Source organism: Mycolicibacterium pallens, assembly GCF_019456675.1.
Classification (GTDB): domain Bacteria; phylum Actinomycetota; class Actinomycetes; order Mycobacteriales; family Mycobacteriaceae; genus Mycobacterium; species Mycobacterium crocinum.
The window spans coordinates 3815814-3872713 of the sequence record NZ_CP080333.1 but is presented as its reverse complement, the minus strand read 5'-3'; the positions used below and the strand labels follow the sequence as shown (position 1 = coordinate 3872713).

Genomic DNA, 56900 nt, shown 5'->3' with positions numbered 1-56900 from the left:
GAAAGCGCTGGCAGACGCGTCCAGGGCGCCGTTGTACGGCGAACGTGTGGTTGACGGCAACGATGCTCTCTTCGTCCGTGACTCGCGGGAGGACCCGACGTTCGCCGGCAATGAAGACGAAGTCGAGTTCGGTCTGCACAACTATCTCGGGCTGCCGGTGCACGACGGGTCGGGCCGAGTTGTGGGGACCGTGTGCGTGCTCGATGACGCCGCGCGCGATTACACCGATGAGCAGCGCGCACAGCTGTCGTCGTTAGCCGCGAATGTGGAGCGGATCGTCGAGCGCGACAGCGGCGCGCTGGGCTGAGCGGGGCTTACTAACGCCCGTACCCGTCGGCATGCGACCATAGTTGCCGCACTGGGGCGGTAGCTCAGTCGGTTAGAGCCGTGGACTCATAATCCATTGGTCGCGGGTTCGAGCCCCGCCCGCCCTACAAGTACTGGCACGACGGCGGGTGACGGGGTCGGCCCAGCGTCCTTGATGTCCCTGCGCAGCAAGCAAATCGGCACGGGAACATTCCCGCGGGCATGATGAGTTCCAATGGTCTGAGCACCACCCAAACCCAGGAATGAGGCACCCATGGCCGCAGATCTCCCCGACAAAGCTCTAGAGCTGCGATCGCTGGTCACTTCGGCCGGCAATCTTGAACTCTCGCTGCACGAGGTCGATGTCCCCACGCCGCAGGACAACGAGGTGCTGGTACGGATCGAGGCCGCGCCAATCAACCCCTCCGACCTCGGCCTCTTGGTGTCCAGCGCCGATATGGCCAAGGCGGAGGTTACCGGCACGAAGGACCGCCCCGTCGTCACCGCACCGATCGAAGCGACCCAAGCGCTGAGCGCGCGGCTCGATCAGTCCCTCCCCGTCGGTAACGAGGGGGCGGGCACCGTCGTCGCGGCCGGATCATCCGACGCAGCCCAAGCTCTTCTCGGTAAAACGGTCGGTATCGCAGGCGGCGCGATGTACTCCCAATACCGCGCCGTCGATGCGCGAGCATGTCTTGTCCTGCCTGACGGCGCCACCGCGCGCGACGGGGCATCGTCGTTCGTCAACCCGCTGACCGCGCTCGGCATGACGGAAACCATGCGCCGCGAGGGACATTCGGCCCTCGTGCACACCGCCGCCGCATCCAACCTCGGGCAGATGCTGGTCAAGCTCTGCCAGAAAGACGGCATCCCGCTGGTCAACATCGTCCGCAAGCCCGGCCAAGAGGAACTGTTGAAGTCCCTCGGCGCCGAGCACGTCCTGAACTCCACATCGCCGACCTTCGACGCCGATCTGGTCACGGCGCTCACCGCGACCAAAGCGACGCTGGCGTTCGACGCCACGGGCGGCGGAACGCTGGCAAGCCAGATCCTCAATGCCATGGAGGAAGCGGCCAACGCGACCGCGGGGGAGTACTCCCGGTACGGGTCGAGCGTCCACAAGCAGGTGTATATCTACGGCGCGCTCGACACCAGCCCGACAGTCCTCACCAGGAATTTCGGTATGGCATGGGGGCTCGGTGGATGGCTGCTGACGCCATTTCTGGCGAGCGCAGGCGCTGAGACCATCAGTCGGTTGCGCGCTCGGGTGGCCGCCGAGCTCACCACGACCTTCGCAAGTAGCTACACCCGCGAGGTATCCCTCGCCGGCATGCTCCAGCCCGAGGCGTTCAACGAATACGTAAAGCGGGCCACGGGGGAGAAGTTCCTCGTCACGCCGCAGGCTGTCCCCTAAGCGAGAAAACGCCCCTGGGCACACGGCCCAAGGGCATTCTCTCGCTCAAGAATTGAGCACCGCTAGAACCAGACTTTTCGACCACCGACCGGGCGGCCGACTGCCCCGAGGATCCACAACACGAGTCCGACGACGACGAGAATGCCGCCGATGGTGTACAGGATCGACAGGCCGGTGAAATAGCCGATCAATAGCAGGATGATGCCGAGAACGATCATTGTTCCGTCCGATCCGTAGGGCGACTGATATGCACTGCGACTAGGGAATTGCCGGATTGGTCATTTTCAAACCGCAATGACTACTCGGCGGCCTTCTGCCGAGCTTCCGCCGCCTTTTCCGCAGCACGTGCAGCGTCGGCCTCGGCCTCCTTCTTGGCCGCATCGCGGGCAGCCTCAGCCTTGTCCTGCTGAGCACGGCCCTCTTCGCGCAGATCGTCCTTATCGGTGACGATGCCGACGACTTCCTTCGCCTTGCCCTTCACATCTTCGACGATGCCCTTGACAGCCTCTTCGGGTCCGCTATCGCCCATGGTTGTTCCTTCCGTTCGGTCGGGTGCACTGCGCTTTTACATACCCGTCAGCGGCAAAGGTTCAACCATCAAATTCTTGTGACGCCGCACACCGGGCATGGTCAGCGCAAGGCGCCCACGAACGAGATCGAGACACGCGCCGCTTCCGGTTTCGGCTTAACGCGTTTGGGGACGGGCTCTTCGTCGAGCGCCGGCACCAGTCGATCGGCCTGCTCCAGCCTCTGAGTTACCGGGGCCGGATTCTGAATCGTCTATGCCGCAGTGTTTCTCGGCTTCCTCGACGTCGACGCATTCACCGTTGCAGGTGGCGGTTTCGTCGGCGCACCGCCGGTATCGAGCGTCCTTATCCAGGTGGTCACCGAGCCGGCGGCGTTGTCTTGTGCGCGAGCAGCGCGTCGAACAACCATCGACAATGTTGCGACTGTCGCCGTAGATGGGCAGGAAGCAGTGTCGAGGCACGGCTCAAAGAGGTGCTAGACCAAGCGGAAGATTGTCCGATATTTCACCTGTGTCGCAAGGGAATTAGTTGCGGGAGGTTCAGCGGTGAGACGTCTGTGGGCGGCCGGGTGCCGCCGGCCACCGCCGCGCCGCTCAGGGATGTCACCAACGACGAATGGTTGGACCGAGACGCCCGACGGGGCGCTGTTCTTACTCGGTAGCGGCGACCGATTGAGGTACTGAATCGGCGAATAGTTCAACGCCGGAGCAGATCTCGCCTGCCGCTCGCCGACCGGTCACCACGATCCACCCTAGGGTTGCCATCGCGGCAACGACGTAGACCAGCCCGGCCCACGCCAGGTACCAGGGCCGGCTAATCACCCACAGACTCGGCTCGGCGAAGGCCAGCAGGCTTGGCACGCTGAGAAGAGTCAGGACCAGCCAGGCGCAGCCGAAGATGCGGGCACCCGGCCGTTCGCGCCAGGGCCCGGTCAGCAGCCACATGGCCAGGGGCACCACCCAAATCCAATGGTTCACCCATGAATCGGTGAGATCAACAGGCCGAAGAGTTCGACGACCAGGAGCGAGCCGAGCAGGTCCCTCGGCTGTCCGCTCGTACCCAGCGCCCGCCAGGCCAGCACGGCGAGCACGGCGGTCAGAGCAATCGCGGTGAGTACCAGTGCGCCTTGGCCCACGTCATGGCCGACGATTCTGGACAGCCCGCCGCGCCAGGATTGATTGATCGCGATGCCGATCGGAATGCGGGTCATATCGCCCATCACATCAGTGAAGAAATGGGGCACCTGGTTGCCCACGACCAGGTAGGAGAGCCCGATGGTGCAGAAGAAGACGACGGCTGAAAATGCCGCGGCCGCCCATCGACGGACGCCTACGAAATAAAGCCCCGTGACAGCCGGGGTCAGCTTGACCCCGGCGGCCAGACCGACAAGCAGGCCCGATACCCACCACCGTCTGGAGTACACCGCGTATAAAACGGCCAGAGTGAGAAACACCCCAACCTGCCCGAGATTGAACGTAATCCGCACCGGTTCCAACCAGATCACGCCGGCGGTCCACAGCATCGCGCTGCGGTGACCTCCGCTGCCGATCAGCCTTTGGCTGATCCACACGATGCCATAGACGGCCAACAAAATCGCGAGCTGCCACAACAGTCCAGCCACCGGGAACGGCAACCAGGTCAACGGCCAGAACACCATCGCCGCGAACGGCGGGTAGAGGAATGGCAACGGCTGATTCGGTGATTGGGCCGAGTAGCCGAACGAATACAACGAGTCCGGCTGGTCTAAAGCGGCCCCACCGAGCATGTAGACGTGGAAGTCCACAAGGTTTGGCGGGCTGGGGATGGTGATTGCCGTCAGCACCGCAGCGCTGACCAGCAGCAGCACCGGGGCCATCAGCCTGTGGCGGTAGAGCCGCGCCACTACCTCAGTCACCACGTCGACCCGTCACGGTGATCCACGCCAGCGTGGCCAACGCCGCCACGAGGTAGACCATCTCGCCCCAGGCCAGATACCACGGACGGCTGATCTGCCAGATGTTCGGTTGGTCGATGGACAGCAGGCTGGGCACGCTGATCACCATGAGTACCAGCCAGCCCCAGCCGATTATTTGGGCGCCGGACCGGCTGCGCCACGGGCCGTGGATCAACCAAATCATCAGCGGGACAACCCATACCCAGTGATGGGTCCAGGACACTGGTGCGGCCAGCAGGCCAAAGACCTGTAGCACGAGTAGCGATGCGAGGCGATCTCGCTCTCCTCCGACCGACCCCAAAGCCCGCCAGGCCAGAACCACCAGCACCGCAGTCAGCACGGTTGCGACGATGACGATCGGACCAGTGCCGACGTCGTAACCCATGACCCGTGAGAGGCAACCCCGCCAGGACTGATTCCACGCAGAGCCCACCGGAAGCGTCGCGCCGGCCTCGCTCATCCGATGTGGAAAGTAGCGCTTGGTCTCATGTGGCAACACCAGGTAGGACAACCCCACCGTGCCGAGGAACACGACGGCGGAGAACGCCGCAGCCCACCAGCGGCGCATGCCAACCAGATAGAAGCCGGTCATGGCCGGCGTCAGCTTGATTCCGGCGCCGAGCCCCACCAGTAGGCCGGACACCCACCAGCTTGAGCTGTAGGCCGCGTAGAGCAGGGCAAGCATCAGGAAAATGCCGATCTGACCGACCTGGATCCCGCCGCCCGGTGCCTCCATCCAGATGACCGCAGCTGTCCACAGCATGGCGATCCGTCGGCTGCCGCCGCCGATGAAGCGCTGACTGAGCCGTACCGACCCGTACAGTGCAGCGATGAGTCCGACCTGCCAGATGAATGCCACCAGCCCGAACGGCAGGAAATGCATCGGGTAGAACGCCATCGCCGCGAAGGGCGGGTAAGTGAAAGGTAGGTGCTCGCCCTTCGTCGGGTCGACGTAGAAGAACTGATAGAGGGTGGCGGGGTGCTTCAGCGCCGCACCGCCCAACCAGTAGACGCGCAGATCAAAGAAGGCGTCGCCCTTGACCAAGTAGTAACCCATGGTGGAGGCCAGTCGGGCAAGGACGCTGATGGTCAACAGGATGGGCGCTGCCGACTCACATCGAGAAATAAGGGATCGAAGGGAAGGCAGGGGACGAAGGGAACGCGCATCCAAGACAGCTTCCGCATTCACAGGACGACTATAACAACGGTTGCTGCAGCGGGCCCAATAATCCGTGAGGCCGCAATTAACTATTCACGCCACACCGAAGTAGCATTCGCCCAGTTTTCTGGCGGCGGTCGCGGTTTTGCGCCTGGTTTGTCAGCGTTCTCCAAGGCGCAAAGCAGCTGAAAATCATTGTGCTACATGGTATGAGGCTGATTCAGCATCGGGGGAGCCGGCCGGTGGAATGCCTTTGTCGCCGACTGCGGGGATGCGTCCCATTAAAGGAAAAAGTCATTAGATTCGGCACTTTGAGCCAGCTGCAAACGTATTTAGCGGTCAAGTAAATTTTTTGCTGGTGGACATTTAGCGATGCCGTCAATTTACGCGTGGGAATTTGCTGTGGTATTGCGGAGCGAGGTTTCAGCGCTGTCGGAAACCCGTCGGATTACAGTCAGGAGCTGCGGACGTTGCCGGTGGCCAGGCCAACCTCTCGAATCTCGTTAACGAGATTGACGTTGCCGAAATCGGATGCCAACGGGGCTTGGGCTCGGCACGCTCCACAAGACGTGGCACGGCGCTGCGCTGGCGCGGCCCGACTGGATCGAGGTGCCCGGCGTTAGGTTAGGTCGCGGCGCCTGCACAGCGCTGCGGTGTCCTTCCCCCGCTGTCAAGTCGATCGGACGTCATCGGCCTGCACGTCGGCCAGTGCGCGACAGCCTGCCGCGACGCTTGGAGTCTGTAACGAATAAGTCAATAACCGCAGGCCTGCAGGATGGTTCGTTTAGGCTGCCCTTGGCCCTCCGTCGGGGTGTGGCCGGAGGGGAGTTCGCTGTCATGAATCCTGTTCGCACGCGAGCAATCGTCCGCGTCGCGGCGGCCGCCGTCGCGCTCGGGTTGGTCGTCGCCGGATGCGGTAAGGATGAGGAGAAGTCGTCGTCATCGGCGACGAGCACCACCACATCAACGACCACGTCGACGACGACCGCAGCGGCCACCACCAGCGCTGAGGCCTCGACACCGGCCGGCACGCCGAACTACGCGTCGCTACTGGTGAAGCCGGCGGACATCCCGCAGGTGGCGAACACCCCGTGGACGGGTGACGCGCCGAAGACCACGTTGACGCCGCCCCCGCCGGACGTGTCGCAGACCTACACCTCCGGGACTGATGCGATCAACATCTCCGTGATCATCAGCGATGACGCGTCGCAGGCAGCGACCGGCCTGACGGGCGCGGCGAACAGCGTGCCCAGCCAGGTGACCGGTACACCGGTGGCGCTGCCTGCGGTCACCCCAGATGCGAACGTCACCATTGGCACCTCACTGGACGGCAAGTCGGCGATGGCCGCCCTGCTCTTCACCGTGGACCGCACTGTCGTGGTGGCGATCTTCAGCAGCGCACCCGGTGACCTCAACCCGGTTCCGCAGGACTTCGTCGAGGCCGTCGGCAAGGCTCAGGTCGCGGCGATTCAGCAGAACCTGCCCAACCTGAAGTAAGTTCAGTGAGCTTTCGCAAAAGGTCAGGGGCGCTGCGCCCCTGACCTTTTCGCGCTCTGCTGCTCGACGGCGGGTGCGACCCAGCGATGAAGGAAGGCGCGCAGCTCTTTTCCGTGGCGATCCGGGCCGCCGGGATCGAGGATGAACGACTGCACCGTTCGCAGCATGAACTCGACGAGTTCGTCGAGTCGCCGCCCGCTGAAACCGGCTGCGTCCCAGTCGATGGTGAAGCGCTCCAGGATCATCCGGCCGAACGAGATGGCCGTCTCCGAGGTGACTCCCGCGGCGAACGCGCTGGCCCGTCCCGGCTCCATGACAAGGCTCAGGTAGCGGTCGGCGGGCAGCTGCTCCAAGGTGTAGGCGATGCCCTCGACGACGGCGGTGGTGGGGTCGGTGATCGCCTGCAGGTCGCGGGCCAGCCGGTCGAGGAATCCGCCGACCGCCGACATCGCGGTCCCCGCCAACAGTGCGTCCAGAGTGGGGAAGTAGCGGTACACCGTCTGGCGCGTGATGCCGAGTTTGGCGGCCACGTCGGAGACCGTGACGGTGCCGGTCGCGTCGATGGATGCGCGGGCCACCTCGACGATGCGGCGGATCGCCTCCTCGTCGTCGACGGGGATATCGCCCGCCCAGCCGTGTCTGCGCATATGCGCATCGTGTCATCCCACGTCTCGTCATGTCCGCAGCACGCGATGCTTGACCATACACGGGGTTGCCGATGTATGGTCAGGTCACGCCCACCCGAGAAGAGGTCACCATGACGGCTGTCGTCGAAGGTCCGGTCAACAACCAAGACGTGGAACTGACTCGGCGTGCACTGCGGCACGCGATCGACAAAACCACCGACATGGCGCCGCGCGAACTGAAGGTGCCGTTGCACTACTACCGCGACCCGAAGATCACCGAGATCGAGGAATCGCAGATCCTGCGCCGCGTGCCGCTGGCGATCGTTCCGTCGGCGCAACTACCCAACGCCAACGACTACGTCGTGCGGTCGGTGCTGGGCGACTCGCTGCTGGTGACCCGCGACCGCGACGGTGTCAGCCACGTCTTCCTCAACTACTGCCGTCACCGCGGAGCCATGCCGGCCTGCGGGTCGGGCAACGCGTCGAGGTTCGTGTGCCCGTATCACGCGTGGAGCTATCGCAACACCGGTGAACTGTTCGTGGTGCCCGGCAAGGCGGGTTTCGATTCGATGGACAAGGCCGAGTACGGATTGGTCGAGTTGCCGAATGAGGAACGGCACGGGTTCATCTGGGCGGTGCTCACCGCGGACGCGAGCATCGACGTCGACGCCCATCTCGGTCCGATCGGGTCCGAGCTCGAGTTGATGAACTACGCCGCGTACGGCTATCACACCGAGAAGGAGTTCCAGTCCCAGGTGTCGTGGAAGGGCGCGCTGGAAGCCTTCGCCGAGGGGTATCACTTCCCATTTGTCCACGGGGAGAGCGTGATCGGCCAGAACACTCTGCCCGACACCGGGGTGTACGACGAGTTCGGCAAGCACCATCGGATCGGCTTCCCGTTCAACTGGGTCACCAACCTCGCCGACGATCCGTCGGGATCCTGGGACCCGCACCAGAACATGGGCGTCATCTACTGGATCTACCCGAACCTGATCCTGGCCAACAGCCCGATCGGTGTGGAGATCATCGACATCCTGCCGGCGGGGGAGCCGACCCGATGCTCGGTGCGGCACAGCTGGATGGGACGGGTTCCGGCCACCAACGACGAGATGCGTGCCGTCTACGACCAGGTGTACGACGGTGTGCACGCGGCGGTCGTCGACGAGGACTTCGCGATGCTGCCGCAGTGCGGTGAGGGTGTCCGGCACGGCCAGCACGACCATATGCTGATCGGGCGCAACGAGATCGGCGTCCAGCACATGATCAAGGTCTTCGCCCAAGAACTCGGTGTGGCCCTGGGCTAGACGAAACTACACCCCGGCCGGGACCCGTTCCCGCGCCGCCGAACTCCGCATCTCGGCGCGCAATGTCGTGAAGTCGGAGATCGTCTTGGACACCACGGTGGCCACCGGTCGAGCGTTGCGACTGGTGGCCTCGGTCTTGGACACCATGATCACGCTGTCGATGTAGGGCTGGATCGTGGTCGCGTTCTGCACCGTGGCGACGATGACGAGCTGGAAACCGAACTTACGGAAGGCCTGCAGCGCCTGCTGCGCGAACTGCGGATCGGACTTCGAGAACGCCTCGTCGAGCATCAGCTGCGCGAAAACCGGCTTGTTGTCTGAACTTTCGGGACTGGCGAGGTTGAAGCTCAGCGCGCCGGCGAGGCAGAACGCCATGAGCTTCTCCTGCTCGCCACCGGAGTTGTCGCCGGCGTTGCTGTGCGTGCGGATCAGTTCCTCGGTCCGGACATCCCACTCGGCGCAGTCGAAGGTGAACCGGTTGCGCACATCGAGGGCGTCGCGCGTCCACGCCTTGTCCTCCGGCGCCGTCGACGCCAGCCGGTTCCGCAGCCTCAGGATGTCGGCGTACTGGTCCAGGATCGCCTGCTTGTCACCCAGACCCACCTCGGCGATGCGCCGCGAGATCGCCCGCACGATCTCGGTCAGCTCCGCCACCGCGGTCAGGCTGCGCGGGGTTGCCCGCAGCGTCAGCCGTGTTCCGTTGTTGAACTCGACCGCGCCCAGCCCGGTGTTCACCCGATCGATCTGCTCGCTGATCCGCCGCGCCTCCTGCTCGGCCACCCGGTGCAGCGTGAGGATCGCATCGGGCGCCTGCTCGGTGACCAAGCGCATCATCCGCTCGTAGGCGTCGGGCAGTTCGCGCTCGTCGATATGCCGGCACAGCGCCACGTAGTCGTGCACCCGCTCGTCGAACACCTCGCTGTCGTTCGGGATCGCATCGGGGAACGCCGTATCGAAGGTGTTCAGGATGCGGGCCAGTTCATCGTATGAGCGCCTTCGGCTTTCGCGCAGCTGCTCACGCTCGCGCCGGATCGTGTTGAACACCGCCTCGCGGTGCGGCTCGGGGTTGAGCACCTCCAGCGGGACCGGGATGGCGGCCGCGTAGCGGTTGAGCAACTCGGTCAGCGGCTCGGAGACGAATGCGGGCGTCAACCGATCTTGCAGCTCGAGCAGCTGGGTACGCCGGCTGTCGAGGTCGTCGCGGCGGGTCTGAATGGCGCCACGCCGCGTCATCAGCGTCTGGATCTCCTCCCAGCACTCGTCGGCGCGGGCGGTCAGCGCCTCGATGTCGGGGTTGTCGGCCAGCAGCAGTTCGAACTGCTCGCGCAACCGGTCGGCGTGCCCGTCGGCGGTGTCGATGTCCACCTGGTTCCACTGCGGGAACTGCTCACAAATCGCCTTGCACGCCGCTGCCCGGTCGCGCCACTGCTGACGCTGGGCGGCGATCTCGTCGGCCTTGCGCCGCGCCTGCTGGTACACCTCTTCGGCAGTGCCGAGGTCGACGGTCAGCGCGTCGATCTTCGCCCGGACGTCACCCTGGTAGATGTAATCGGATTGCTTGAGTGGACGGCGATCGTCCTTGATGGCCAGTCGCTCGGAGTCCTTGTACAGGCCCGTGTCGGTGACCGCGCGCCGGAATCGGGAGAACACATCCGGGGTGTCGACGCAGATGTGGTCGCCCGCCGCGGCGATGACGTCCGCTGCCTCGGCCGCGCACGGATGAGTCGGGTCGACCACAAAAAGTTTGCCCGCCAACGTGTTCGGGTCGGCATCAACGGGGTTCGCGCCGACCAGCGAGGCACGGACGTGGTGCAGCTGCAGCCGCCCGCCCATATTGGTCTCGTTGACGAACCGCAGCACCGCCGAATACCGCTCGTCGGGGACCAGCAGCCGCAGGCCCACCCCGCGCAGCACCTTCTCGACGGCCACCCGCCAGCGACTCTGGTCGGGGCGCAGGTCCATCAGCTCGGCGATATAGGGCAGTTCACTCGGGTCGACACCGACTGCGGCACAGATGTGTTCACGCATGGTGATCGCAAACTCCGGCAGCGCCGACCCGACGTGCTCGACGCGCTTGAGTTCCTTGGCCGCGTCGTCCCGGGCGATGCGGGCCGCCTTCTGTGCGTACTCGGCGTCGGTGGATGCCTCCCGGCCGCGGTCCAGTTTGGCCAGCAGTTCGGTGACCTCGGTGGCGAGTTCCTCACGCAGATTCCAGAACTCGTCGGCGGTGTCCGGGACGTCGATGTCCTGGGCTGCCAGCATCGCCTCATAGGCCGCGCGTCGCCGCGACACCTGCTCGGCCTGCGCTTCCGCACCGGCCACCTGGGACTGCAGCGGTCCGAGGCTCGCGCTGGATCCGCTGATCTGGGCGTTGAGCGAATCACCTTCGGCCTTCGCCAGATTCAGCTGCCGAGTGACATCCTCGTACTCGTTGCCCAGCTGGTCGATCGTGGCGTCCAGCGACTCGATCTGGGGCCCGCACTGCGCGAGCCGGACGTGGTCGGTGTAGGCGCGGACCATCGGCTGGTCCACCAGGTCGATGATCCCCAGATCGGAGGACTCAGAGGCGTAGCGCTGCTGGATCTTCTCGATATCGCCGAGGATCTTGCGCTTCTTCTGCGCGACGGCCAGCAGTTCGCGAGCCTCCACGAGCGGATCGATCTGCTTGAGCGCCTCCGGCAGCCGGGTCAGGCTGCTCGGCTCGTCGAGCATGAACTCGCGGACGAACTGTTCTAGTCCACCAACGCTTTTCAGCGATTTGGCTTTGCCGAGCAGCTGCTGAGCGGCGTCGGAGGCGCGAATGCCGATGGTGGCGTACAGCTGAGCCAGGTACTGCGACTCGACCTTGGTCGAGAACCGCCACTCGTCGTCTTTGAACACCCCGGAGTCGAATCGCCCTGCCGCCCAGCGGTTGCAGACGTCCTCGATGTCGCGGTCACCGTCGGCCAGCACGAACCGGCTGGACGAGTCCGAGCGCGATTCGCCGGTCAGCCACTTCAGTACCAGGCCGGTGACCGAGCGCCCGGTGTTGCTGCGGTAGGTGACCGCGATGGCCGACCACGCGGTGCCCTCGCCACGCAGGTACATCACCTTGCTCGAGCCACCGTCGCTGCGCTGACCCCACGCCCCGCGCACGTACTTGTCCACGGTGCGCCGGCCCGCGCTGGAGCCGGCCGCGGTGTTGTCACCGGAGGCGTTGAAGTTTCGTCGGTTGAACGGCAGGAAGCCGAGCGAAATCGCATCGAGCAGTGAGGATTTGCCACTTCCGGACGCTCCGGCGATCAGCGCGCCGCCTTCGCTGAACGGGATGTCGTGGTAGCCGTCGAACACGCCCCAGTTGATGACCTGCAGCCGCGACAAGTGGAATTGTTCAGCCATCGAGTGCGGTCTCCTGTTCGTCGCGGTCCGGGGATGCGCCACCGGACAGCAGCAGTTCGAACTGCTGCTGCAACTCGGCGATCACCGATGCGGTCATCACGGCGTTGATCACCGGGCTGACGGTGTAGCTGTCTTCGTCGTCGCGGGTCTTGCGCAGAATCTCCAGCGCGGTCAGCCGGGCGATCGCCGCGTCGATGCGGGCGGTGAAGGTCACGGTGTCCCGGTCGACGTCATTAAGCACGCCGGAGAACAGCCCGTGCACCTCCTCGCGACTGATCAGCACGGCCTGCCCGCCGGCGGCGCGCGACATCTGCGCCAGGTGCAGCGCCAGGATCGAGTCGTAGGTGCCCAGCGGTTCGCGGCGCAGAAGCTTGACGCCCCTGGCGGATTCGTACCGGGCCTGCTCGACGAACGCGACGTCACTTCCGTCGACCACGCGCAGCATCAGGTCAAGTTCGGAGAGCCGCACCGAGAGCTGAGCGCGGTACTCCAGAACCCAGCTGTACAGGTCGGCGTCGGCCTCGGCGCTGATGTAACGACGGGTCAGCAGCTGCTGCAGCGCCCAGCACGCCCGGTCGGGCAGCTCGCTGACATCGCCGTCGAAACGCGGGCGCCGCTGATGCGGGGTACGCGCCGTCTGATCGACCTGCGGCAGCGAGCTGAAGTCGATGTCGGAGTCGGTGGTCGTCATGCGCTGGCTCCCAACAAGCTGGAGATCGGTTCGGTGAAGATCAAGTGCGGAACCTCCATCTCGCGATCCCGTCCGTCGAGCGACTGGAACCGGACGGTGACCGGCTTGGCTGCCTGCGCGGCATCCGGCTGCTTGAGCGCCCACGACCACAGCACGATGACGTGGCCGAGGTAGGCGGCGTCGAGCATCTCCACAGCGGCCGGCAACGACAGCGGGCCGCCGGCGTCGAGCGCGGTGTTGATCATCTCCGACATCGCCGGCGCGTCGACCTGTGTGGTCAACGCCGCGAAACTGGTCAGGTCGAGCTCGCCCTCGGCCGCCTGGGCGGGCTTCGGGTTCGACAGGTCGCCGATCCGGAAGCTCAGCGCGCCAACAGAACTGATGGCATGGCGAGCCAGGGGCAGTTCTATGTCCAGGCGCGAGTCGGTCAGCGAGCTCTTGAGCAGCGCGCGGGCGGCGCCGATCGCGTCGTTCAGCTGGCGTGCCACGCCGCGGCTCTGCTCCAGGGTGCCGAATGCGGTGAACCGTTTGACCCGCTGGGCGCAACGCTGCTGGATACGCTCGACCTCGTCGATCTGCTGGCCGACGAGCTCGAAGAACCCGGCCATGACCTTACGCAGCGCCGGGTCGAGGGCGGGCAGGGCGTGCGCGACGGCGGCGACGTCGGCCTCGAACTCCGCGCGTTGGTCGGGGTCGTTGATCATCCGCAGGAAGGCGCGATGCGAATCGCGGCCTTGGGAGTCCCAGGCAGCCTGGTAGTCGGCGTACATCTGACGCTGCCGGTCGCGGTAGGCCAGGTTGCTGTCGATCGGATCGTCGAGTGCGGCGGTGGCCCGCTCGATCATCGTGCCGTACTGGCCGATGTCGGTGATCAGCCGCTCCATCTGCAGGGCAATGGCGTGGGCTTCGTCGTACATGTCGGTCATATCGACGTCGGCGGAGCGGTCGAGATCCTCACCGCGTTCCAAGGCGTCCAGTTCGGCCCGCAGTGCGTCGATCTCGGCCTGGATGCCGGCGCGGATGCGGACCGGGTCGTTGCCGACCCGCAGGGCGATCTGCTTGAGGCGGGAGGCGATGCCATTGATCGAGCCGCCAGTGGCGATGGTGTCCTGGCGGCGCAGTCCGCGCAGGAAGTCCAGGGCGCGGCGGGCGTCCTGGGTGAGGTAGCACAGGTTGCGTTCGACGCCCGTGCGCTGGTCGGCCACCCGGTGCAGCCAACCCTGGCTGGCCCAGCTCTTGATGAGGCCCAGCCCGGACTGTTCGCCGCCGGGCCGGCCCAGCTCGTCGAGGTCGCGCTCGAGTCGCACCACGAGTTCGGTCTCGCTGATCACACCCTCGTTGAGGTGGCGCTCCATCAGGGTGGCGTAGCCGCCGAGGTTGAGCGCGGCCAGCAGCCGGATCGTGGGGGAGCCCTGGATCTCGCGGTTGACTTCGAGGAGGTCGACGGCCGACAGAGAGGTGTCGTCGTGCACGTCTATTTCCCCCTCGATGTAGTTGGTTGGACGGTCCAAGATAGGCGATTGCGGGGACATCGGACGACGCCCGCTTCGGGGTGTCGGATGGCCGTCTGAAAAGGTACGTCACACGAGTCTCAGAGGCCTCGCGGGCCTCATTGCCACCGTCGCGAGTGTGCGCTCAGGTACGCCGAACGCGGCGTGTTGCGGATGAAACCGCACGCTCGCGCCCGAGCCGACCTACCTGAGCAACTCTCCACTCGGCCGCGTCGACAGCGGCCGTGGTCGCACGATCCTCGGCCACCAGAACCACCGCCCCAGTAGGGCAGCAAGCGCCGGCGTCATGAACGCCCGGATCACCAGGGTGTCGAACATCAGCCCGAGCCCGATTGTCGTGCCCACTTGGGCGATCACGATCATGCTGCTGACGGCCATCGCCATCATCGTGAACGCGAACACCAGCCCGGCCGCCGTCACCACCGACCCGCTGCCGCCCATTGCGCGGATGATGCCGGTGTTGATCCCGGCCGGTATCTCTTCCTTCATGCGCGCAACCAGCAGCAGGTTGTAGTCGGCTCCTACGGCCAGCAGGATGATCACCGCCATCGCGATCACGATGAACTGCAACGGCATACCTAAGATGTGCTGCCAGAGCAGAATCGACAGCCCGTAGGACGCGCCGAGCGACAGCACGACGGTGCCGACGATCACGGCGGCGGCCACCAGCGCCCGGGTGATCAGCAGCATGATGATGAAAATCAGCGAGAGTGCCGCCAATCCGGCGATTTTGAGGTCGTAGGAGTTGCCATCCTCCATGTCCTTGAACGCAGATGCCGTGCCGCCGAGGTACACCTTGGAACCCTCCAGCGGGGTGCCCTTGATGGCTTCGAAGACAGCGGCCTTGATGGCGTCGATGCGTTTGATGCCCTCCGCCGACATCGGGTCTGCCTCGTGGGAGATGATGAACCGCGCCGCGTGGCCGTTGGGCGAGATGAAGTTCTTCATCCCGCGCTTGACGGTGTCGTTCTCGAAGATCTCCGGCGGCGCGTAGAACGTGTCGTCGTTGAGCGAGTCGTTGAACGCCGCGGCCATGGCCGCTGAGCCGTCGTTCATCGCGGCGATCTGATCCTGCATGCCGGACTGGGTCGACTGCAGCGTCAGCATCATGATACGCATCCGCTTCATCGACTCGATCGATGACTGCATCAACGGAATCATCTGCGGCATAATCGAATCCAAGGCATGCATATCGGGTAGCAGCCGCTGGATGTCGTCGGTCATGGTGTCCACGCCGTCGAGGGCGTCGAACGTCGACCGAACCGCCCAGCACATCGGGATGTCGAAGCAGTGCGGTTCCCAGTACAGGTAATTGCGGATCGGCCGGAAGAAGTCGTCGAAGTCGGAGATGTGGTCGCGCAGCGCCGCGATGTCCAGCGCGGTCTGGTCGGTCTTGCCGACCATGTCGTGCGTGGTCGCGCTCAGCTGCTCCATCAACCCGATCATCTGGGTCATCGTGTTGATGGTGTTCTGCATGTCCTGCCCCTGCACCAGCATGTCGGCCATGCGGTCCTGCATGTAGGAACGGTTCATCGTCTGCAGCGACCCGCTGATACTCATCTGGGCCGGAATAGTGCTGTACTTCAACGGTTTTCCGTCGGGCCGGGTGATGGACTGCACGCGACCGATGCCCGGGACCCGCGCGACCGCCTTGGTGATCCGCTCGAGCACCAGGAAGTCGGCCGGGTTGCGCAGATCCTGATCGGTCTCGAGCAGCAGCAATTCCGGGTTCATCCGAGCCACCGGGAAGTGACGTTCGGCTGCCGCGAAGCCCTCGTTGGCGGGCAGGTCGGCAGGCAGGTACTTGCGGTCGTCGTAGTTGGGGCGATAGCCGGGCAGTGCGATCAACCCGATCAGGGCGATGAAGACGGTGAGGAACAGGACCCAACCGGGCCAGCGCACCACGACCGCTCCGATGCGCCGCCAGAACCGAATTCGCATCGCCCGCTTCGGTTCCAGCAGGCCGAATCGGCTGGCGACCGTCACCATCGACGGACCCAGCGTCAGCGCCGACAGCACCGCGACCACCATGCCGACGGCGAGCGGGATACCCAGCGTGTGAAAGTACGGCAACCGGGTGAAGGTCAGGCAGCACGTCGCACCGGCGATCGTCATCCCCGAGGCCAGCACCACATGCGCGGTGCCCCGAAACATCGTGTAGTACGCCGACTCTCGGTCCTGCCCGTCCACCCGGGCTTCTTGATAGCGGCCGATGAGAAAGATGGCATAGTCAGTCGTGGCAGCCAGCGCCAGCGGCACCAGGATCTGTGTGACAAACGTCGTCAGCCCAATCAGGTTGTGGTAGGCCAGAAATGCCACCGCCCCCTGGGTCACCGACAATCCCATGACGAGGATCACCAGAACGACGCCGACGGTGGTGATCGAGCGGTAGAAGAACAGCAGCATGCAGATGATGACCGTGACGGTGGCGATTTTCACCACCTGGATGCTGCGGCCGCCCTCTTTCTGCTGGTCGGTCTGCATCGCCGAACCGCCGGTCACGAAGGTCTTGACGCCCGGCGGCGGAGGCAGATCCTTGACGATCGTCTGAACCGCCGCGACCGACTCGTTGCCCAGCGACTCACCCATATTGCCGGCCAATGACACCTGCACGTAGACGGCCTTACCGTCGGCGCTCAGCGCACCGGCTTCGGTCAGCGGATCACCCCAGAAATCCTGGACGTGCTGCACGTGCTTGGTATCGGCGTGCAGCTTGTCGATCAGCGCGCTGTAATACTGGCGCGCCGCCGCATCGAGTGGCCGCTGCCCCTCCAGGACGATCATCACCGCGTTGTCGGAGTCGGACTCCTCGAAGACCTTTCCGTTGCGCATCAAGGCGATGACCGACGGGGCTTCTTTCGGCGAGAGCGACACCGCGCGCATCTCACCGACGACGTCCAGCGGCGGCACGAAAACGGTCAGGACGCCGATGACGGCGAGCCAGCCGAGGATGATCGGAATCGCCAAGCGGCGGATCCACTTGGCCACCCCGGGGTTCCGCTCGGCCGAGACCTCAATACGACCGTGCGGTACCCCGGTCTGAGTCCCCACGGCGTCCAGTCATAGCAGACCGCGGGACCGCTAGCGCAGCAATTGACCGTGCGGCCGCGTAGACAAGGGCTTGGGCCGCACGATCTGCGGCCACCAGAACCACGGGCCCATCAACGCGGCGATCGCCGGCGTCATGAACGCGCGCACCACCAAGGTGTCGAACAGCAGGCCGAGTCCGATCGTCGTGCCCACCTGGGCGACCACCACCATCGCGCTGACCGACATCGAGATCATCGTGAACGCGAAGACCAGGCCGGCCGCCGTCACCACGGACCCGCTGCCGCCCATGGCGCGGATGATGCCGGTGTTGATGCCTGCCGGGATTTCTTCCTTCATCCGGGCGACGAGCAGCAGGTTGTAGTCCGCGCCGACGGCCAACAGGATGATGACGGCCATCGCCATCACCATGAACTGCAGCTCCATGCCCAGGATGTGTTGCCACAGCAACACTGAGAGCCCGAACGATGCCCCGAGAGACAGCACGACGGTGCCCACGATCACGGCTGCTGCCACGATGGCGCGGGTGATCAGCAGCATGATGATGAAGATGAGCGATAGCGCCGCCACGCCGGCGATCAGCAGGTCGTACTCGTTGCCTTCCTGCATGTCCTTGAATGCCGACGCGGTGCCGCCCAAATAGACCTTGGATCCTTCCAGCGGCGTGCCCTTGATCGCCTCGAAGGTCGCGGCCTTGATCGCGTCGATGCGGTTGATCCCATCGGCCGAGAGCGGGTCTTCCTCATGGGAGATGATGAAGCGCGCCGCGTGGCCGTTGGGGGAGATGAAGTTCTTGATGCCGCGCTTGAACTCGTCGTTGTCGAAGATTTCCGGCGGCAGGTAGAAGGTGTCGTCGTTGAGCGAGTCGTTGAACGCCGCCCCCATCGCCGCCTGGTTCTCGCTCATCGCGGCCTGCTGATCCTGCTGGCTGGCCTGACTCATCTGCTGGGTCAACATCATGACGCGCATGCGTTTCATCGAGTCGATGGTCGGACCCATCAGCGAAACCATCTGCGGCATAAGCTCATCGAGGCGATGCATGTCCGGCAGCAGCTGCTGGATGTCGTCGGTCATCTTGTCGACGCCGTCGAGGGTGTCGAAGACCGAACGCGTCGACCAGCACAGCGGGATGTTGTAGCAGTGCGGTTCCCAGTACAGGTAGTTGCGGATTGGACGGAAGAAGTCGTCGAACTCCGAGATGTGGTCGCGCAACTCAGCGATGTCCAGCGCTGTCTGGTCGGTCTTCCCGACCATGTCGTGAGTGACGGAGCTCAGCCGCTCCATCAGGTTGATCATCTGCGTCATCGTGTTGATGGTGTCTTGCATCTGCTCGCCCTGAACCAGCATGTCGGCCATCCGGTCCTGCATATACGACCGGTTCATCGTCTGGTTGGTGCCGCCCATGCTGATCTGCGCGGGAATCGTGCTGTACTCCAACGGCTTTCCGGCGGGGCGGGTGATCGACTGCACCCGGCCGATACCCGGCACTTTGGCGATGGCTTTACTGATGCGCTCGAGCACCAGAAAATCCGCGGAGTTGCGCAGGTCCTGATTGGTGTGGAGCAACAGCATCTCGGGATTCATCCGCGCGATCGGGAAGTGCCGTTCGGCCGCGGCGAAGCCTTCGTTGGCGGGAAGGTCGGCAGGCAGGTACTGACGGTCGTTGTAGTTCGGCTGATAGCCCGGCAACGTGATCAGGCCGATCAGCGCAATCATGATCGTGGAGAACAGGATGGCGACGGGCCAGCGCACCACGGCCGCTCCGAGACGGCGCCAGAACCGGATCCGCATGGCCCGCTTGGGCTCCAGCAGTCCGAAGCGGCTGGCGACGGTGACGATCGCGGCGCCCAGTGTCAGCGCCGACACCACCGCGACCACCATGCCCACGGCGAGCGGGACGCCCAGCGATTTGAAGTAGGGCAGCCGGGTGAACGACAGGCAGAACGTCGCGCCCGCGATCGTCATACCTGAGCCCAGCACCACGTGCGCGGTGCCGTGATACATCGTGTAGTAGGCGTCTTCGCGGCTCTCGCCGAGCGCGCGGGCTTCCTGATATCGCCCGATCAGGAAGATCGCATAGTCAGTTGTCGCCGCTATCGCCAATGTCACCAATAGCTGAGTTGCGAACGGCGACAGGCCTATCAGGTTGTGGTAGCCCAGAAACGCCACCGCACCTCGGGTCACCGTCAAACCCAAGATCAACATCACCAGGACCAGCCCGACGGTGACGATTGACCGGTAGAAGAACAGCAGCATGATCACGATCACCGCGATCGTGGTGAGCTCGATGATCCGGATGCTCTTGTCGCCGGCGAGCTGTTGGTCCGCCTGCAGCGCGGGCCCGCCGGTGACGAAGACCTTGACGCCCGGCGGCGGGGAAAGACCTCTGACGATCTTCTGGACCGCCTCGACCGAGTCGTTGCCAAGTGTCTCGCCCATGTTTCCGGCGAGGTTCACCTGCACATAGACGGCTTTCTGGTCCGTGCTCAGCGCGCCGGCCTCGGTGAGCGGATCACCCCAGAAGTCCTGGATGTGCTGCACGTGGGTCTTGTCGGCCCGCAGCTTGGCGATCATGTCCATATAGAACTGCCGCGCGTCCTGGCCCAGAGGTTGGTCGCCCTCCAGGACGATCATCGCCGAGCTGTCGGAGTCGGACTCCTCGAAAACCTGGCCCGAGCGCATCATCGCGATGACCGACGGCGCGTCCTTGGGCGACATCGACACGGCCCGCATCTTGCCGACCGCTTCGAGCTGCGGAACCGACATGTTCAGCACGACGATGAGGCCGACCCACACGAGGATGATCGGCACCGCCAGGCGGCGGATCCACTTGGCCAACGCCGCACGTTGCGGCGGCTCGGCGTGGACCACGCGCTCTTCGGTAGGGGCGCTCACCAGCCCAAGTCCTCCCCGCTACGGCGAATTACTTAGACAGTTTTACCAGACGGCCAGTCTTATTTGTGGGCCAGGTAACGGCGTGCTCAGATCGCCGAATGCAGCGGCGGCGGCGTGCCGTGCAGGACCGCACGGCCGATGTGCTGGTACTTCCAGCGCACCGGATCGTGCAACGTGTGTGTCCGGGCATTGCGCCAGAAGTGATCCAGGTTGCTGTCCGCAGCCGCGCTGCGCGTTCCGCTGACCTCGAATAGTGCGCTCGACACCTCGTTGGCCGCCTTGTCCGCCAGGATCTTCGCGCCCGCGACGGCTAACGAGGCTTCGGCAGCGTCCGCGTTGTCGACGGTGGCGCCCGCGACGGTCAGCGCGGCTTCCGCGGCCTGGACCGAGACCGCCAGCTCGCCGAACCGCTGAATGAGCAGGGGATCGTCGCCGGCCTGCGTCACGCCGGCCTCGAACCACGGCCGGCTCTTCTCCCGGACGAACGACGCGGCGGCCGCCAACGCGCCGCGGGCGATGCCGGCGTCGATCGCGGCGTGCAGCAGCTGAGCGAAGGCGCCGTAGCCGGTCGGCTCGTTGACCGCAGGCCCCCGCGGAACAAGCGCGGACTTCTCGACCACCACGCCGTCGAAGGTGACAGTGCCGCTACCGGTGGTCCGCTGGCCCAGTGCGTGCCAATCGTCGACGATGTGAACGCCCGGTGTGTCGGCAGGCAGGAAGGCGACGTACTGACCGTCGGCCAACCCACTTTCCCCGTCGGGGTCGTCGAGGCGGGTCAGCACCGCCAGGGTGTCCGCGAACAGCGAGCCGGTGCAGTAGTACTTCGCTCCGTCGATCCGAAAGCGATTACCGACCGGGCGGACGGTGGTCGCGATGTCGGCGACGGTCGCACCGCTGCGTTCGGACTGCGCGTTCGCGATCCGGGCGCCATGCAGCAGCAGCTCAGCATGGTGCCGCAGCTGCTCGTCGGTGCCGGCCAGCCGCAAGAGGTTGACGTACACGAAATGACTGTGCGGGATTTGGGCGATGTTCGGATCGGCGGTCGCCAGAATCCGGAAGACCTCGGCGACGGTACTGGCCGGCAACCCGGCCCCGCCGTAGCCGCCGGGCACCGTGATGGCCAACAGGCCGCTGGCCGACAACCGATCGATCTCGGCAAAAGGCAACTCACGCTGCCGGTCCCGCGCGGCGGCGCCGGTCGCGAATTCGGCTGCGAGCTCCCTCGCGACGGCGACGGCCTCGGCCGATGTCGCGAGGATGGGACAGGCGGAGATCGCGGTCATGGCGCTTCGACCGCTGCGGCTTTGACGGCTCGGCTGACTTCCTGGCGCAGCCGAACGTATTCGGAGCTGCGGCGCAGTTCGTCGGCGTCGATGCCGGTTCGGGGTAGGTCCACCGGTAGGTCGAGGGCGATCCGGCCCGGGCGGTGGGTGAGCACCACGATCCGCGATCCCAGGAACGCCGCCTCGTCGGCGCTGTGCGTGACGAAGACGGTGGTGCGGCCCGACTCCGCGCTGACCTCGCGGATGTCCTCCTGCAATCGTTCCCGGGTCAGTGCGTCCAACGCGGCGAACGGCTCGTCGAGTAGCAGCAGCGAGGTCTCCGGTCGTTCGGAGGCCAGCGCCCGCGCGATGGCGACGCGCTGCTGCTGACCACCGCTGATCTCCCAGATCTTGCGGTGCGTTATGTCTTTCAAGCCCACCCTGCTCAACAGCTCGTCGCGCCGCTCGGTCCGTCGTTCACGGGGCGTGCCTGCGTACTTCAGCGCCAGTTCGACGTTGCCCCCGACACTGCGCCACGGGAACAGACGTGGCTGCTGGAACACCACGCCGGCGGTCTGGCCCGGCACCGGGCGACGGCCCGACACCTTGACCTCGCCACTGGTAGGGGATTCGAATCCGGCGATCAATCGCAGCAGGGTGCTCTTGCCGCATCCCGATGCGCCGACGAGAACAAGGAACGAGCCGGGCTCGACGTCGAGGTCGACGGGCCCGAGTGCCGTCGTCTCTCCGTAGCGGTGTTCGACGCCGCGGATCTGGAGTCCGCCCGCGTTGTGCGACCCCGACACCGGGGTCGCCGCGGCCGTCCTACTGGGCGATGACATTCGGTAATCCCTGGGTGTAGATGGCGTCGGAGAATGTCGTGAGCGGCGCCGCCGCCGGGATCTGCTTCTGGTCGGCCAGGAACTGCGATGCGCTCTGCAGATTTGCCGCGATGTTGCCGGGATTACCCTGGCTGCCCAACCATTGCGGCGAGGCGACCTCCTGCGGCGTCAGATACACACCCTGCTTGAGCTGACCCTCGACATCGCCTGGGGCTAAACCGATTTCGCCGGCAATGGCCTTCGCGGCCGCGGCGGGATCGTTATGGATGACCGTCAGCGCCCTGGCCTCCTGCTTGCGCCAGACATCGACGACCTCCGGATGGTCCTTGGCGAACTGGTTCGACACCACACCGAGATCCAGGGTCGGCTTCCCGTCCTTGGCCAGCTGACGGCTGGTGATTAGGTCCTTACCGGTCTTGCGTAGCTGATCCAGCGTCGGCAGCCAGGTGTAGGCGGCCTCGATGTCGCCGCGTTCCCAGGCGGCCAGGATCGCCTGCGGCTGTAGGTCGATGAGCTGAACATCGTTGGGCGACAACCCGTTCTGGGCCAACGCGGCCAGCAGACTGTAGTGCGCGGTCGAGGCGAAGGGGGTGGCGACCCGCTTGCCCTTCAGGTCGGCGATTGAGTTGATGTTGCTGCCGTTGCGGGCCACCAGTGCCTCGTTGTCACCGGCCACGTCGAGCACGAACGCGACGCTGTACGGAATGTTCAGTGGCGCCGACAGTCCGCGGGCGACGGGGCTGGAGCCCAGCGCGCCGAAGTCCAGTTCCTTGGCGATGAACGCGGTGTTGACGTCGGCGCCGGAGTCGAACTTGACCCACTTGATGTTGTAGTCGGGCAGCGCATCTTCCAGCCACCGGTTGTTCTTCACGATGAGATCGCCACTGGGGAAGGCCTGATACCCGAGACGCAGCGTGGGCTTGCCCGCCTGCGACTGCGAGTGATCGACCGAGCAGCCCGCCATGCCGATCACAGTGATCGCTGCGGCAGCCACCGCGATGAGCTTGCGCACCTTCATACTTTTCCTCTCCAGGGGACGGCGCGACGCTCGACAGCGCGCAGTAGACCGTCGATCACGAGCCCCGAGATACCGATCGCGAAGATGCCGACCAGCACGACGGGAGTGTTGTTGTAGTTACTGGCGTCTTTGACCAGACCGCCGATGCCGGGGATGCCGTTGAACAGCTCGGCGGCGACCACCGAGGAGTACGCCATGCCGACGGCCAGCCGGATTCCGGTGAACGTTTCCGGCAGCGCCGACGGAATCACGATGTCGCGCACTACATCCCGGCGCGACGCGCCGAGTGCCCGCGCCGCCTCGACCAAGCTGACCGGCACCGCGACGACGGCCGCCGTCGTCGCGACGGCCGCAGGTGGGAGTGCCGCCAGCGCCAGCAGCGTGATCTTGGGCGCCTCGTCGATGCCGAGCCAGATGACCAGCAGGAAGAAGTAGGCCAGCGGCGGCAGCGCGCGCAGGAACGTCAGCCACGGCTCGAGCACACTGCGCACCCACGGGATGGAGCCCATCAGCAGGCCGAGGGCGACACCGACGGCCACCCCGATCACCACACCGACCGCGACCCGGCGCAGCGTCATGTACAGGTGCTCCCACAGGAGATATCCGGCATAGCCGCGGGTGCCGTCGTGTGTGGTGGACACGTCGATGAAGGCGCGCCACACCTTACTGGGGTACGGCACGAAGGTCTGGTTCCAGATCTCGCTCGCCGCGGCCAGCTGCCAGACGACGAAGAACACCAGCAACGACAGCACCGGAAGAACGAGTCGGGTGACCCATGACGGCCACCGGGTACCGAGTGGTGGATCGGTGGCGCCGGTGGGGGCGACGTCGACGAAGACAGACACTCGAACACTTTTGCCCGCTGGCAACCCGCTGTGAATGTCTGCGCTCACCGCGAATCAAAGTCTGGGTTTGCGTTCACGTCGACGTTAAATCTGGTTCTCCTCCTGCCTGGCGCGGGAGGGTGGGGGCCACCGAGTCTCAGGAGGCCAGAAACGTGAAGCAGGACGCCGAGTCCGAGCTGTTGCGCGCCCTGCACGACGGCTCGCTGACCGAAATCGAGGTCGCCTGGAGCGACCCGTTCGGCCACGCCGCCGGCAAGCGGATCCCCGCACAGCAATTCATCGACCGCGCCAAGCACGGATTCGCGTTCTGCGAGGCCGCTCTCGGATGGAACACCGACGGGACGGTGATCGACGGTCTGCGGCTGACCAACTGGGACGACGGCTATCCCGACGTCCACGCCATCCCCGACTTCTCGACCTACAAGCCGCTGCCGTGGCGCGCCGGTGTCGGCCACGTGATCTCCGATATCGTCCGCCCGGACGGCACACCGTCACTGCTCGATCCGCGGGGAGCGCTGCGTCGGGTGATCGCGCGGCTGGGCTCGCTGGGCTTCACCGCGAAGGTCGGCGTCGAGTTCGAGTTCTATCTGCTGAACCCCGACGGCTCGCCGATTCAGCATGACATTCACGCCTACTCACTGGAGAACGCCAACGGTCTCGATCCGCTGATCTCGGATCTGCACCACACGCTCGGTGCGTTCACCCGGCTGGAGGGGGTGCAGACCGAGTACGGGCCCGGGCAGGTCGAGACCAATCTGGTGTACACCGACGCATTGGCCGCCGCCGACGACGGCGCGCGGCTGAAGTACGCCGCGAAGGAGGTGGCGCGCAAGCATGGCAAGGTGGCCAGCTTCATGCCGAAGCCGTTCTCGGATCACTCGGGAAGCTCGGCGCACCTGCATATCTCGCTGTGGCGCGATGACGAGCCGGCCTTCGCGCCGGTGGACGGCAATGAAGGCGAGCTGACCCTGCTCGCGATCGCCGGTCTGCTGGAGCATCTTCCGGCGATCACGCTGTTCGGGGCGCACTCGGTGAACGCCTACCGGCGCTACACGCCGGACTCGTTCGCTCCCGACACCGTCAACTGGAGCCGGGACAACCGCAGCGCGGCCATCCGATCACTGGTGGAAGATCCGCCGAGCGCCAGCCGAATCGAATTGCGTTCGGGCGCTTCGGATGCCAACCCCTATTGGCTGATCGCCTCGGCATTGGCGGCGGTGCTGGCCGGACTGGAGGCCGGCCGCCCGCCGGTGGCCGCCGGCGCAGGCAACCTGTACGGCAAGGGAGCTCCATTGCCCGATTCATTGGGTACCGCGCTGGCACTGACGGAACAGGACGACACGATCCTGGAGATCCTCGGCAGGGATTCGGTGCTCGACTTCATCGCGATCGCCCGCAGTGAATGGTTGGCTTACTCGGGTCATGTCAGCGACTGGGAGCGTCAGCGCTACCTGACCACCTCATGAGCGGACCCCGGTTCGGGCTGTGGGCACCGGTCTACGGCAATCACGGCGCCCGTTTGCACCCCGACGATCTGCCGGACGCCAGTTATCGGCGCACCCGCGACCTGCTGATACATGCCGAAAGTCGGGGATTCGACGCGACTTTGGTGGCACAGCATGTGATCCATCCCAGCGACACCGAGAACGACGTGCTGGAGACCTGGTCCACGCTGGCCGGCCTGGCCGAGGCCACCGAACGCATCGAGTTGATCGGGGCGATCAAGCCGCTGCTGTTCAACCCGCTGGTGTTCGCCAAGCTCGCCGCCAACATCGCCGACATCTCGGCCGGCCGCCTGTCGATCAACGTGGTCACCGGCTGGTTCCTGCCCGAGCTCGAGGCGTTGGGCGTCGACCCACTGGCCCACGACGACCGTTACGCCTACACCCGGCAGTGGTTGGACACCGTTCTCGACTTGTGGAGCGGCAAGCACGTCGCGGTCGGGGATCGCGGGGGACAGCAGGCTCTGGTCCGGCCGGTCCCGAAGGACGTCCCGCCGGTGTACATCGGCGGTGAGTCGGAGCCGGGACGGGCGCTGGGCGCCTCCCACGGCGACGTGTATTTCATCAACGGCAGGCCGTTCGCCGACACCACCGCGCTCATCGAGGACCTGCGTGCCCGTCCCCGCGACCGCGGACCACTGCGATTCGGCTTGTCCGCCTTCGTGATTGCCCGCCCGACCGAGGCCGAGGCCAAGGCCGAGGAGGCGCATCTACTGGCGTTGATCGACGCCGAGTCGCGGCCCGAGATCTCCACCGGCACCGATCCGAATACCGCGATGTACCAGGTGCTCGCCGGTAGCAAGCGCATCGGCTCCAACGGCGGCACGCTGGCCGGTCTGGTCGGCAGCTACGAGCAGGTGATCGAGCGGATCGACGCCTTCCACGCGGCCGGCATCGAGCTGTTCATGCTGCAGTTCCAGCCGATCGAGGCCGAACTGGACCGCTTCGCCGACAACATCATCAGCCATTACCGAGGAGAACGATGAGCGAAAATCCCCGGCCGGTGGCGCCGCGCCCGAGGTTCACCACCGAACCGCTGGGCGGGACACCGGCCGAGCGGCTCGCCCGGCTCGCCGAGGTGGTCGAGGACCTGCGCCACACCGATGCCGCGGCCGAGCGCGACCGGGTTCTGCAATACGACGCCGTCGAGGCCATCCGTCGCACCGGTGCGTTGACGCTGCGCGTGCCATCCCGCTACGGCGGTCCCGGTGGGTCGGTGCGCGACGTCCTGACTGCGGTCATCCGTATTGCACGCGGCAGTTCGAATGTGGCACAAGCACTTCGACCGCACTTCGGCTTCGCCGAGCGATTGCTGAGCAATCGTGCGACCGAGCCCGAACGCGAGGAATGGTTCCCGCGGGTCAACGCGGGCGTGGTCGTCGGCAATGCGATCACCGACGCCAAGGGCAAGACACCGTCCGGTGGCGACACCACATTGCTGGCTGACGGTGCCGGGGTGTTGCGGCTCAACGGCTACAAGTTCTATTCCACCGGTACGCTTTTCGCCGACCTGATCGCGGTGTCGGCCAGTGACGCCGAGGGACGTGACGTGCAGGCGATCGTGCCCGCCGGACGCGACGGTGTCGAATTATTCAACGACTGGGAAGGTTTCGGGCAGCGCACCACCGCCAGCGGCGGAACCCGGTTCACCAACGTGGAGGTCCGCCCGCACGAGGTGATCACCGTGTCCGACGGTCAGCATCTCGGTCACAGCACCGCGTTCCTGCAGCTGTATCTGGCCGCGGTTGCCGCGGGTATCGCGGCGGCGGCGCGTGACGACGCCATCTGGTACGTGCAGAACAAGGCGCGCCCTGCCTCGCATTCACTGGCCGACACCGCAGCCGAAGATCCGTTCACCCTGCACGCCGTCGGTGAGATCGCCGCTAACGCGTCGGCGGCCGAGGCACTGGTGCTCGCTGCCGCGGATGCGCTCGACGCCGTGGTGGACTCCGGACGAGTCGACGACGCGGACGAATTGGCCCGGGTGGCGATCGTCGTCGCCGAGGCACAACTGGTCGCGGAACGGTTGACCCTCGCCGCGGCCGAGCGGCTGTTCGATACCGGCGGAGCGTCGGCCACCGCCCGCGCCCTGAACCTCGACCGGCATTGGCGCAACGTTCGCACGGTCTCCACGCACAACCCACTGGCGTATAAGGCGCACGCGGCAGGCAATTACGCCGTCAACGGGGTGTGGCCGCCGGCCAACGGCTACTTCTGATCCAGGCTGCCCAGGTCGTCGGGAACGTCGACCGCGTATTCCTGCAGCGTCTCCAGCGGGATCACGTCCAGGGTCCGCTCGTGGGTGCAGGCGAGGACGACCGGCGCGGCGTGGCCGTCGGTGTGCGCGCGCAGCCAGTTCAGCGCAGTCACGCACCAGCGGTCGCCAGGCCTCAAGCCGGGGAACCGGTACTGCGGCATCGGGGTCGACAGATCGTTGCCGATCGAGCGCTGATGCTCGAGGAACTCGGCGGTCACGACCGCGCAGATCGTATGTCGTCCGGCGTCCTCCGGCCCGGTCGAGCAGCAGCCGTCGCGGTAGAAGCCCGTCATCGGCTCCGTCCCGCACGGCTCGAGGGGACCGCCCAGCACATTGCGATCAGCCATGGTGCCAGTATCGCCCAGGATCAGCGGCTCCGGCCCCGGTTGCGCCAACCGCGATACCCGCGATGCGCGGCGAACGCCCCGATGATCGCGGTGATGCACCACACCGCGATCGCGGCATAGCCCAGCGGCGACGACAGATCCGAGATAGACGCGCCCAACGCGGTGTACACGAACGCCCGCGGCGCTGATCCGATGAAAGCCCCGGCGGCCATCTGCCACAACGGCATTCCGAAGGCGCCGAACGCGTACGACGCCAGGGCGTCGGAGATACCCGGCACGAACCGCTGTCCGACCACCGCCCACAGTCCGCGCCGCTGAATCTGTGCGTCGATCCGGCTCGACCAGTCCGCGCCGAGGAGTGCCCTGGCGCTGTCGCGACCGGCTCGCCTGCCGAGCAGGGCGGCGATCATCGCCGTCAGCACCGTCGATCCGAGCGTGACGAAGGTGCCGAGCAGCGGTCCGAACAACACACCGCTGCCTGCAGCCAGCAGTGGTCCCGGCACGAACACGGCGGCCAGACCCGCCGATACCACCAGGTAGGCCAGGGGAGCGGCGGGGCCGGTCGCCGACACCGCGGCACGAATTCCGGCCGGGTCGATCACCTTCGACACCGCAACCAGATAGAACAGGGTCAGCAGGGCAGCGACGAACAACACCAGCCGCAGCGCGTGCGGCCACCGCCGGGTTGCCGGCGGATCGGAGTCGTCGACCATTCAGTCTTTGTAGTAGACGATCTGGTGACTGGTCGCCAGCAGGGTCCCGTCGCGGCCCCAGATCTGCGCGGACTGGTCGAAATATCCGCGGGCGAAACGTTGCGCGTGGGCGCGGGCCAGCACGTAATCGGTGCCCTGCCGGTCGAGCTCGGCGCTGTCGACGTGGAAGTAGGTGGTCAGCGAGATGGTGCCCGCCGGCAGCATCTTCCCGCGGCGCAGGAACACTCGTGGATAGAAAACGTCGGTGAGTGCGGTGAGAGCCGCGAAGTCCAGCGCGCGGGCTGGGCGCTGTCGCACCCACAGCGTCGTCGTCGACGATGGGCTCTCCACGGAGTCGGTGGGCACCGCGCCTTCGGCATAGTGCATGTCATAATTGCGCATCCACGGCACGGGGCCGGGAAGTGTTGTGTGCGAGAGACTTTCGGGATCCGGTACCTCGGGCATGGTGACCTCGGTGTCCGACCAGGCGTCGCGCCGGACGCCGAAGACGGCCGTCGCGGTGGTGGTGACTCCGTGGTCCTGGCTCACCTCGGCGAGCCAATGCTGGTTGGTCCGGTTGGTGCGGACCGCGCGCACCGCGACGTCGAACGAGCCGTCGCTGACCGGGGCGAGGTAGTTCACGGTCAGGGCGACGGGGTCACCGATGCGGTCGGGGTGATCGGAGATCGCGCGCACGATCGCGGCGGCGGTCACTCCACCGAACGGGCCCACCATATTCGCGAACTCCGGTGTGGTCTGGCCGACGTAGTGCCCGTCGCCGTTGTGCGCCAGATCGATTGCGGTGTCGAAAGCATGGGTGGTGGTCGTGGTCATCGAACCGTCTTTCCGGTTTTGGCTGGGCGGGCACCGGGACCGGGTCGAGGCTCGGTGTCATGGGCGGTCAGCGGGGTCTGGTCGTGGCTACATCGCAGGGTGAGCTCGACGGGATGGCCGCAATCCCGGTGGACGATCTCGACCGGTGGACCGTCGGGGTCTGCCTCCCACGTGTCGCCCCACTGCATCAGAGCGATCACGGCCGGCAGCAGATCCCGGCCCTTCTCGGTCAGCCGGTATTCATGTCGCTCGCGCTGACCGGGCTCCTGATAGGGCACCTTCCGCAGGACTCCCGCGGCGACGAGCGTGTTGAGCCGATCGGTCAGGACCTGCCGTGGACAGCCGATGCGGGTCTGGAATCGCTCGAAGCGCCGGGCGCCGTAGAACGCCTCGCGCAGGACCAGCAACGTCCATTTCTCGCCGACGATGTCCAGTGCCCGCTTCACCGAACAGTTTTCGGTGCTGAACAGGTCGCGGTCGACGGACATGACCGCCAGCCTAGCAGAGTCTGAAATCTGGACTCAGACTGCGCTGCCGAACGTCACCCAGGGGTGACGTTCGGCGGGAAGACTAAGCGGTTGTGGCCGCGGAACCGAGAGAGGCCTTCAACGAGGACAGGTCGGTCTTCATCAGCACGACGTTGTAGTTGCCCCACAGCGACATGTTCCAGTAGAGCGTGCTGTCGTCCGGATTTCCGTTGCCGTCCACCAGCTTTCCGGTGCCCGACCACGGATGGATCATCGGCGCGTACAGCCCGGGGTAGGTCGCGGACGTCGCCACCGTGATCGGTGCCGACCACGTGTCTTCCGGTGAGTCGGCGTAGCGCAGCTTGACGTTGTTGTTGCCGTCGGCGTACATCATCACGTACTTGCCCAGGTACTCGTTGTACTGGACCGACATCTCGCTGACGTTGCCGCCCGTCTTGGCGCCGAACAGGCCGCCGAGCATGCCGCCCAGCACGTTCGGGTTGTTCGCCCAGTCGATCACGGGCCCGAAAAGCCCTGCGGAATGGGTGGAGTCGCCGATGATCGGCGTGGCGGCGACGGGTTTGCCGGTGATCCAGTCCTTGCCGTTCCAGTACTGGTACTTGGCCAGGTTGTTCACGTCGTCGACGGACACCCGCGACAGATAGGCCGAACCTGCGCGGCCCGACGGAGTACCAAAGGCGTAGAGGTACTGGGTGTCGCCCTCGGCGACCTGATCGGCGGGCTGCAAGACATAGGCCGCCTGCTGGAAGTTCTGGTTGCCCGGGACGTAGGGCTTCGTCGAGCCGAACCAGCTCGCCGAGCGGATGGTCGAGCGCTGCAACACCCACTTGTCGGTGGCTGGGTCGTACATCGAGATCGCCGAGTAGTTCGTCGTCCACCGGCCGGGGGTATCCCACGACTTGACCGACATGTAGTTGACGTACTGCTCGTTGTTCACCGAGATGGCCGACGTCGGGATGACCGTCACCTCGGAACCCAGGAACGGGAACAGCACGCCGGAATTGCGCGGGATGAACTGGTAGGCGTAGCCGGTCTGCAGCAGCGTCAGCCCGTTGGTCAGGTTTTTGTCTTGGCTGAGCAACAGGACGTTGGACCGCCAGTCGCCGGTCATGCCCGGCGCGCTGAAGGTGTCACCGAACGCCAGCTGGATGTTGCCGGTCAGCCCGTTCTCCCACATGATGCCGAGGTCGGTGCCGTAGATCCCGAAGCCCTTGGTGTTGTTGGTCTGCGGCCAGCCGATGCCGGGGTAGGCGTTGTTCGCCTGCCCGGTCACCCAGCCGACCGGATACGACGGAATGACGGTGGGTGCTGTCGTCACCGCAGCGGCCGACACCACCGCACCGGCGGGCGCGGCCTCGCGCCTGGAGCTCGCCACACCAGTTGCGTTGGTCGTCAGGCCTACCGCGGACAGCAGGCTGGTGACCGCCTTCGGTGCAGTGGGCTTCGCCGCGGCACTCACCGCGCTCGCCTTGGGAGCGGCGGCGGCCTCGGGGGTGTCCTTGTTCGCGCTGCGCGTGGTCAGTTTGTTCGACGTGCACGCCGAGGAGGCAGTCGACTTCGGCTTCGACGGTCCGGAGGACCCGGTGCTCGACGAGCTGTGCGACGACGGGCCTGAGTCGCCCGAGCCGGACCCCTCCGCCCACGCCGCACCGGCGCCGGCGAGGATCGCCACCCCAACGCCCAAACCCACTGCCAGACCGCCGATACGGCCCACATACATCGAGGCACTCTTCGTCGAACCCATACTGCTTCCCCTTAGAAAATGCTGAGAAGACGGTACCGCACCTGGCAAACCTCGTGGCCGACTCGGAGTCACAAGTCTGCAAACAATTTCATCGATCAACGGGGTGTGAGAAGCGTGCTCACATCGGCGATCACGGCCCGAGGGAACCTCGTCCGGCGAACCGGCTGGTCAGCGTCGAGCGGCGCCGAGGAAACACCACCTATTGCCATACCGGTGATTTCCTGGAAAGATCCAGCGCTCGAACAGGCATTCAGGCCTATCTAAGGCCCCCGGCGAGGGCGAGTTCGCCGCTTTCAGTGAGGATTCCCATGAATTCGCCCTCTGCTTCTGCCCGTATTGCCGCACTCGTCGGCGGTGCCGCCCTCGTTGCCATGGCGTCGTTCGTCGCGTCGTGCAGCAAGAACGAGAGCCCGGCTCCGTCGCCGTCCACTTCGACGACCACGACGACGTCACCGGCGTCGCCCAGTCCGTCGGCGACGCCCACCGAGAAGCAACTCAGCCCCACCGACGGCAACAAGTTCTCGCCGACCGTGATCGCCCCGCCCGCGCCGACCGAGCCGCCGGGCAACCACCATCACGGTCTCAACTGACGGCGGCGAGCTCCCGCGCGATCGCGGCGTGATAGCGGTCGATGTTGGCCGGGTTGACGATCCGGAAGAAGCCGTCGGGCATCGGTGACTCCTTCGGGGCTTCGATGGTCATCGTGCGGGTGAACAATGTGATGCCCGCTCCGGGGGCGGTGAAGTGGTACTCAACGGTGATCCGGCCGTCCATGCCGCCGTTGCCCTCTCGATCATGTCCGAGCCGGCCCACCGAGTTGAACACCCAGAGCCGCGGGCGCATGGCGATGGCCAAGTGCCAGGTGAAGATCCGGTCCCCGTCGGGGCCGCCCTCTTCCCAGGTGTCGCCCACGGCCAGTGGCAGCTTGTCCAACTTGCCCACGTAGTTGCTGCCGGGGTAGGTCTTGGTCCAGTTGGCGGGGTTCGTCACGAAGTCGTAGATCGTCTCCGGTGACTGGCTGAAGGCCGTCTCGGAGCTCGTGGTCACGATGCCCAATTCCGTTGCCTTTCTTGTCGACTGTGCGCGCAGTTTACACATTCGTTCAGATTTGTAACTGTGCGGGCCGCCGTGGCGGTATGGTCCATCGGTGCGTTCAGTTGTGCGCTTCGGCGCCCATGTCGGCCGCGGTGTCCGGCGCCTTGCCCTTGACGGCGCGCAGGGTCGCAGGCGGTCGTTTCCCCGTCGGATCGCCGACCTCACGCCAACGGAACTGTCGGCGATCATCGGCTGCCGGGTCGACTCGGTGGACGTTCTGGACGGTGTGACCGGCACGTCGAGCCGCGCCCGTCTCGGGATCACCGGCGACGACGTGCCGGCATCGGTGTTTGTGAAGATGTCCGCCGAATCCGCGGGCATCAGGATGCTGGGCGAGTTGGCGGGCCTCGGTGAGACCGAAGTTCGGTTCTATCGCGAACTGGCACCGGAACTCGGTGTGGGAATTCCACGTTCGTACGGCGCGGCGTTCGACAGTCTGACCGGACGGTTCGTCATCGTGCTGGAGGACATGTCGACCTCGCCCTGCCAGTTCCCGGACACCCTGCACCCGCTGTCGACCGATCAGATGGCCCAGGTTGTCGACGTGCTCGCCGAACTGCATGCAACGTTCTGGGGGCGACTACCGCAAAAGTCAGGTGGCAGTGGGCAATTCGGTTGGTTGATAGCACCCTCGGAGGACCCCGCCAATCTGCTGACGCCCACGGTGATGCGCACGTCGGCTCGCCGACTGGCGGGCTCGACGTCGATCCCCGTGCTGGCCGGCCGCTACATCTGGGAAAACTTTGCCGCCGTCACCGCGGTGGTCGACAGCGGTCCGCACACCGTCCTGCACGGAGACTCTCATCCCGGAAACACGTTCTTCCGCAACGGGCATGGCGGTCTGCTGGATTGGCAGGTCGTCCGGCGCGGTCATCCGTCACGCGACCTGGCGTATGCGATCGTGCTCGGCACACCGGTCGGCGAGCGGGCAGGGGTCGAACGCGACCTGATCGACACGTACCGCACAGCACTGGCGGCTCGGGGCGGACCGCGACTGGACCGCGACGACCTCTGGACGAGGTACCGGCAAGCCGTTGTGCACCCGTATCTTTCGGCGCTGGCAACGGCCGGGCTCGGCGGCATGCAAGAAGAAGGTATCGCCCTGGAGGGCTTGCGACGAGCGGTGACGGCGCTGGAGGACCTCGAAACCGTCACCGCGCTACAACGTGCGCGCTGAGATCATTTGAGGCAGTTGAAGAGCCGACGACCGGTCAGGTCGAACCACCGGGTGCGCTCGCGTCCACCGAGCGCCGCTCTGCCGCCTCCTGCGGTGTCGGCCACGCCTGCGGCACCGGGCGTTGACGCACCTTCTGTGGCCACCAGAACCAGCGGCCGAGCAGGGCCGCGATCGACGGCGTCATGAACGACCGGACCACGAGGGTGTCGAACAACAGGCCCAGGGCGATCGTCGTTCCCACCTGGCCGCCGACCCGCAGCGGGCTGACTGCCATCGACGCCATGGTGAACGCGAACACCAGGCCCGCCGAGGTGACCACCGACCCACTGCCTGCCATGGCCCGGATGATGCCGGTGTTGAGCCCGGCATGGATCTCTTCCTTGAACCGGGCGACCAAGAGCAGGTTGTAGTCCGAACCCACCGCGAGAAGGATGATCACCGCCATCGCGATCACCAGCCAGTGCAACGGCTGACCCAGAATGTGTTGCCACAGTAGGACGGAGAGGCCGAACGACGCACCCAGCGACAGCACCACCGTGCCCACAATGACCGCGGCGGCCACCACACTTCGGGTGATCACCAGCATGATGATGAAGATCAGGCACAGAGCCGCGATCCCGGCGATCATCAGGTCGTAGTTTGCGCCGTGCTGCATGTCCTTGTAGACCGACGCGGTGCCACCGAGATAGACCTTCGAGCCCTCCAGCGGAGTGCCCTTGATCGCCTCGAAGGCGGCGTTCTTGATCTTGTCGATGTGCGAGATGCCTTCCGGCGTTGCGGGGTCTCCTTCATGGGAGATGATGAACCGCACCGCTTTTCCGTCCGGTGAGACGAACATCTTCAGGCCGCGCTTGAACTCCGGGTTGTCGAACACCTCGGGTGGCAGGTAGAACGAGTCGTCGTTCTTCGACGCGTCGTAGGCCTGCCCCAGCGCGGTCGCGTTCTGCTGCATGGCGTCCATCTGATTCTGCAGCCCGCCCATGGTCGACTGCATCGTCAGCATCGTCGTCTTCATGGTCTTCATGGTCGCGATCATCGGCGGCATGACCTCGATCATCTTGGGCATCAAGACGTCGAGCTTGTCCATGTCGACCATCAGGGAGCCGAGATCGTCACTGAGCGTGTCGATTCCGTCGAGCGAATCGAAGATCGACCGCATCGACCAGCAGATCGGGATGTCGAAGCAGTGCGGTTCCCAATAGAGGTAATTACGGATGGGTCGGAAGAAGTCGTCGAAATCGGAGATGTTGTCCCGGATTTCGTTGGTGTCGGCGACCATCTGCTTGGTCTTCTCCACCATGCTGTGGGTGATCCCGACCATCTCTTTGGTCAGCGCCAGCATGCGCTCCATGGTGTCGATGGTGACCTGAAGCTCGTCGCCCATCTTCAGCATGTCCTTCATGCGGTCCTGCAGATACGACATGTTCATCGTCTGGTTGGTGCCCTGCATGCTGATGATGAACGGGATCGAGGTGTGCTCGATCGGGGTGCCGAGCGGACGCGTGATGGTCTGCACCCGACCGATGCCCGGAATGTGGAAGACCGACTTGGCGATCCGGTCGACGACCAGCATGTCGGCCGGGTTGCGCACATCGTGGTCGGTTTCCAGCAGCAGCAGCTCGGGATTCATCCGGGCCTGCGGGAAGTGCCGGTCGGCCGCGGCATAGCCCTGGTTGGCCGGAATGGTGCCCGGCAGGTAGTAGCGGTCGTTGTAGTTCGTCTTGTACGAGGGCAACGCCAGCAGCCCGATCAAGGACAACGCGACCGACGCGACGAGGATGGGTCCCGGCCAGCGGACGACAGCGGCGCCGACCCGGCGCCACATGCGGGTGTTCATCTTCCGCTTCGGCTCGAACAGCTTGAACCGGCTGCCGATCGAAATGACGGCAGCGCCGAGCGTCAACGCGGCCAGCACTACGACAAGCATGCCGATGGCCAGCGGAAAGCCCAGCGACTTGAAGTACGGCATCCGGGTGAAATGCAGGCAGAAAGTGGCACCAGCGATGGTCAGACCCGAGCCCAGAATCACGTGGGCGGTGCCGTGATACATGGAGTAGTAGGCGGTTTCGCGGTCCTCGCCGGCGAGGCGTGCCTCGTGGTAGCGCCCGATCAGGAAGATCGCATAGTCGGTGGCGGCCGCGATGGCCAATGTCGCCAGCAGGTTCACCGCGAACGTCGACAGGCCGATGAGCTCGTAGTGACCGAGAAGGGCGATGACCCCTCGGGCCGCGGTCAGTTCGGTGAACACCATGACCAGCACGAGGATCACCGTCGTGATCGAGCGGTAGACCAACAGCAGCATCACGAAAATGACGGCGATCGTGAGGCCCTCGATCATCTTCACGGCCGAGTCGCCCGCATTGTGCTGATCGTGGCTCAATGCGGTCGGACCGGTGACGTAGACCTTGATCCCGGCGGGCGGTGGATTGTCGTTGACGATCTTGCTGACCGCGTCAATCGATTCGTTGGCCAGGCTTTCGCCCTGGTTTCCGGCCAGGAACAATTGGACGTACGCGGCTTTGCCGTCGGCGCTCTGAGATCCCGCGGCGGTCAACGGATCGCCCCAGAAATCTTGGATGTGCTGGACGTGCTTGGTGTCGGCGCGAAGCTTTTTCATCAAGTCGTCGTAATAGTGGTGCGCCTCGGGCCCGAGCTGCTGCTCGCTCTCCAGCAGAATCATCGCGCTGCTGTTGGAGTTGAACTCCTGGAAGTCCTTGCCGATCGTCTTCATGGCCTTCATCGACGGCGCATCCATGGGCGCCAACGACACCGTGTGGTCTTGGCTCACCTGTTCCAGCGAGGGCACGGCGACGCTGAGGACGACCACCAGTCCGAGCCAGAGCAACACGATCGGTACCGAGAACGCCCGGACGAACCGAGGGATCATCGGGTTCTTCTTCGGCGGCGCCTGCAGGGTCATGCGGACTTCACCAGACAGAAGGTTTGGGCATTGACGCCGGTCGAGGTCTTCTCATCCTTCAGCACGCCGTCGACCAGGATGCGGCACCCGATCGTGTCGGTATCGCCCTGGGCCACGATGTTCGCGCTGGCGGCGGGTGCCGTCGTGGTCAGCGTCAGCGACCAGGGCAGCGTGATATCGCGGGCGATCTGGGGCTGCGCGTCCAGGTCGAGGTAGTTGATGGTTGCCACTGCGCCTTCGGGGCCGAAGATCTGATAGGTCACTTGCTTGGGGTTGAACGGCTTGGTGTCGTTGGCCAGGCCACTGCCGGGACGGGTCAGCTCGGTCTTACCGAAGACGCCGTGCAGCCGGAAGACGCCGAATGCGGCAATGGCCACCACAATGACGATGACCAGCGGTATCCACGCCCGCCTCAATGCCTTGACCATAGGAATCCCCGACGAAACTACGACGCCGGCACGGACAGCGCGGCGACTCCCTCGGCGCCGTTCGTGAGCGCGGCCGTCCGTCCCATCTCAACCCCGTTTTCCTGTGTCGCGACAGCTTAGGTCATTTAACGTAAGAGATTAGCTCACTTAATTGATTGGACGATACCCCTCGGTAGCTCAGGCGATCGATTCTCCCTCGACGTTCGTGCCCGAGGTCACATTGTCCGCCGGAATGAGCTGCGGTCACACTGTCGGCCGCGCTAATTGCAGTGTCACGCAGTGAATTGTGTGGGATGGCGCTTGCGGCACTGTTTAGCTGTCCTACAATCTTGGCCATGAACGTTACGAGGCTTGCCATGGCCGCCGTTGCGGCCGTCGCGGCGCCGATCGTCCTGGCCGCGCCGTCGCACGCCGACCCGGACACCGACTTCGCCAATCAGCTGCACACCTTCGGGATCTACGGGCCTCGTGACTACAACGCGTGGATCGGCAAGATCACCTGCAAGCGTCTGGCCACCGGCCTGGACAAGGACGCCTACGCCTCGGCGAAGTTCCTGCTGACCAACCTCCCGCTGGGCACCAACCAGGGTCAGGCTCTGCAGTTCCTCGGTGCCGCGATCGGTACGTACTGCCCGGACCAGGTGGGCGTTCTGCAGAGGGCTTCCGTCGGCTAGCAGCCGGTCATGGCAGGCCCCGTCGACCGGGTCATCAGTGCGGACGTCCCCGGTGCGCCCGACGCGGTTCGCGCCCATTACGTCGACCTGAATAACATCAAAGATGTGCACCCGTTGGTGGTATCGGTCGAAACGCTGTCGCGCACAGCCACCGACGACGGCTACGTCCACGTCTACCGCGTGCGTGATCGCATCCCGCTCGGTGTCGTGACGTTGCCGATCACCTATACGGCGCGGTTGGAGGTGCCGTCGACCGGCCCGGTGCGCACCGAGGCCCGCCAGTTCCCGGCCGTCCGGCTGGATTCGGTGGTGTCCTTCGACCCGATTCCGGCGGGGACCCGGTTGACCGAGCGGATCCGGTTCCGTGCGCCGTGGCCGTTGCTGGCGGTGACCGTGCGCCAGGCGGTCGACGCCCACACCGAGATGCTGGCCGGCATCCGCCGGCATTTCGAGAGGGCCTAGCCCGCCGTCTTCCCGTTGTCGACGTTGTACACCGCGCCGTGGATGGTCACCGCGTCGTCACTGGCCAGGAACGCGATCACTTTCGCGACGTCGGGGGGCGCCATCATCCCGCGCGGTGCGGCGATGCGCATGATCAGGTTCCAGTCGGCGTCGTCGGGGGTCTTGAAGTCGGTCACCTGGGGGGTCAGCATCCCGCCCGGGCAGATGACGTTCACCCGCAGCTGCTCTTTGGTGTATTCGATCGCCAGGGCCTTGGTCATTCCGACCAGTCCGTGTTTGGCCGCGCAGTACGCCGCCGAGTAGACCTCGCCCTCGATGCCGGCGATCGACGCGACGTTGACGATGTTGCCCCCGACCTCCAGCAGGTGCGGCAGCGCCGCCCGGATGAGATAGAACGGCCCGTTCAGGTTGACCGCGAGGTCGTAGTCCCAGTCCTCGTCGGTGACCGAGGTGGTGTGTCGCATCTGGTGAAAGCCCGCCGCGTTCACCAGCACGTCGAGCCGGCCGAACCGTTCGATGCACTCCGCGACGGCGTCCCGGCAGGCCTGTGCGCTGGTGATGTCGACCGACGAATATGCCCCGCCCGCAACGGTTTCGAACACCGTGGCCATCCGCTCAGCGTCGCGGGCGATACCGAATACCGTTGCGCCCCGCTCGGCGAACACCTGGGCCGTCGCGGCGCCGAGGCCCGATGAGGCACCGGTCACCAACGCGACCTTGCCGTCCAGCTGTGTCATGTCGCAGACCCTTTCGCTCAAGCGTGTACGTCGCGAAGACCCTTCGCGTTGCGCAGTCCCGAGCAGTTGTAGCACTCCACGCAGCCGACGCAGTCGCTACATCTCACACAGCCGACACACGCCGTGCAGCGACGGCAGGCGACGCAGGCCACACAGGCCACGCACTTGCGCAAGCGCACCGACAGCACGGTGAGCACGCTGCCCGCGACCAGCGCGCTGCCCGCAGTGGCCACCGACCCGACGACCAGGGCGCTGCCCGCGGTCGCAATGGAGCCGATGACAGCGCCGCTGCCTGCGGTGGCGATCGAGCCGTTGACCGCCGCACTGCCTGCGGTGGCGATCGATCCGGCGACGACGGCGCTGCGCACGGTGCTGACCGATCCGGCGACGACCACGCTGTCGGTGGTGTCGATGGAGCCGGCCACCGCGTTCGGTTCGGAAGGTCTGGTGATGGCGAGTGTTGTCACGCCACGAGCATGTCAGCCCGAGCGCGGTCGTGCCGGTGGTACGGCTGCCAGCAAGGTGCGGGTGTACTCCTGTTCAGGTGCGCTCAGCAGATCGGCGGCCGGCCGGTATTCGACCGCGGCGCCGTCGCGCAGCACCAGCACGTCGTGGCTCATGCGTTCCACCACCGCAAGGTCGTGGGAGATGAACAGGTAGGTCAAGCCGAGCTCGCGTTGGAGGTCGCTGAGCAGGTCGAGAACTCGGGCCTGGACGGACACGTCGAGGGATGCCGTCGCCTCGTCGAGGATGACCAGCTCCGGTTCGACCGCCAGTGCGCGGGCGATGCTGACCCGTTGCCGCTGGCCGCCGGAGAGCTCATGCGGGTAGCGCGATGCGAATTCCTCGGGTAGGCCGACGAGCTCCAGCAGTTCGGCCACCCGTTCGGTACGGGCGTGTTTGCCACGCCGAATGCGGTGGACGACAAGGGGTTCGGCGATCGCCGAACCGACACGGGCGCGCGGATCCAGGGCGGCGAACGGGTCCTGCAGCACCAGGCTGATCCGTCGGCGCAGCGCCTTCTCGGCTGCGCCGCGCACCCCGAGAATGTCCGTCCCCTCCAGCGTGGCGGTGCCCGACTTCGGGGCGACCAATCCGGTGAGGGCCCCGGCCACCGTCGACTTGCCGGAGCCGGATTCGCCGACCAGACCCAAGGTGGTGCCGCGGCGAATCTGGAACGTCACCTCGTTGACGGCAGGCGCACCGCCGAACTCCACAGCGAGCTTGTCGACGTCGAGCAGGACAGGTGCATCGGCCGGGGCCGGAGGTGGGCCACCGGCTCCAATCAGCGGCCGGGCATCGAGCAGCTCGCGGGTATAGGCATGGGCCGGCCGGTCGAAGATGTCGAGGATCGGGGCCTGTTCCACCGCGACGCCGTCCTGCAGCACGGTGACGGTGTCGGCCACCTGACCAACGAGCCCCAGGTCGTGACTGATCCACACCACCGCGGCCCCGAAATCGCGCTGCAGATCCTTGATGAGGTCGACGATCTGCGCCTGTGTCGTCACGTCCAGCGCGGTGGTCGGTTCGTCGGCAACCAGGAGCTCGGGGTCACACGCCAGGGCGATCGCCACCATCACGCGCTGGCGCTGGCCGCCCGACAGCTGATGCGGGTAGCTGTCCAGTCGGCGCTCCGCATCGGGTAGCCCGACGGCCTCCAGTAACTCCAGGGCCCGCTGACGCGCACTGCGACGGGTCAGATTGCGGTGCGCCTGAAGGGATTCGGTGATCTGGCGCTCCAGGGTGAGCAGCGGATTGAGCGAAGTCCCAGGGTCCTGGAAAACGAATCCGATGCGGCCACCGTGCACGCTGCGCAACACGCGCGGCTTGGCGCCCACCAACTCGATCGAATCACCGCCTGCGGCAAGCGAACTCGAGCCGGTCACCACGGCGCCCGGAGCATCGAGCAGCCCGGTTGCGGCCAGCGCGGTCACCGTCTTGCCCGAGCCGGATTCGCCGACGATCCCCAGCGTCTGGTCGGGCTCGACGTCGAACGAGATGCCCCGCACAATCTCTCGGCGACCGAGTCGCACCCGCAGGTCCTGCACGCTGAGCACCGGGGTCATGAGCCGCGGCCGGCTTCGGTGGAGGTGCGTTGCTTGGGGTCGAGCACATCACGCAGTCCGTCGCCAAGGAGGTTGAACGCCAGCACGATCACAAAGATCGCCGCGCCGGGAAACACCGCCACCCACCATGCCAGCGTCACGAACCCCTGCGAGTCGAAGATCATCCGGCCCAGCGACGGTTGAGGTGGCTGCAGGCCCAGCCCCAGAAACGACAGGGCCGCCTCGGAGAGGATCGCGAACGCCAGCGACAGGGACGTCTGCACGATCAGTGGTCCGGCGATATTCGGCAGGACGTGACGGGCCAGGATGTAGCGGTGCGGGCTGCCCATCGAGCGTGATACCGCCACATACGGTTCGACCCGCACACCCAACGTGCTGGCCCGGGCCACCCGGGCGAAGATCGGCGTGTAGACGACGCCGATGGCGAGCATCGTGGTGGTCAGCCCGGGACCGAGAACGGCGACAATGGCCAACGCCAGCAACAGAACCGGGAATGCGAACATCACGTCGACGCACCGCATGAGCACCGTATCCAGCCAGCCGCCCCGATAGCCGGCGAGCAGGCCGACGGTCACCCCGACGACAAGCGCGAACGCGACGCTGACGACCGCCACCTGAAGGGAGGCGCGGGTGGCGACCAGAACCCGAGACGCGATATCGCGGCCCAGTTCGTCGGTGCCGAACCAGTGTGCGCCGCTCGGAGCCTTCAAGGCATTCGGCACGTCGACGTCGTTGACACCGGACGGCGCCAGCCAGTGCGCGCCCAGCGCGGCGACGACGATCGCGAACAGCAGCGCGGCACTGATCACCGCGACCGGGTTGCCAAGCAATAAACGCCAATTCGACACCCTCATGACAGCCGGATCCGGGGATCGACCACCGCGTACAGCACGTCGACGATCAGGTTGATGAGCAGGAACAGTGCTGCGATCAGGAGCACCGCACCCTGGATCACCGGGTAGTCGCGGGCGGCGACGGCGTTGTAGGTCAACCGTCCCAGGCCGGGCCAGGCGAAGACCACCTCCACGACAATCACCCCGCCGAGGATCGTCGCCAGTTGGATGCCGGTGATCGTCAGCACCGGAACCAGTGCGTTGCGGACGATGTGTCGCGACGTGACCACCGCCGGGGCAAGGCCTTTGGAGCGGGCGGTGCGTACGTAGCCCGCTTCGGCGACCTCCAGCACCGCCGAGCGGACGTAGCGGGTCATGATGGCCCCGGCCACCAGTCCGACGGTGAGTCCCGGCAATACGATGTGTCGCAGCCAGCCACCGGGATCGGACAGCAGCGGCCGGTATCCGGAGGTGGGCAGCCAGCCGAGCGTCGAGGCAAACAGGCCGATCAGCAGGATGCCCATCCAGAAGTCCGGGATGGAGACGCCGAATTGACTTGCCACCCGGACGATTCCGTCACCGGCCCGCCCGCGGTGCAACGCCGAGTAGATGCCGGCGGGCACGGCAATCACCAAGGCGATCACAATCCCGACAATTGCCAGGGACACCGTTGCGGGCAGCCGTTCGAGCAGGGTGGCGGTCACCGGTTCGCCGTTGCGGAAGCTGACGCCCAGATCACCGGTCAGCGCCGAGCCGGCGTAGGAGAAGAACTGGGTGATCAACGGCCGGTCCAGTCCGCTGGCCGATCGCAACGCCTGATAGGCCTCCGGTGTGTAGCGCGTGCCGAGCGCGATCCGCACCGGGTCGCCCGGGACCAGATGCACCAAAGCGAACAGCACGACGAGAACGCCGAACAGGACCACCACCGAGTAGAGCAGTCGGCGCAGCAGGAACGTGATCACGCTGCACCACCCGACCTCAGCTGGGCGGAGCGGAATCTCACGGCCCCGTCGCGACGCGCGTCGTATCCGGTGAGGTTCGTCGACCAGCCCTGGATCACCGAGGGGTTGTACAGGTAGATGTAGCTGGCCTTGTCGGCGATGATCGTGGCGGCCTTGGCGTAGTCGTCCTGGCGGCGCGCGCGGTCGGTCTCGGTGCGGGCCGCGTCCAGCAGCCGGTCGACGTCCGGGTCGGAGAACTTCTGCGCGTTGCTCGTGCCGCCGGTGTGGTGTTGGGCGTAGTAGAAGTCGTCGGGGTCGATATTGCCCAGCCAACCCATCATCAGCATGTCGAAGTGACCGCTGTTCTGTTCGTCGAGCCAGGTCGCGAAGTCAACGGTGCGAATGTTCACCGTGATACCCACGGCCGCAAGGTTGTCCGCGATGATCTGCGCCGCGGTGACGGTCTCCGGGTACTCACTGGTGACCAGCATGTCGAGGTTCTGATTGCCGACTCCGGCTTCCCGCAGCAACTCCCGGGCGCGACCCTCGTCGTGGTGATAGCGGTCGTACGGGGTGTACCACGGGTTACCGCGTGGAATCGCAAGCTGATTCGCGGTCGCGGTGCCATAGCTGGTGGCTTGCACGATCGACTCACGGTCGATGCCGTAGGCGATGGCCTGCCGAACCCGGACGTCGTTCCAGGGTTTGCGTGCTTCGTTGAGGGCCAGATACCAGTAGTCGTTGCTCGGTGTGACCGCCAGATGGATGGAGTCGTCGCCCTTCAGCTGTTCGACCCGCTGGGGCGGGATTGTGTCGGTCCAGTCGATCTCACCGGCTTGCAGGGCCGACAACGCCGTCGACGGTTCGGAGATGAACCGGAACGTGACACCCGGAATCTTCGGGGCTCCTCCCCAGTAATTCTTGTTCGCGATCAGGGTGATCGAGTCGTCGCTCTTGCGTGCGGCGAAGGCGAACGGCCCGGTGCCCACCGGATGTGTTGCGATCTGGCCGGTTTCGACGTTGTGGCGCTGCACGATCGCCAGACCTTTGAACCCACCCACATTGGTCAGCAGATTCGGGGTGGGGTGCGCCACGGCGATCACGACGGTCTGCGGGTCCGGCGCGCTGATGTCGCGGACCGCGCTCAGCTTGTCGACGTTGGCGAGTTTGCCGTCGATGATCCGCCGATAGGAGTAGACGACGTCGGAGGCGCTGAACGGGGAACCGTCGTGCCAGGTGATCCCGGGCCGCAGACGGAAGGTCCACGTGAGCTGGTCGGGGGAGACCTGCCAGGACTCGGCGAGGGCGGGGCGCATCTCGAGGTTCTCGTCGGGCTCGACCAGGGTGTCGAAGACGTTCTCCAGCACCTCGAAGGAAAAATAGGCGGTGCTCTTCTGCGGGTCGAGCTGATCGGGTTCGCCGGCGATCGCCGCGGTGAGGTTGCCCGCCGACGGGCCGCCAAGATCCACCCGCGAACCCGTCGAACACGCCGCCAGCAGCGCGATCACCACGAGGGCAGCGGTCAGCACCGCTGAGCGTCTCATCGCCGAACGAGTTTCCCGAACCGTTGATCTCCTAAACGCCCAGCTGCGATAATCGGCGCGGGTCGGGGACCGGAGGGGACATGGTTACCGTAATGCGCGCACTGGCCGCGGCGGTTCTGTTCATCAGTGCACCAGTGGGACTCGCCGTTCCCGCCGCCGCTGACCAGCCGATGGAAGGCAGCTACACCTACACCGAAGCCGGTCTGCCGCCCGCCACCTGGACGTTCTCGCCGACCTGCGTGCCGGTCTGCCCGGTCAGCAGTCCCGAGTGCACCCGTCCCTTCGGCGCCGGTGGCCCCACCGGGTGCACCCTGCACATGTCCAGTTCGACGGCACAGCACATCAACCGCGACGAGCGGGAGATGAACTTCGGCGCCACCGCGCGCATCGTCAACGGCATGTGGAGCTTCACCTATCCGCAGCCCGAAGGTGTGCGCTGCCCCGACGGCAGCTATGCGCTGTCGACCGACACCTACGCCTTCGACGACGCCACCCTGACCGGCACCCACACCGTCACCTGGACTCCGCAGTGCGGCATGCAGGCCGGGATGACCAACACGCCGTTCGCGCTGGCCTTCAACGGTCCGCTGCCCGCGCCGGTGACCCGCTACCCCCTCCAATGCAATCAGTTCGGTGTCTGTCGCTAATCCGGTCAGAAAATTACGCGTGCGTGACCAAGTGCCCGCGGCGGCGGCGCACGGACCGTCACTCGCCTTGAATGGAGGCGACACCGAAGCCAGCTGATTGCAAGTGCATCCGGCGGGGTATCGCCTAGGGGCTCGGCCGGGGCGAACCAAGCCCTCGGCGAGAGAGGAGCGATCGATGCGTACCGTCCCGGGCGCCACCGATCATGTCGTGGTGGTGGGCGCGGGCCTGTCGGGACTGTCAGCTGCGCTCCAGCTGGCCGGTCGCGGCCGGTCGGTCACCGTCCTCGAACGTCACCCGTTCCCCGGCGGCCGGATGGGGCAGGCCGACATCTCCGGTTACCGCATCGACACCGGTCCGACGGTCCTGACGATGCCCGACATCATCTCCGACGCCTTCGACGCGGTCGGCGCGTCGATGACCGAGCATCTGCGGCTGGACCCGGTCGACCCGGCATATCGGGCCACCTTTGCCGACGGCAGCGCGCTGGACGTGCACCCCGATGCCGCCGCGATGACGGCGGCGATCGAAGAGTTCGCAGGCCCGGAGCAGGCCGCCGGCTACCAACGACTGCGGGCCTGGCTCACCCAGCTCTACAAGCTAGAGATCGACGGCTTCATCGGGTCCAACTTCTCCTCTCCGCTGTCGCTACTGACCCCGCAACTGGCCCGGCTCGCCGCCATCGGTGGCTTCCGCGGCTGGGAACGGATGGTCAGCCGGTACATCACCGACGAACGCGTTCAGCGGATCTTCACCTTCCAGGCGCTGTACGCCGGGGTTCCGCCTCAGCAAGCGCTGGCCGCCTACGCCGTGATCGCCTACATGGATACCGTTGCGGGCGTGTACTTTCCGCGTGGCGGCATGAGGGCGGTGCCGGAGGCGATGGCCGCCGTCGCGGCCGGGGCCGGTGTGCAGTTCCGTTACGGGTCGACGGTGACGGCGCTGGAGCGATCGGGCTCGCGGGTGACCGCGGTGCGCACCAGCGACGGTGCGCGGATCGCTTGTGACGCAGTCGTTCTCACCACAGAGCTGCCGCTGACCTATCAGCTGCTCGGTCGGACACCGCGGCGGCCGATCAAGGTGCGCCCGGCCCCGTCGGCGGTCGTCGTACACGTGGGCGTGCCCGCGGTCGGCGAGCGCCTGCTCCACCACAACATCAGCTTCGGGCACCACTGGGCGCGCACGTTCGACGAGATCATCCGCGACGGCGTGCTGATGAGCGATCCCTCACTGTTGGTCACCCGGCCCACCGCGGGCGACCCGAGCTTCGCACCACCCGGCCGCGATCTGCTCTATGTGCTGGCTCCGGCGCCGAATCTCGAAGTGGGCAAGGTCGATTGGAGCTCGACGGGGGACAGCTACGCACGCCAGGTGGTGGCTACCGCCGCCGACCGGCTGATGCCCGGGCTGGACAGCGACGCCGAGATCCTGGACGTCGTGACACCCGCGGACTGGGCCGCGCAGGGCATGGCCGCGGGCTCGCCGTTCGCGCTCGCGCACACCTTCTCCCAGACCGGTCCCTTCCGCCCCGCGAATCTGGTTCGGGGCATTGACAATGCCGTGCTTGCCGGTGGGTCGACGGTGCCCGGCGTCGGCATCCCGACCGCGGTGATCTCCGGGCGGCTGGCCGCGGACCGGGTCACCGGTGCCGACACCGACCGGTCCGCCAAGCGCACCATCGTCAGCTCCGGAAGCAGGTAGCGATGATCCACACCGAGTTACACGCCGCGGGCATCGACGATTCGCGACTGGCCGAGTCCTACCGGTACTGCCGGCGTCTGAACGCCCAGCACGGCCGGACGTACTTCCTGGCCACTAGGCTGCTGGCTCCGTCGCAGCGCCCACCCGTGCACGCCCTGTACGGGTTCGCGCGGTACGCCGACGACATCCTCGACGATATGGACACCGACGCCAGCATCGCCGATCGTGAGCGGCGCCTCGACGAACTGTCGGACAAGTTCTTCAGCGGTGACGAGAGCGAGCCGGTGCTGGCCGCGGTGCTGCACACCGCCCGCACCTACCGCATCCCGCTCGATCTGTTCGACGACTTCCTGAGCTCGATGCGCATGGATCTGACCGTCACCGACTATCCGGACCGCGCCGCACTGAACCACTACATGCGCGGGTCGGCCGCGGTCATCGGCCTGCAGATGCTGCCGATCCTGGGCACGGTCGGTCCCGCCGATGAGGCCGCGCCCTATGCCGAGGCGCTCGGACATGCCTTCCAGTTGACGAACTTCCTGCGCGATGTCGACGAGGACCTGGCCCGCGACCGCATCTATCTGCCTGCCGACGAACTGGCCGCCTACGGCGTGGACCGGGACGTGCTGACCTGGTGCCATCAGAACCGCCGCACCGACCCCAAGGTGCATCGTGCCCTGGCCGCCCAGCACGATATCGCCCGCGGTGTATACCGGCAGGCGCGCAAGGGAATTGCGCTGCTTGCCCCGCAGTCGCGGCCGTGTGTGGCGACCGCGTTCACGCTGTACTCGGAGATTCTCGACCGTATCGAGGCCATCGACTTCGCGGTGTTCAGCACACGGGCCTCGGTCGGAATCGGCCGGCGGCTGCAGGTCTTCGCCTCCGGACTGGTTCGGGCCCACAACGCCCGCGGCGCCGCCTGATGGATCGCTGGCAGTACCTGATCGTGCTGGGCGCGTGCCTGCTGATCACCGCACCGTTGGAGATCTTCGGATCCGGGGTCTACCGCCAGCCGATGCGGCTGCTGCGATCCGTCGGCCCGGTGGCGTTGGTGTTCGTCATCTGGGACGCGATCGCGATCGCCGGCCACGTCTGGACCTACAACCCCCGCTACATCAGCGGGGTGCACGTCGGTTTCGAGATCCCGCTGGAGGAGCTGCTGTTCTTCGTGGTGATCCCGATCTGCGGCCTGCTGACCTACTCGGCGGTGAGCGCGATCCTCGGCTTTGTGCGTGGTCGCCGATGAGCGGACTCGGATACACGCTGCCTGCCGTCGTCGCACTGATTGCGGTCATCGCGCTGGAATTGGCGGTTTTGCGCACCGGGTTGTTCGGCAAGGTCGAATACTGGATATCGATGGGCATCGTGGTGGCATTCCAGGTGATCGTCGACGGCTGGCTGACCAAGCTGTCGGCGCCGATCGTGATCTACAACGAGCAGCACACCAGCGGGGTGCGCTTCCCGTGGGACATCCCGGTGGAGGACTTCGTGTTCGGCTGGGCGATGGTCACCGCCGTGCTGTTGCTGTGGGAGAAGCAGCGGCCGAAGAACGGAAGGCAGCGATGATTGATGTCCCGGGCGCCTTCGACGTCGGCGCCCACGCCTACGACAAACTGGTCGGCGCGAACCCCGGCTATCACGATCATCTGCGAATCTCCGCGCGGCGGATGCGTATTCCCGACGGCGGGCGCGGGCTGCGCTTGTTGGACGCGGGCTGCGGAACGGGGGCGTCGACGGCCGCGCTGCTGGAGGCCGCCCCGCATGCCGAGATCGTCGCCGTTGACGCGTCGGCGGGCATGCTGGCCGAGGCGAGTGTCAAGCCGTGGCCGGACTCGGTTCGGTTCGTGCACAGCCCGATCGAGAAGATCGCCGACGCCGGGGTGGAGGGTCCGTTCGACGGCATCTTCGCGGCGTACCTGTTACGCAATCTCGCCGACCCCGATGCCCAGCTGCGGACGTTCCGCGAGCTGCTCCGGCCGGGTGGGATGCTCGCCGTGCACGAGTACTCGGTGCGGGATTCCCGTGCGGCCACCGCGATTTGGAATGCCGTCTGCTGGGGGATCATCATCCCGTCCGGGTGGCGGCAGACCCGGGACACCTCCCTCTATCGGCACTTGTGGCGCAGTGTGAACAGCTTCGACGGCGCCGCGGCGTTCCAACGCCGGCTGACCGCGGCGGGGTTCTCCGGTGTGCACAGCGAGACCATGCCGGGCTGGCAGCGCGACATCGTGCACACGTTCTTGGCGGACGCGCCGCGATGATCGATCCTCGCCGCGTCACCCACCCGGCGCCCGCCGGCGTGCCACACGCGCACGCGCTGTCCGCTACCCCGCGCGTCGTCGTCGTGGGTGGTGGGATCGCCGGGCTCGCGGCCGCCACCGGGTTGGCCGAGCGCGGGGTCTCCGTAGAGCTTCTGGAGCGGGAGCACTACCTGGGCGGCCGGGTCGGTGGCTGGACCGAGCGGCTTGCGGACGGCACCGACGTGGCCAACAACCGCGGCTTCCACGCCTTCTTCCGGCAGTACTACAACCTGCGGTGGTTGTTGCGCCGCACCGACCCCGGGCTCGAGCGGCTGCGGGCTGTCGAAGACTATCCGCTGGTCGACGGCGAAGGCCGTCGCGACACCTTCCGGGGTCTGCCGAAGACGCCGCCGTGGAACGCGCTTGCCTTCGCCTTGCGCAGCCCGACCTTCCGGATGCGGGACCTGGTGCGGCTCAACGCTGTTGCGGCCGCGCCGCTGGCTGCGGTGTCGGTGCCCGAAATCTACGAACAACTCGACGATCGCGATGCCGGGACCTTCCTGACCGATATCAATTTCCCGGTCGCCGCCCGGCACCTCGCGTTCGAGGTGTTCGCCCGTAGCTTCTTCGCCAGGCCCGAGCGGCTGTCGGCGGCCGAATTGGCGACGATGTTCCACATCTATTTCCTGGGCTCCAGCGAAGGTTTGGTTTTCGACGTCGCCGCATCGAATTTCGACACGGCGCTATGGGAACCGTTGGGCCAGTATCTGATCGACCACGGTGTCCGCGTACGGCGAGGGGTGTCCGCGGAATCGGTGACGGCCGGTGGCGCCAAGCTGCTGCAGGTGCGCGACTCGACCGGGACGACAATCGACGCCGACGGTGTCGTGCTGGCCACCGATGTCGCTGCGTTGCAACGCATCGTGGCCGCCTCTGCGGGCTTGGGTGACGACGGCTGGCGTCAGCAGGTGGCGCAGTTGCAGACCGCGCCGCCGTTCGTGGTGCAGCGACTGTGGCTGGACCGCCCGGTGAACTCCGACCGGCCGGCGTTCCTGGGTACCGGCGGCCTGGACCCGGTCGACAACATCAGCGTGGTCAGCAGTTACGAGCGGCAGGCCGCCGAATGGGCCCGCGCACACCATGGTTCGGTAGTCGAGGTGCATTCGTACTCGGTGGGCGACCAGCCGCAGAGCGAACTCCGCGAGCGCATGCTGGCGCGGCTGCATCAGCTCTATCCGGAGACCGCGGCGGCCGGCATTGTGGGGGAGACGCTGCTGGTTCGCGACGACTGCCCGCTGTTCTGGCCGGGTGCCTTCGCCAAGCGGCCGACGGTCACCACGCCGATCCCCGGGTTGATGCTGGCCGGCGACGGTATCCGTATCGACCTGCCGGTGGCGTTGATGGAGCGGGCCGCCACCACCGGGTGGACGGCGGCCAACCAACTGCTTTCCGGCTGGGGGATCGCCGGGCACACCCTGCACACCGTGCCGGTGCAGGGACGCTCGCCGGTTCTGCGCCGGCTGGCCAGCCGAGAGGGGCGCGCCTCATGAGTTTCCGATCGCGGATGAAATCGATTCCGCTGCAAGTCATCCCGAAGACCGACTGGGCTCGCCAGCGACCCACCTATCAAGACGCCCAGCCCGCACTCATCGACGCCGCACTGCGCCGTGCCCAAGAGCGGCCCAGCGGCAACTGGTATGTCTTCGGCGCCAGCACCGATGTCCGTGCCAATCGGCCGTTCGGCGCACACGTCGGCGGGCTGGAGATCGTCGCGTGGCGAGATCAGCAGCGCCGCTTGCACGTCGGGCCCGCCACCTGCCCCCACCTGGGTGCCGATCTGGCGACCGGCACAGTGGAGTGCGGCGGCCTGATCTGCCCGTGGCACGGGTTGCGACTCGAGGGTAAGCGCGAGTTCGGCTGGAAACCATTGCCCGCCTACGACGACGGCGTGCTGGTATGGGTACGGCTGGACAAGGTCGGTGGCGAACCGCCACTGGACGCCCCGGTGATTCCGACCCGACCCACCGGGGGGCGCCTGGCGGCGGTGACCAGGCTCGAGGGCGTGTGCGAACCGTCCGACATCATCGCCAACCGGCTCGACCCGTGGCACGGGGCCTGGTTCCACCCGTATTCGTTCACCCAGCTCGAGGTGCTGAGCGCACCAGGTGTCGACGCCGACGAGGACGCCGACCGGTTCCTGGTGGCGGTGACGTTCCGGATGGGGCGCCTCGGCGTGCCGGTGATCGCGGAATTCACTGCGCCGGAACCGCGGACCATCGTCATGCGGATCGTCGACGGCGAGGGCACTGGCAGCGTCGTCGAAACCCATGCCACTCCGATCGGGCCGGGGCCGGACGGGCGCCCGCGCACAGCGGTGATCGAAGCCGTCGTCGCACAGTCCGACCGCACCGGCTTCCATTACTCGCTGCGCGTGGCACCGCTCATCACCCCGCTGATGCGCCGGGCGGCCACTCGGTTGTGGCGTGATGACCTCGCCTACGCCGAGCGGCTATTCGCCTTGCGCGAGAAGGCATCCGGCTAGCCGACGGTCAGGATCGTCTTACCGGGCAGCCGTCCCGCATCGGCGTCGGCGTGCACGGTGGCGATGTCGGCCAACGGCCGGCGATCCGCGATGTCGATCCGCAGTTGTCCGGTGTCCACTTGTTCGATGAGGCCCGCGAGTTGTGCGGCGTCGCTGCGGACGAACACCCGCTGGCCCGGCCCGGAGGTCATGGTGCCCACGTACCGGCCGCCGGCCGCCATCAAGCCGCCCAGCGCGTCGGTCTCGTCGGGCGTGGTTCCGATCAAATTCAGCACCACGTCGAACGGCTGTCCGTCGAGGGCCGGTGTGGCCGAGTAGTCGATATAGTCGATCAGATGGTCGGCGCCGTAACCCCGGAGTCGCTCGGCTGCAGTCGCTTTCGCGGTCGCGGTGACGACGGCGCCGGCCTGCTTGGCGAGCTGAACCGCGTAGCCGCCGACGGCTCCACCCGCGCCGTTGATCAGGATCGTCTGCCCGGCGCTCAACCCGGCGATCTCGAAGAGTGACTGCCAGGCTGTGAGGCCGACCGTCGGCAGCGCGGCGAAATCGGCCAGCGGCAACGACTTTCCGGCCGCGGCCAGTACCTCGGCCGGCGCGATCACATACTCTGCAGCCGCCCCACGAGCGGCCATGGGGAGCAGGCCAACGACTGCGTCGCCGGCGTGCCATCCGGTGACGCCGTCACCGAGCTCGACGATCGTGCCCGCCACATCGATGCCGGGAATGTGCGGAAACGTGATCGGGAAAACCTCCGAGAGGTAACCGCCGCGGATCCCGGCGTCAACCGGGTTGAACGACGTTGCGGCGACCTTCACCAGGACCTGGCCCGCACCGGGCGTCGGCCGCTCGATGTCGCCGTACTGCAGAACGTCGCTGTCGCCGTAGCGGTGGTAGATCGCTGCCTTCATGATGACCTCCTGTGTCGTTTGCTTCGAAGTCGAAGCAGTTACGAAACAGGTAACTTACTTCGAGTTCGAAACATTCCCGGCTACGATTCATGAATGGCCAAGGCGCTCCAGCCGTCGCAGATGCGTACGTACTTCGCCCTCACCGAGGCGGCGAGTCTGCTCCAGTACGCCGTCCAACAGCAGCTGCGAGCCGAAGGCGGTCTGAGCTACGTCCAGTTCGAAATCCTGGCCAAACTCGTCGACGCCGACCGGCCACTGACGATGACCGAACTGGCCGACGGTGTCGTCTACAGCCGCAGCGGCCTGACCCATCAGGCCGGGCTGCTGGAAGCCGAGGGGCTGATCACCCGCCAGGGCAGCACCGTCGATCAGCGCGCCACCGTCGTAACGATCACGAAGGCGGGTCGGCGCCGGCTCGACACAGTGCTGCCCGGCCACATCGACGTGGTCCGCGGACTGCTCTTCGACGCGCTCTCGGCCGACGACGTCCGTGCCCTCGGCGACCTGATGACCCGCATCCGCGACCACATGCGGGAGCAGCCGCCCCGGTCCGCCGCACCCCGCCGCAGCCGCGCGTCCAGCGATCGGGACAACTGAACTAACTCGCGCGACAACCCGGCTAACCTGCGTCCATGGCCAAGCGAGTCGTGATCTGGGGTACTGGTTTCGTCGGCCGGATGGTCATTCCCGAAGTGCTGGATCACCCCGACTTCGAGCTCGTCGGCGTCGGCGTCAGCAACCCGGCCAAGGTCGGCGTCGACGCCGGCGAGATCTGCGGCATCGGGAACATCGGCATCGCGGCCACCGACGACGTCGACGCGTTGATCGCCTTGCAGCCCGACGCGCTCGTGCACTACGGGCCGACCGCCGCGCAGGCCGACGCCAACATCGATCTGATCGGACGCTTCCTGAACGCCGGCATCGACGTCTGCTCGACCGCGATGACCCCGTGGGTGTGGCCGAAGATGCACCTGAACCCGCCGAACTGGATCGACCCGATCACGCGCGCCTGCGAGGCGGGCCAATCGTCGTGCTTCACCACCGGCATCGACCCCGGCTTCGCCAACGACCTGTTCCCGATGACGCTGATGGGTCTGACCTCGCAGGTCAAGCTGGTCCGCGCGTCCGAGCTGCTGGACTACACCAACTACGAGGGTGACTACGAGTTCGAGATGGGCATCGGTCGCGAGCCCGAATTCAAGCCGCTGCTGCAGAACTCCGACATCCTGGTGTTCGCCTGGGGCGCGACGGTGCCGATGATCGCCTACGCCGCCGGGATCGAGCTCGACGAGATCACCACCACCTGGGACAAGTGGGTCACCCCGACCGAGCGCAAGACCGTCAAGGGCGTCATCCCCGCCGGCCACGTCGCGGCGGTCCGGTTCACGATCAACGGCGTCTACAAGGGTGAGACCCGCATCCAGCTCGAGCACGTCAACCGCATCGGTCAGGACGCCGCCCCGGACTGGCCGTCGGGCACCCAGGACGACGTCTACCGCGTCGACATCCAGGGCACTCCCAGCATCTTCCAGGAGACTGCGTTCAGGTTCACCGACGGTTCGGGACGTGACGCCGCGACCGCGGGCTGCCTGTCCACCGGGCTGCGCGCGCTCAACGCCGTACCGGCCGTCAACGACCTGCCGCCAGGCTGGGTCACCCCGTTGGACCTGCCCCTGATTCCGGGCCGCGGCACTATTCGCTGAGGTAACGTCCCGCGGCTTCGGATCGACATATTCGGTGAATCCGAAGATCGCGCTGGGGTTGCCCGCATGCCCGTGTTGCAGGCTGGGCGCCCGGATTGGACGTCATGACAGACCCAACGAGGCCGGCGGTCGGCCTGTCGGTCGGTGCGACCACACTGGCCGCTGTCACCCCGGATAACTCCGTCACCCACCCCGCCGTCTTCACGCTGCCCAGCGGCGTGGTGATCACCGACTTCGTCGACCGGGTCGGCGACCCGGTCGGGATCGTGGCATCCGACGGCTCGGTGCACCGCGCGGAAAATTTGCTGGCCGAGGCGCTGCGTTCGCTGGCCTATGCCGCCACCTCGGGCCGGCCGCTGCCGCGGACCACCGCGATCACCTACCCCGCGCATTGGCGGCCGCCGGCCGTCGACGCGCTGCGCCGCGCGATCCGGCAGATACCCGAGTGGTCGGCCGAAGAGCCGCTGTTCGTCGCGGACACCACCGCCGCACTGACCGCACTGACCGCTAACCCCGGCCTGCCCACCCGCGGTGTGATCGCCCTGTGTGATTTCGGGGGCAGCGGAACGTCGATCACCCTGGTCGACGGTGCCACCTCCGCGCCGATCGCGCCGACCCTGCGCCACCCCGACTTCTCCGGTGACCTGATCGACCAGGGCCTGCTGGCGCATGTGATCGCCGAGCTGTCGGCAGGCGGAACGCTCGACGTCACCGGCACCTCGGCGATCGGATCGCTGACCCGGTTGCGGGCCGAGTGCCGGGCGGCCAAGGAGCGGCTGTCGACGGTCACCGTCACCGCGCTGCCCGCCGAGCTGCCCAACTTCCGCGGCGACGTCCGGCTCACCCGCACCGAGCTCGACGGCGCGATGGGCCACGCGCTGAATGAATTCGTCGCCGTCCTGCAGGACGCCCTGGCCCGCAACGGGGTGCGGCCGGCCCACCTGGCGGCGGTCGCCTCGATCGGCGGCGCCGCCGCGATCCCGGTGATCACCACGACCCTGTCCGAGCACCTACGTGTTCCGGTGATCACCACCCCGCGCCCGGCGCTCACCGGCGCCATCGGCGGCGCGCTGCGGGCAACCCGGGGGCCGGCCGACGACAGCGCCACCGCGATGGCGCCGGCACCGGTCGTCCCCGTCGCCCCGTTCGAAACGGCGCCCGCTCCGGCCACCGGTGTCGCGCTGGCCTGGTCCGAGGCACCCGACGTGCCGGACCTCGCGCCCGCCGTCGAGCCCGTGGCGCCGGCTGCCGCTGTGCGACCGCTGCTGGACTTCGAATCCGACCCCGAACCGGCTGACTCCGCAGAGGCCGCGCCCGCCTGGTACCGGCGTCCGATGCCGGTGGTCGCGGCCGCCCTGCTGGTCATCTTGATGGCCGGCGCCGGAACCGCGGTCGCTCTGCGCGCCGACAGCAGCGCCGAACCCGTGACGCCCGCGCCGAGCGTGACGACCACGCCGCAGGCCGCCGCTCCCGCTCCGCCCGCGCCGACCGGTGACCCGACGGCAGCGCCGGTGCAGAACCAGGCGGTGCAGCAGGCCCCCGCGCCGCAGACGGTGGTGCAGCAGGCGCCCGCCCCGGTGACGGTGGTGCAGCAGGCGCCGGCGCCACCGCCGGTCACGGCCCAGGCGCCACCGCCACCGCCGCCGGTCACCGAGACGCAGACGACGACGGTCGTCACCACCGAGGTGTCCACGCCGCCGCCGGTGACACAGACCGAGACGCAGACGGTCGCTCCGCCGACGCAGCAGCCTCAGCAGCCGCGGTTCATCCCGACCATTCCGCCGATTCCGACGATTCCGGGTATCCCGCAGATCTTCGTGCAACCGCCGCCCTCAGGCTGACCGGCGCCGCTTCTCCAGCACTACCAGTGCCAGCGGGATGGACATCTGCGCCGGTGCCGCCGTGAGCGCAGCGGCCAGGGCGTCGTGCAGCTGATCGACGAATTCGCGGCGCCGCTTACTGCGCCGGTCGCGGCCCCGGCCGGCGTCGGCGTCGGTGTCCACCGCGGCGGCAAGCGTGGGAAACATCGAACCACGAAGGAAGTCAGCCCAATTGGTGCCGAAGGCGGCGGCGTCTTTGTCGCTCTGATACTGCGCCCAGAACCGGTCCTCGCCGTTGAACAGTTCGATGTCCTCGATCGACAGACCTTCGAACCGGCCCGACG

51 protein-coding genes, 1 tRNA gene and 1 pseudogene (2 of these 53 cut by a window edge) are annotated in these 56900 nt (G+C 66.3%); 23 read left to right on the top strand and 30 right to left on the bottom strand.

The features are described 5' to 3' along the window. From K0O64_RS18995 to K0O64_RS18985, 3 genes are all read left to right on the top strand, one after another. On the top strand, window positions 1–307 hold the 3' portion of the coding sequence (locus K0O64_RS18995; protein WP_096311764.1) for a GAF domain-containing protein. It extends 191 nt beyond the left edge of the window; the window shows 307 of its 498 coding nt (coding positions 192–498); its start codon lies beyond the left edge, outside the window; it ends in the stop codon at window positions 305–307. A gap of 53 nt (window positions 308–360) precedes the next feature. Next, window positions 361–434, top strand: a tRNA-Ile gene (locus tag K0O64_RS18990). 146 nt (window positions 435–580) lie between these two features. Further along, window positions 581–1720: a zinc-binding dehydrogenase gene (locus K0O64_RS18985; RefSeq protein WP_220045647.1), complete on the top strand. Its 1140-nt coding sequence runs from the start codon at window positions 581–583 to the stop codon at window positions 1718–1720. A 62-nt stretch (window positions 1721–1782) separates the two neighbouring features. Here the strand turns inward: K0O64_RS18985 and K0O64_RS18980 are convergent, their stop codons facing one another. The 4 genes and pseudogenes from K0O64_RS18980 to K0O64_RS18965 all read right to left on the bottom strand — a co-directional run bounded on the left by K0O64_RS18980 (window position 1783) and on the right by K0O64_RS18965 (window position 5351). Beyond that, window positions 1783–1938 carry a hypothetical protein gene (locus tag K0O64_RS18980; protein WP_096311763.1) on the bottom strand — a complete coding sequence of 52 codons (156 nt, stop codon included), beginning with the start codon at window positions 1936–1938 and terminating at the stop codon, window positions 1783–1785. Between the two features lie 80 nt (window positions 1939–2018). Continuing rightward, complete coding sequence (gene mbp1 / locus K0O64_RS18975) at window positions 2019–2249, bottom strand: microaggregate-binding protein 1 (RefSeq protein WP_096311762.1); 231 nt, start codon at window positions 2247–2249, stop codon at window positions 2019–2021. A gap of 648 nt (window positions 2250–2897) precedes the next feature. Continuing rightward, window positions 2898–4102: pseudogene (locus K0O64_RS18970) on the bottom strand (mannosyltransferase). 31 nt (window positions 4103–4133) lie between these two features. Beyond that, window positions 4134–5351, bottom strand: coding sequence for a mannosyltransferase (locus tag K0O64_RS18965; RefSeq protein ID WP_096312920.1), 1218 nt, complete (start codon window positions 5349–5351; stop codon window positions 4134–4136). Window positions 5352–6176: 825 nt separating this feature from the next. Here K0O64_RS18965 and K0O64_RS18960 point away from each other — a divergent pair. Further along, the gene (locus tag K0O64_RS18960; protein ID WP_096311761.1) at window positions 6177–6836 is read left to right on the top strand and encodes a hypothetical protein; all 660 of its coding nucleotides are present in this window, start codon (window positions 6177–6179) and stop codon (window positions 6834–6836) included. 23 nt (window positions 6837–6859) lie between these two features. On the opposite strand, the gene K0O64_RS18955 is transcribed toward K0O64_RS18960, so the two are convergent. Then, window positions 6860–7483 (bottom strand): TetR/AcrR family transcriptional regulator, encoded by a 624-nt coding sequence (locus tag K0O64_RS18955; protein ID WP_096311760.1) that lies wholly within the window; start codon window positions 7481–7483, stop codon window positions 6860–6862. A gap of 110 nt (window positions 7484–7593) precedes the next feature. Here K0O64_RS18955 and K0O64_RS18950 point away from each other — a divergent pair, with 110 nt between their 5' ends. Continuing rightward, a complete protein-coding gene (locus K0O64_RS18950) occupies window positions 7594–8766 on the top strand; it encodes an aromatic ring-hydroxylating oxygenase subunit alpha (RefSeq protein ID WP_096312919.1) in 1173 nt (390 codons plus the stop codon). Window positions 8767–8772: 6 nt separating this feature from the next. Here K0O64_RS18950 and K0O64_RS18945 read toward each other — a convergent pair whose 3' ends face one another. The 9 genes from K0O64_RS18945 to K0O64_RS18905 all read right to left on the bottom strand — a co-directional run bounded on the left by K0O64_RS18945 (window position 8773) and on the right by K0O64_RS18905 (window position 24256). After that, on the bottom strand, window positions 8773–12144 hold the full coding sequence (locus tag K0O64_RS18945; RefSeq protein ID WP_096311759.1) for an ATP-binding protein: 3372 nt from the start codon (window positions 12142–12144) through the stop codon (window positions 8773–8775). Beyond that, the gene (locus K0O64_RS18940; RefSeq protein ID WP_096311758.1) at window positions 12137–12835 is read right to left on the bottom strand and encodes a DUF4194 domain-containing protein; all 699 of its coding nucleotides are present in this window, start codon (window positions 12833–12835) and stop codon (window positions 12137–12139) included. The genes K0O64_RS18945 and K0O64_RS18940 overlap by 8 nt, the downstream gene beginning before the upstream one ends. Beyond that, the gene (locus K0O64_RS18935) at window positions 12832–14307 is read right to left on the bottom strand and encodes a DUF3375 domain-containing protein (RefSeq protein ID WP_174714200.1); all 1476 of its coding nucleotides are present in this window, start codon (window positions 14305–14307) and stop codon (window positions 12832–12834) included. Before K0O64_RS18935 ends, K0O64_RS18940 begins: the two co-directional genes overlap by 4 nt. Before the next feature lie 222 nt (window positions 14308–14529). After that, entirely contained in the window at window positions 14530–17397 is a 2868-nt protein-coding gene (locus tag K0O64_RS18930; RefSeq protein WP_125477457.1) for an MMPL/RND family transporter, read from the bottom strand. A 30-nt stretch (window positions 17398–17427) separates the two neighbouring features. Further along, window positions 17428–20289, bottom strand: a complete 2862-nt coding sequence (locus K0O64_RS18925; RefSeq protein WP_220045646.1) for an MMPL/RND family transporter — start codon at window positions 20287–20289, stop codon at window positions 17428–17430. Window positions 20290–20375: 86 nt separating this feature from the next. After that, the gene (locus K0O64_RS18920; protein ID WP_071943306.1) at window positions 20376–21572 is read right to left on the bottom strand and encodes an SfnB family sulfur acquisition oxidoreductase; all 1197 of its coding nucleotides are present in this window, start codon (window positions 21570–21572) and stop codon (window positions 20376–20378) included. Then, window positions 21569–22393 (bottom strand): ABC transporter ATP-binding protein, encoded by an 825-nt coding sequence (locus K0O64_RS18915; RefSeq protein WP_071943308.1) that lies wholly within the window; start codon window positions 22391–22393, stop codon window positions 21569–21571. Before K0O64_RS18915 ends, K0O64_RS18920 begins: the two co-directional genes overlap by 4 nt. Further along, on the bottom strand, window positions 22377–23411 hold the full coding sequence (locus K0O64_RS18910; protein WP_071943310.1) for a taurine ABC transporter substrate-binding protein: 1035 nt from the start codon (window positions 23409–23411) through the stop codon (window positions 22377–22379). The genes K0O64_RS18915 and K0O64_RS18910 overlap by 17 nt, the downstream gene beginning before the upstream one ends. Then, window positions 23408–24256, bottom strand: coding sequence for an ABC transporter permease (locus tag K0O64_RS18905; protein WP_071943312.1), 849 nt, complete (start codon window positions 24254–24256; stop codon window positions 23408–23410). The genes K0O64_RS18910 and K0O64_RS18905 overlap by 4 nt, the downstream gene beginning before the upstream one ends. 152 nt (window positions 24257–24408) lie before the next feature. Between K0O64_RS18905 and K0O64_RS18900 the strand changes: the two genes are divergently transcribed. The 3 genes from K0O64_RS18900 to K0O64_RS18890 are packed head-to-tail and all read left to right on the top strand — an operon-like array spanning window position 24409 to window position 27976. Then, window positions 24409–25722: a glutamine synthetase family protein gene (locus K0O64_RS18900; RefSeq protein WP_071943314.1), complete on the top strand. Its 1314-nt coding sequence runs from the start codon at window positions 24409–24411 to the stop codon at window positions 25720–25722. Continuing rightward, a complete protein-coding gene (locus K0O64_RS18895; protein ID WP_096311756.1) occupies window positions 25719–26744 on the top strand; it encodes an LLM class flavin-dependent oxidoreductase in 1026 nt (341 codons plus the stop codon). The genes K0O64_RS18900 and K0O64_RS18895 overlap by 4 nt, the downstream gene beginning before the upstream one ends. After that, complete coding sequence (locus K0O64_RS18890; RefSeq protein WP_071943318.1) at window positions 26741–27976, top strand: acyl-CoA dehydrogenase family protein; 1236 nt, start codon at window positions 26741–26743, stop codon at window positions 27974–27976. The genes K0O64_RS18895 and K0O64_RS18890 overlap by 4 nt, the downstream gene beginning before the upstream one ends. Here the strand turns inward: K0O64_RS18890 and K0O64_RS18885 are convergent. The 5 genes from K0O64_RS18885 to K0O64_RS18865 all read right to left on the bottom strand — a co-directional run bounded on the left by K0O64_RS18885 (window position 27967) and on the right by K0O64_RS18865 (window position 32120). Beyond that, window positions 27967–28362: a DUF2237 family protein gene (locus K0O64_RS18885; RefSeq protein WP_071949719.1), complete on the bottom strand. Its 396-nt coding sequence runs from the start codon at window positions 28360–28362 to the stop codon at window positions 27967–27969. The genes K0O64_RS18890 and K0O64_RS18885 overlap by 10 nt on opposite strands. A 20-nt stretch (window positions 28363–28382) precedes the next feature. Continuing rightward, window positions 28383–29075, bottom strand: coding sequence for a TVP38/TMEM64 family protein (locus tag K0O64_RS18880; protein ID WP_096311755.1), 693 nt, complete (start codon window positions 29073–29075; stop codon window positions 28383–28385). After that, on the bottom strand, window positions 29076–29888 hold the full coding sequence (locus K0O64_RS18875) for an acyl-CoA thioesterase (protein WP_071943320.1): 813 nt from the start codon (window positions 29886–29888) through the stop codon (window positions 29076–29078). After that, window positions 29885–30376 carry a winged helix-turn-helix transcriptional regulator gene (locus K0O64_RS18870; RefSeq protein ID WP_071943322.1) on the bottom strand — a complete coding sequence of 164 codons (492 nt, stop codon included), beginning with the start codon at window positions 30374–30376 and terminating at the stop codon, window positions 29885–29887. Before K0O64_RS18870 ends, K0O64_RS18875 begins: the two co-directional genes overlap by 4 nt. Before the next feature lie 82 nt (window positions 30377–30458). Then, window positions 30459–32120 carry a glycoside hydrolase family 183 protein gene (locus tag K0O64_RS18865; RefSeq protein WP_220045645.1) on the bottom strand — a complete coding sequence of 554 codons (1662 nt, stop codon included), beginning with the start codon at window positions 32118–32120 and terminating at the stop codon, window positions 30459–30461. A 308-nt stretch (window positions 32121–32428) separates the two neighbouring features. Here K0O64_RS18865 and K0O64_RS18860 point away from each other — a divergent pair, with 308 nt between their 5' ends. Beyond that, on the top strand, window positions 32429–32710 hold the full coding sequence (locus tag K0O64_RS18860; RefSeq protein WP_071943326.1) for a hypothetical protein: 282 nt from the start codon (window positions 32429–32431) through the stop codon (window positions 32708–32710). Here the strand turns inward: K0O64_RS18860 and K0O64_RS18855 are convergent. Next, entirely contained in the window at window positions 32703–33176 is a 474-nt protein-coding gene (locus tag K0O64_RS18855; protein WP_071943328.1) for an SRPBCC family protein, read from the bottom strand. The genes K0O64_RS18860 and K0O64_RS18855 overlap by 8 nt on opposite strands. 91 nt (window positions 33177–33267) lie before the next feature. Between K0O64_RS18855 and K0O64_RS18850 the strand changes: the two genes are divergently transcribed. Next, on the top strand, window positions 33268–34392 hold the full coding sequence (locus tag K0O64_RS18850) for a phosphotransferase family protein (protein WP_071943330.1): 1125 nt from the start codon (window positions 33268–33270) through the stop codon (window positions 34390–34392). A 34-nt stretch (window positions 34393–34426) separates the two neighbouring features. On the opposite strand, the gene K0O64_RS18845 is transcribed toward K0O64_RS18850, so the two are convergent. Then, entirely contained in the window at window positions 34427–37312 is a 2886-nt protein-coding gene (locus K0O64_RS18845) for an MMPL/RND family transporter (RefSeq protein ID WP_096311753.1), read from the bottom strand. After that, window positions 37309–37740: an MmpS family transport accessory protein gene (locus K0O64_RS18840; protein ID WP_071943334.1), complete on the bottom strand. Its 432-nt coding sequence runs from the start codon at window positions 37738–37740 to the stop codon at window positions 37309–37311. Before K0O64_RS18840 ends, K0O64_RS18845 begins: the two co-directional genes overlap by 4 nt. Before the next feature lie 335 nt (window positions 37741–38075). On the opposite strand from K0O64_RS18840, the gene K0O64_RS18835 reads away from it, so the two are divergent. Then, window positions 38076–38414 (top strand): DUF732 domain-containing protein, encoded by a 339-nt coding sequence (locus K0O64_RS18835; RefSeq protein ID WP_164520100.1) that lies wholly within the window; start codon window positions 38076–38078, stop codon window positions 38412–38414. Between the two features lie 9 nt (window positions 38415–38423). Continuing rightward, entirely contained in the window at window positions 38424–38876 is a 453-nt protein-coding gene (locus K0O64_RS18830) for an SRPBCC family protein (RefSeq protein WP_096311751.1), read from the top strand. Here K0O64_RS18830 and K0O64_RS18825 read toward each other — a convergent pair. The 6 genes from K0O64_RS18825 to K0O64_RS18800 all read right to left on the bottom strand — a co-directional run bounded on the left by K0O64_RS18825 (window position 38873) and on the right by K0O64_RS18800 (window position 44997). Then, on the bottom strand, window positions 38873–39613 hold the full coding sequence (locus K0O64_RS18825; RefSeq protein ID WP_071943340.1) for an SDR family NAD(P)-dependent oxidoreductase: 741 nt from the start codon (window positions 39611–39613) through the stop codon (window positions 38873–38875). The two genes, K0O64_RS18830 and K0O64_RS18825, sit on opposite strands and share 4 nt — an antisense overlap. A 17-nt stretch (window positions 39614–39630) precedes the next feature. Beyond that, the gene (locus K0O64_RS18820) at window positions 39631–40008 is read right to left on the bottom strand and encodes a hypothetical protein (protein ID WP_225933760.1); all 378 of its coding nucleotides are present in this window, start codon (window positions 40006–40008) and stop codon (window positions 39631–39633) included. Window positions 40009–40092: 84 nt separating this feature from the next. Beyond that, window positions 40093–41679, bottom strand: coding sequence for a dipeptide ABC transporter ATP-binding protein (locus K0O64_RS18815; RefSeq protein WP_096311749.1), 1587 nt, complete (start codon window positions 41677–41679; stop codon window positions 40093–40095). After that, a complete protein-coding gene (locus tag K0O64_RS18810) occupies window positions 41676–42533 on the bottom strand; it encodes an ABC transporter permease (RefSeq protein WP_096311748.1) in 858 nt (285 codons plus the stop codon). The genes K0O64_RS18815 and K0O64_RS18810 overlap by 4 nt, the downstream gene beginning before the upstream one ends. After that, window positions 42530–43474, bottom strand: a complete 945-nt coding sequence (locus tag K0O64_RS18805; protein WP_096311747.1) for an ABC transporter permease — start codon at window positions 43472–43474, stop codon at window positions 42530–42532. Before K0O64_RS18805 ends, K0O64_RS18810 begins: the two co-directional genes overlap by 4 nt. Continuing rightward, window positions 43471–44997 (bottom strand): ABC transporter substrate-binding protein, encoded by a 1527-nt coding sequence (locus tag K0O64_RS18800; protein ID WP_096311746.1) that lies wholly within the window; start codon window positions 44995–44997, stop codon window positions 43471–43473. Before K0O64_RS18800 ends, K0O64_RS18805 begins: the two co-directional genes overlap by 4 nt. A gap of 80 nt (window positions 44998–45077) precedes the next feature. On the opposite strand from K0O64_RS18800, the gene K0O64_RS18795 reads away from it, so the two are divergent. From K0O64_RS18795 to K0O64_RS18760, 8 genes are all read left to right on the top strand, one after another. Beyond that, entirely contained in the window at window positions 45078–45644 is a 567-nt protein-coding gene (locus K0O64_RS18795; RefSeq protein ID WP_125477456.1) for a hypothetical protein, read from the top strand. A 175-nt stretch (window positions 45645–45819) separates the two neighbouring features. Then, window positions 45820–47343, top strand: a complete 1524-nt coding sequence (gene crtI / locus K0O64_RS18790) for a phytoene desaturase family protein (protein ID WP_096311744.1) — start codon at window positions 45820–45822, stop codon at window positions 47341–47343. 2 nt (window positions 47344–47345) lie between these two features. Beyond that, window positions 47346–48266 (top strand): phytoene/squalene synthase family protein, encoded by a 921-nt coding sequence (locus K0O64_RS18785; protein ID WP_096311743.1) that lies wholly within the window; start codon window positions 47346–47348, stop codon window positions 48264–48266. Next, entirely contained in the window at window positions 48263–48589 is a 327-nt protein-coding gene (locus K0O64_RS18780; RefSeq protein ID WP_071949722.1) for a lycopene cyclase domain-containing protein, read from the top strand. Before K0O64_RS18785 ends, K0O64_RS18780 begins: the two co-directional genes overlap by 4 nt. Next, window positions 48586–48909: a lycopene cyclase domain-containing protein gene (locus K0O64_RS18775; RefSeq protein ID WP_071943362.1), complete on the top strand. Its 324-nt coding sequence runs from the start codon at window positions 48586–48588 to the stop codon at window positions 48907–48909. Before K0O64_RS18780 ends, K0O64_RS18775 begins: the two co-directional genes overlap by 4 nt. Further along, window positions 48906–49604, top strand: a complete 699-nt coding sequence (locus K0O64_RS18770) for a class I SAM-dependent methyltransferase (protein ID WP_071943364.1) — start codon at window positions 48906–48908, stop codon at window positions 49602–49604. Before K0O64_RS18775 ends, K0O64_RS18770 begins: the two co-directional genes overlap by 4 nt. Then, window positions 49601–51133 (top strand): FAD-dependent oxidoreductase, encoded by a 1533-nt coding sequence (locus K0O64_RS18765; protein WP_071943366.1) that lies wholly within the window; start codon window positions 49601–49603, stop codon window positions 51131–51133. Before K0O64_RS18770 ends, K0O64_RS18765 begins: the two co-directional genes overlap by 4 nt. Then, the gene (locus tag K0O64_RS18760; RefSeq protein WP_071943368.1) at window positions 51130–52125 is read left to right on the top strand and encodes a Rieske (2Fe-2S) protein; all 996 of its coding nucleotides are present in this window, start codon (window positions 51130–51132) and stop codon (window positions 52123–52125) included. The genes K0O64_RS18765 and K0O64_RS18760 overlap by 4 nt, the downstream gene beginning before the upstream one ends. Here the strand turns inward: K0O64_RS18760 and K0O64_RS18755 are convergent. Continuing rightward, a complete protein-coding gene (locus K0O64_RS18755) occupies window positions 52122–53033 on the bottom strand; it encodes an NADP-dependent oxidoreductase (protein WP_071943370.1) in 912 nt (303 codons plus the stop codon). The genes K0O64_RS18760 and K0O64_RS18755 overlap by 4 nt on opposite strands. A gap of 93 nt (window positions 53034–53126) precedes the next feature. Between K0O64_RS18755 and K0O64_RS18750 the strand changes: the two genes are divergently transcribed. The 3 genes from K0O64_RS18750 to K0O64_RS18740 all read left to right on the top strand — a co-directional run bounded on the left by K0O64_RS18750 (window position 53127) and on the right by K0O64_RS18740 (window position 56577). Beyond that, complete coding sequence (locus K0O64_RS18750) at window positions 53127–53630, top strand: MarR family winged helix-turn-helix transcriptional regulator (protein WP_071943372.1); 504 nt, start codon at window positions 53127–53129, stop codon at window positions 53628–53630. Between the two features lie 35 nt (window positions 53631–53665). Then, window positions 53666–54736, top strand: coding sequence for an NAD(P)H-dependent amine dehydrogenase family protein (locus tag K0O64_RS18745; RefSeq protein WP_071943374.1), 1071 nt, complete (start codon window positions 53666–53668; stop codon window positions 54734–54736). A 104-nt stretch (window positions 54737–54840) separates the two neighbouring features. After that, window positions 54841–56577: an Hsp70 family protein gene (locus K0O64_RS18740; protein WP_071943376.1), complete on the top strand. Its 1737-nt coding sequence runs from the start codon at window positions 54841–54843 to the stop codon at window positions 56575–56577. Here the strand turns inward: K0O64_RS18740 and K0O64_RS18735 are convergent. Then, window positions 56569–56900: the final stretch of a class I SAM-dependent methyltransferase gene (locus K0O64_RS18735; RefSeq protein WP_071943378.1), read on the bottom strand. It continues 781 nt past the right edge of the window; only the last 332 of its 1113 coding nucleotides appear in the window; its start codon lies beyond the right edge, outside the window; its stop codon occupies window positions 56569–56571. The genes K0O64_RS18740 and K0O64_RS18735 overlap by 9 nt on opposite strands.

What these genes read in the sequence shown, in the direction of transcription:
- K0O64_RS18835 (WP_164520100.1), top strand. Translation starts at nt 38,076, where the DNA reads ATGAACGTTACGAGGCTTGCCATGGCCGCCGTTGCGGCCGTCGCGGCG.
- K0O64_RS18830 (WP_096311751.1), top strand. Translation starts at nt 38,424, where the DNA reads ATGGCAGGCCCCGTCGACCGGGTCATCAGTGCGGACGTCCCCGGTGCG.
- K0O64_RS18940 (WP_096311758.1), bottom strand. Translation starts at nt 12,835, where the DNA reads ATGACGACCACCGACTCCGACATCGACTTCAGCTCGCTGCCGCAGGTC.
- K0O64_RS18945 (WP_096311759.1), bottom strand. Translation starts at nt 12,144, where the DNA reads ATGGCTGAACAATTCCACTTGTCGCGGCTGCAGGTCATCAACTGGGGC.
- K0O64_RS18795 (WP_125477456.1), top strand. Translation starts at nt 45,078, where the DNA reads ATGGTTACCGTAATGCGCGCACTGGCCGCGGCGGTTCTGTTCATCAGT.
- K0O64_RS18955 (WP_096311760.1), bottom strand. Translation starts at nt 7,483, where the DNA reads ATGCGCAGACACGGCTGGGCGGGCGATATCCCCGTCGACGACGAGGAG.
- K0O64_RS18950 (WP_096312919.1), top strand. Translation starts at nt 7,594, where the DNA reads ATGACGGCTGTCGTCGAAGGTCCGGTCAACAACCAAGACGTGGAACTG.
- K0O64_RS18985 (WP_220045647.1), top strand. Translation starts at nt 581, where the DNA reads ATGGCCGCAGATCTCCCCGACAAAGCTCTAGAGCTGCGATCGCTGGTC.
- K0O64_RS18895 (WP_096311756.1), top strand. Translation starts at nt 25,719, where the DNA reads ATGAGCGGACCCCGGTTCGGGCTGTGGGCACCGGTCTACGGCAATCAC.
- K0O64_RS18980 (WP_096311763.1), bottom strand. Translation starts at nt 1,938, where the DNA reads ATGATCGTTCTCGGCATCATCCTGCTATTGATCGGCTATTTCACCGGC.
- mbp1 (WP_096311762.1), bottom strand. Translation starts at nt 2,249, where the DNA reads ATGGGCGATAGCGGACCCGAAGAGGCTGTCAAGGGCATCGTCGAAGAT.
- K0O64_RS18750 (WP_071943372.1), top strand. Translation starts at nt 53,127, where the DNA reads ATGGCCAAGGCGCTCCAGCCGTCGCAGATGCGTACGTACTTCGCCCTC.
- K0O64_RS18890 (WP_071943318.1), top strand. Translation starts at nt 26,741, where the DNA reads ATGAGCGAAAATCCCCGGCCGGTGGCGCCGCGCCCGAGGTTCACCACC.
- K0O64_RS18875 (WP_071943320.1), bottom strand. Translation starts at nt 29,888, where the DNA reads ATGACCACGACCACCACCCATGCTTTCGACACCGCAATCGATCTGGCG.
- K0O64_RS18825 (WP_071943340.1), bottom strand. Translation starts at nt 39,613, where the DNA reads ATGACACAGCTGGACGGCAAGGTCGCGTTGGTGACCGGTGCCTCATCG.
- K0O64_RS18915 (WP_071943308.1), bottom strand. Translation starts at nt 22,393, where the DNA reads ATGTCATCGCCCAGTAGGACGGCCGCGGCGACCCCGGTGTCGGGGTCG.
- K0O64_RS18775 (WP_071943362.1), top strand. Translation starts at nt 48,586, where the DNA reads ATGAGCGGACTCGGATACACGCTGCCTGCCGTCGTCGCACTGATTGCG.
- K0O64_RS18740 (WP_071943376.1), top strand. Translation starts at nt 54,841, where the DNA reads ATGACAGACCCAACGAGGCCGGCGGTCGGCCTGTCGGTCGGTGCGACC.
- K0O64_RS18960 (WP_096311761.1), top strand. Translation starts at nt 6,177, where the DNA reads ATGAATCCTGTTCGCACGCGAGCAATCGTCCGCGTCGCGGCGGCCGCC.
- K0O64_RS18860 (WP_071943326.1), top strand. Translation starts at nt 32,429, where the DNA reads ATGAATTCGCCCTCTGCTTCTGCCCGTATTGCCGCACTCGTCGGCGGT.
- K0O64_RS18840 (WP_071943334.1), bottom strand. Translation starts at nt 37,740, where the DNA reads ATGGTCAAGGCATTGAGGCGGGCGTGGATACCGCTGGTCATCGTCATT.
- K0O64_RS18785 (WP_096311743.1), top strand. Translation starts at nt 47,346, where the DNA reads ATGATCCACACCGAGTTACACGCCGCGGGCATCGACGATTCGCGACTG.
- K0O64_RS18870 (WP_071943322.1), bottom strand. Translation starts at nt 30,376, where the DNA reads ATGTCCGTCGACCGCGACCTGTTCAGCACCGAAAACTGTTCGGTGAAG.
- K0O64_RS18845 (WP_096311753.1), bottom strand. Translation starts at nt 37,312, where the DNA reads ATGACCCTGCAGGCGCCGCCGAAGAAGAACCCGATGATCCCTCGGTTC.
- K0O64_RS18770 (WP_071943364.1), top strand. Translation starts at nt 48,906, where the DNA reads ATGATTGATGTCCCGGGCGCCTTCGACGTCGGCGCCCACGCCTACGAC.
- K0O64_RS18885 (WP_071949719.1), bottom strand. Translation starts at nt 28,362, where the DNA reads ATGGCTGATCGCAATGTGCTGGGCGGTCCCCTCGAGCCGTGCGGGACG.
- K0O64_RS18880 (WP_096311755.1), bottom strand. Translation starts at nt 29,075, where the DNA reads ATGGTCGACGACTCCGATCCGCCGGCAACCCGGCGGTGGCCGCACGCG.
- K0O64_RS18765 (WP_071943366.1), top strand. Translation starts at nt 49,601, where the DNA reads ATGATCGATCCTCGCCGCGTCACCCACCCGGCGCCCGCCGGCGTGCCA.
- K0O64_RS18910 (WP_071943310.1), bottom strand. Translation starts at nt 23,411, where the DNA reads ATGAAGGTGCGCAAGCTCATCGCGGTGGCTGCCGCAGCGATCACTGTG.
- K0O64_RS18755 (WP_071943370.1), bottom strand. Translation starts at nt 53,033, where the DNA reads ATGAAGGCAGCGATCTACCACCGCTACGGCGACAGCGACGTTCTGCAG.
- K0O64_RS18760 (WP_071943368.1), top strand. Translation starts at nt 51,130, where the DNA reads ATGAGTTTCCGATCGCGGATGAAATCGATTCCGCTGCAAGTCATCCCG.
- K0O64_RS18800 (WP_096311746.1), bottom strand. Translation starts at nt 44,997, where the DNA reads ATGAGACGCTCAGCGGTGCTGACCGCTGCCCTCGTGGTGATCGCGCTG.
- K0O64_RS18745 (WP_071943374.1), top strand. Translation starts at nt 53,666, where the DNA reads ATGGCCAAGCGAGTCGTGATCTGGGGTACTGGTTTCGTCGGCCGGATG.
- K0O64_RS18815 (WP_096311749.1), bottom strand. Translation starts at nt 41,679, where the DNA reads ATGACCCCGGTGCTCAGCGTGCAGGACCTGCGGGTGCGACTCGGTCGC.
- K0O64_RS18865 (WP_220045645.1), bottom strand. Translation starts at nt 32,120, where the DNA reads ATGGGTTCGACGAAGAGTGCCTCGATGTATGTGGGCCGTATCGGCGGT.
- K0O64_RS18920 (WP_071943306.1), bottom strand. Translation starts at nt 21,572, where the DNA reads ATGACCGCGATCTCCGCCTGTCCCATCCTCGCGACATCGGCCGAGGCC.
- K0O64_RS18810 (WP_096311748.1), bottom strand. Translation starts at nt 42,533, where the DNA reads ATGAGGGTGTCGAATTGGCGTTTATTGCTTGGCAACCCGGTCGCGGTG.
- crtI (WP_096311744.1), top strand. Translation starts at nt 45,820, where the DNA reads ATGCGTACCGTCCCGGGCGCCACCGATCATGTCGTGGTGGTGGGCGCG.